46 protein-coding genes (2 of these 46 running past the window's edge) are annotated in these 57,671 nt (G+C 52.8%); 36 read left to right on the top strand and 10 right to left on the bottom strand.

Features of this window, described 5'->3' with window-relative positions; genetic code table 11:
• On the top strand, positions 1-328 hold the 3' portion of the coding sequence (locus ACAM27_RS12365) for a lysylphosphatidylglycerol synthase transmembrane domain-containing protein (protein ID WP_023010033.1). The gene continues 644 nt to the left of window position 1, outside the view; 328 of the gene's 972 nt are visible here — the last part of the coding sequence; its start codon lies off the left edge, out of view; its stop codon occupies positions 326-328.
• Here ACAM27_RS12365 and ACAM27_RS12360 read toward each other — a convergent pair whose 3' ends face one another.
• Positions 329-1,195: a RibD family protein gene (locus ACAM27_RS12360; protein WP_369612057.1), complete on the bottom strand. Its 867-nt coding sequence runs from the start codon at positions 1,193-1,195 to the stop codon at positions 329-331.
• A gap of 118 nt (positions 1,196-1,313) precedes the next feature.
• On the opposite strand from ACAM27_RS12360, the gene ACAM27_RS12355 reads away from it, so the two are divergent.
• Positions 1,314-1,730, top strand: a complete 417-nt coding sequence (locus ACAM27_RS12355; protein ID WP_023010035.1) for a helix-turn-helix domain-containing protein — start codon at positions 1,314-1,316, stop codon at positions 1,728-1,730.
• Between the two features lie 16 nt (positions 1,731-1,746).
• Here the strand turns inward: ACAM27_RS12355 and galU are convergent, their stop codons facing one another.
• On the bottom strand, positions 1,747-2,583 hold the full coding sequence (gene galU / locus ACAM27_RS12350) for a UTP--glucose-1-phosphate uridylyltransferase GalU (protein ID WP_011785155.1): 837 nt from the start codon (positions 2,581-2,583) through the stop codon (positions 1,747-1,749).
• Between the two features lie 319 nt (positions 2,584-2,902).
• On the opposite strand from galU, the gene ACAM27_RS12345 reads away from it, so the two are divergent.
• From ACAM27_RS12345 to ACAM27_RS12250, 20 genes are all read left to right on the top strand, one after another.
• A complete protein-coding gene (locus tag ACAM27_RS12345) occupies positions 2,903-4,108 on the top strand; it encodes a ShlB/FhaC/HecB family hemolysin secretion/activation protein (protein WP_023010400.1) in 1,206 nt (401 codons plus the stop codon).
• Between the two features lie 120 nt (positions 4,109-4,228).
• Positions 4,229-5,767: a glucan biosynthesis protein G gene (locus tag ACAM27_RS12340; protein WP_369612056.1), complete on the top strand. Its 1,539-nt coding sequence runs from the start codon at positions 4,229-4,231 to the stop codon at positions 5,765-5,767.
• A 14-nt stretch (positions 5,768-5,781) separates the two neighbouring features.
• Positions 5,782-6,039, top strand: coding sequence for a hypothetical protein (locus ACAM27_RS12335; RefSeq protein ID WP_011785152.1), 258 nt, complete (start codon positions 5,782-5,784; stop codon positions 6,037-6,039).
• Positions 6,032-8,137 (top strand): glucans biosynthesis glucosyltransferase MdoH, encoded by a 2,106-nt coding sequence (mdoH, locus tag ACAM27_RS12330; RefSeq protein WP_369612055.1) that lies wholly within the window; start codon positions 6,032-6,034, stop codon positions 8,135-8,137. Before ACAM27_RS12335 ends, mdoH begins: the two co-directional genes overlap by 8 nt.
• 92 nt (positions 8,138-8,229) lie before the next feature.
• Positions 8,230-8,910 carry a GntR family transcriptional regulator gene (locus ACAM27_RS12325; protein WP_023010396.1) on the top strand — a complete coding sequence of 227 codons (681 nt, stop codon included), beginning with the start codon at positions 8,230-8,232 and terminating at the stop codon, positions 8,908-8,910.
• 17 nt (positions 8,911-8,927) lie between these two features.
• Complete coding sequence (gene prpB / locus ACAM27_RS12320; RefSeq protein WP_023010395.1) at positions 8,928-9,815, top strand: methylisocitrate lyase; 888 nt, start codon at positions 8,928-8,930, stop codon at positions 9,813-9,815.
• Between the two features lie 47 nt (positions 9,816-9,862).
• Positions 9,863-10,996, top strand: a complete 1,134-nt coding sequence (gene prpC, locus ACAM27_RS12315) for a 2-methylcitrate synthase (RefSeq protein WP_369612054.1) — start codon at positions 9,863-9,865, stop codon at positions 10,994-10,996.
• 8 nt (positions 10,997-11,004) lie between these two features.
• Positions 11,005-13,629 carry a Fe/S-dependent 2-methylisocitrate dehydratase AcnD gene (gene acnD, locus ACAM27_RS12310; RefSeq protein WP_153739973.1) on the top strand — a complete coding sequence of 875 codons (2,625 nt, stop codon included), beginning with the start codon at positions 11,005-11,007 and terminating at the stop codon, positions 13,627-13,629.
• Between the two features lie 72 nt (positions 13,630-13,701).
• Positions 13,702-14,880, top strand: coding sequence for a 2-methylaconitate cis-trans isomerase PrpF (gene prpF, locus ACAM27_RS12305; RefSeq protein WP_113880188.1), 1,179 nt, complete (start codon positions 13,702-13,704; stop codon positions 14,878-14,880).
• 33 nt (positions 14,881-14,913) lie between these two features.
• Positions 14,914-16,392: a 2-methylcitrate dehydratase gene (prpD, locus tag ACAM27_RS12300; protein ID WP_369612053.1), complete on the top strand. Its 1,479-nt coding sequence runs from the start codon at positions 14,914-14,916 to the stop codon at positions 16,390-16,392.
• A gap of 143 nt (positions 16,393-16,535) precedes the next feature.
• Entirely contained in the window at positions 16,536-17,948 is a 1,413-nt protein-coding gene (locus ACAM27_RS12295; protein WP_014421296.1) for a TIGR03013 family XrtA/PEP-CTERM system glycosyltransferase, read from the top strand.
• Between the two features lie 106 nt (positions 17,949-18,054).
• A complete protein-coding gene (locus tag ACAM27_RS12290; RefSeq protein ID WP_223268763.1) occupies positions 18,055-18,657 on the top strand; it encodes an XrtA/PEP-CTERM system exopolysaccharide export protein in 603 nt (200 codons plus the stop codon).
• Between the two features lie 39 nt (positions 18,658-18,696).
• Positions 18,697-20,214: an XrtA system polysaccharide chain length determinant gene (locus ACAM27_RS12285; RefSeq protein WP_121206629.1), complete on the top strand. Its 1,518-nt coding sequence runs from the start codon at positions 18,697-18,699 to the stop codon at positions 20,212-20,214.
• Positions 20,214-21,119, top strand: coding sequence for a polysaccharide biosynthesis protein (locus ACAM27_RS12280; RefSeq protein WP_023010388.1), 906 nt, complete (start codon positions 20,214-20,216; stop codon positions 21,117-21,119). The genes ACAM27_RS12285 and ACAM27_RS12280 overlap by 1 nt, the downstream gene beginning before the upstream one ends.
• The gene (locus ACAM27_RS12275; RefSeq protein WP_369612052.1) at positions 21,112-22,398 is read left to right on the top strand and encodes an outer membrane beta-barrel protein; all 1,287 of its coding nucleotides are present in this window, start codon (positions 21,112-21,114) and stop codon (positions 22,396-22,398) included. The genes ACAM27_RS12280 and ACAM27_RS12275 overlap by 8 nt, the downstream gene beginning before the upstream one ends.
• A gap of 28 nt (positions 22,399-22,426) precedes the next feature.
• Positions 22,427-23,326 (top strand): XrtA system polysaccharide deacetylase, encoded by a 900-nt coding sequence (locus tag ACAM27_RS12270; protein ID WP_369612883.1) that lies wholly within the window; start codon positions 22,427-22,429, stop codon positions 23,324-23,326.
• Positions 23,323-24,480: a glycosyltransferase family 2 protein gene (locus ACAM27_RS12265; protein WP_369612051.1), complete on the top strand. Its 1,158-nt coding sequence runs from the start codon at positions 23,323-23,325 to the stop codon at positions 24,478-24,480. The genes ACAM27_RS12270 and ACAM27_RS12265 overlap by 4 nt, the downstream gene beginning before the upstream one ends.
• Before the next feature lie 58 nt (positions 24,481-24,538).
• Positions 24,539-25,612, top strand: a complete 1,074-nt coding sequence (locus tag ACAM27_RS12260) for a glycosyltransferase (protein WP_369612050.1) — start codon at positions 24,539-24,541, stop codon at positions 25,610-25,612.
• Positions 25,613-25,956: 344 nt separating this feature from the next.
• Positions 25,957-26,874 (top strand): CoF synthetase, encoded by a 918-nt coding sequence (locus ACAM27_RS12255; protein ID WP_369612049.1) that lies wholly within the window; start codon positions 25,957-25,959, stop codon positions 26,872-26,874.
• The gene (locus ACAM27_RS12250; RefSeq protein ID WP_206851851.1) at positions 26,861-27,967 is read left to right on the top strand and encodes a CapA family protein; all 1,107 of its coding nucleotides are present in this window, start codon (positions 26,861-26,863) and stop codon (positions 27,965-27,967) included. Before ACAM27_RS12255 ends, ACAM27_RS12250 begins: the two co-directional genes overlap by 14 nt.
• A gap of 3 nt (positions 27,968-27,970) precedes the next feature.
• Here ACAM27_RS12250 and ACAM27_RS12245 read toward each other — a convergent pair whose 3' ends face one another.
• A complete protein-coding gene (locus tag ACAM27_RS12245) occupies positions 27,971-29,158 on the bottom strand; it encodes a glycosyltransferase family 4 protein (RefSeq protein WP_369612048.1) in 1,188 nt (395 codons plus the stop codon).
• A 272-nt stretch (positions 29,159-29,430) separates the two neighbouring features.
• Here ACAM27_RS12245 and ACAM27_RS12240 point away from each other — a divergent pair, with 272 nt between their 5' ends.
• Genes ACAM27_RS12240 through ACAM27_RS12175 form a run of 14 tightly spaced genes read left to right on the top strand, consistent with a single transcriptional unit; the run spans position 29,431 to position 46,836 of the window.
• On the top strand, positions 29,431-30,882 hold the full coding sequence (locus ACAM27_RS12240; protein WP_369612047.1) for a hypothetical protein: 1,452 nt from the start codon (positions 29,431-29,433) through the stop codon (positions 30,880-30,882).
• A 17-nt stretch (positions 30,883-30,899) separates the two neighbouring features.
• On the top strand, positions 30,900-32,171 hold the full coding sequence (locus ACAM27_RS12235) for a glycosyltransferase (protein WP_369612046.1): 1,272 nt from the start codon (positions 30,900-30,902) through the stop codon (positions 32,169-32,171).
• Positions 32,172-32,193: 22 nt separating this feature from the next.
• Complete coding sequence (locus ACAM27_RS12230; RefSeq protein WP_369612045.1) at positions 32,194-33,078, top strand: glycosyltransferase; 885 nt, start codon at positions 32,194-32,196, stop codon at positions 33,076-33,078.
• A gap of 30 nt (positions 33,079-33,108) precedes the next feature.
• Complete coding sequence (locus ACAM27_RS12225) at positions 33,109-34,245, top strand: glycosyltransferase (protein ID WP_369612044.1); 1,137 nt, start codon at positions 33,109-33,111, stop codon at positions 34,243-34,245.
• A gap of 53 nt (positions 34,246-34,298) precedes the next feature.
• Positions 34,299-35,282 (top strand): polysaccharide deacetylase family protein, encoded by a 984-nt coding sequence (locus ACAM27_RS12220; RefSeq protein ID WP_369612043.1) that lies wholly within the window; start codon positions 34,299-34,301, stop codon positions 35,280-35,282.
• A 4-nt stretch (positions 35,283-35,286) separates the two neighbouring features.
• The gene (locus tag ACAM27_RS12215) at positions 35,287-36,663 is read left to right on the top strand and encodes an O-antigen ligase family protein (protein WP_369612042.1); all 1,377 of its coding nucleotides are present in this window, start codon (positions 35,287-35,289) and stop codon (positions 36,661-36,663) included.
• A 54-nt stretch (positions 36,664-36,717) separates the two neighbouring features.
• Positions 36,718-37,836 (top strand): glycosyltransferase family 4 protein, encoded by a 1,119-nt coding sequence (locus tag ACAM27_RS12210; protein ID WP_369612041.1) that lies wholly within the window; start codon positions 36,718-36,720, stop codon positions 37,834-37,836.
• A gap of 4 nt (positions 37,837-37,840) precedes the next feature.
• Entirely contained in the window at positions 37,841-39,355 is a 1,515-nt protein-coding gene (locus ACAM27_RS12205; protein ID WP_369612040.1) for an oligosaccharide flippase family protein, read from the top strand.
• A gap of 3 nt (positions 39,356-39,358) precedes the next feature.
• Complete coding sequence (gene asnB, locus ACAM27_RS12200) at positions 39,359-41,290, top strand: asparagine synthase (glutamine-hydrolyzing) (RefSeq protein ID WP_369612039.1); 1,932 nt, start codon at positions 39,359-39,361, stop codon at positions 41,288-41,290.
• Complete coding sequence (locus ACAM27_RS12195; protein ID WP_369612038.1) at positions 41,283-42,356, top strand: hypothetical protein; 1,074 nt, start codon at positions 41,283-41,285, stop codon at positions 42,354-42,356. Before asnB ends, ACAM27_RS12195 begins: the two co-directional genes overlap by 8 nt.
• The gene (locus ACAM27_RS12190; protein ID WP_141066909.1) at positions 42,335-43,216 is read left to right on the top strand and encodes a glycosyltransferase; all 882 of its coding nucleotides are present in this window, start codon (positions 42,335-42,337) and stop codon (positions 43,214-43,216) included. Before ACAM27_RS12195 ends, ACAM27_RS12190 begins: the two co-directional genes overlap by 22 nt.
• A 36-nt stretch (positions 43,217-43,252) precedes the next feature.
• Positions 43,253-44,152, top strand: a complete 900-nt coding sequence (locus ACAM27_RS12185) for a glycosyltransferase (protein ID WP_369612037.1) — start codon at positions 43,253-43,255, stop codon at positions 44,150-44,152.
• Positions 44,149-45,270, top strand: coding sequence for a GNAT family N-acetyltransferase (locus ACAM27_RS12180; protein WP_369612036.1), 1,122 nt, complete (start codon positions 44,149-44,151; stop codon positions 45,268-45,270). The genes ACAM27_RS12185 and ACAM27_RS12180 overlap by 4 nt, the downstream gene beginning before the upstream one ends.
• 12 nt (positions 45,271-45,282) lie before the next feature.
• Positions 45,283-46,836, top strand: a complete 1,554-nt coding sequence (locus ACAM27_RS12175; RefSeq protein WP_369612035.1) for an exosortase/archaeosortase family protein — start codon at positions 45,283-45,285, stop codon at positions 46,834-46,836.
• Here the strand turns inward: ACAM27_RS12175 and ACAM27_RS12170 are convergent.
• From ACAM27_RS12170 to ACAM27_RS12140, 7 genes are all read right to left on the bottom strand, one after another.
• A complete protein-coding gene (locus ACAM27_RS12170) occupies positions 46,778-47,848 on the bottom strand; it encodes a glycosyltransferase (protein ID WP_369612034.1) in 1,071 nt (356 codons plus the stop codon). The two genes, ACAM27_RS12175 and ACAM27_RS12170, sit on opposite strands and share 59 nt — an antisense overlap.
• 67 nt (positions 47,849-47,915) lie before the next feature.
• Entirely contained in the window at positions 47,916-48,596 is a 681-nt protein-coding gene (locus tag ACAM27_RS12165; protein ID WP_114434010.1) for a PEP-CTERM sorting domain-containing protein, read from the bottom strand.
• A 148-nt stretch (positions 48,597-48,744) separates the two neighbouring features.
• Complete coding sequence (locus ACAM27_RS12160; protein ID WP_023010362.1) at positions 48,745-50,709, bottom strand: PA14 domain-containing protein; 1,965 nt, start codon at positions 50,707-50,709, stop codon at positions 48,745-48,747.
• Positions 50,710-50,829: 120 nt separating this feature from the next.
• Positions 50,830-53,532 carry a tetratricopeptide repeat protein gene (locus ACAM27_RS12155; protein WP_369612033.1) on the bottom strand — a complete coding sequence of 901 codons (2,703 nt, stop codon included), beginning with the start codon at positions 53,530-53,532 and terminating at the stop codon, positions 50,830-50,832.
• A 50-nt stretch (positions 53,533-53,582) separates the two neighbouring features.
• A complete protein-coding gene (gene prsR / locus ACAM27_RS12150; protein WP_014421323.1) occupies positions 53,583-54,953 on the bottom strand; it encodes a PEP-CTERM-box response regulator transcription factor in 1,371 nt (456 codons plus the stop codon).
• Positions 54,954-55,088: 135 nt separating this feature from the next.
• Positions 55,089-57,227, bottom strand: coding sequence for an XrtA/PEP-CTERM system histidine kinase PrsK (gene prsK / locus ACAM27_RS12145; protein ID WP_014421324.1), 2,139 nt, complete (start codon positions 57,225-57,227; stop codon positions 55,089-55,091).
• A 125-nt stretch (positions 57,228-57,352) separates the two neighbouring features.
• A protein-coding gene (locus ACAM27_RS12140; RefSeq protein WP_011785102.1) for an SDR family oxidoreductase crosses the window boundary here: on the bottom strand, positions 57,353-57,671 show its 3' end. It continues 629 nt past the right edge of the window; only the last 319 of its 948 coding nucleotides appear in the window; the start codon falls outside the window, past its right edge; the stop codon is at positions 57,353-57,355.

Raw genomic sequence — 57,671 nt, 5'->3', positions numbered from 1 at the left:
TTGTCGGAATGCCCTGGTGCAGGTTGGTACCTCGGTTCTGGTTTTCCTGACCTATATGGCGGTGTTCATGTTGATGGCCACGGGCATGGACTTGTTTGCCGACGGCACACCCTGGCTGTTGGTCGTGGCCCTGTGCCCGCTGCTGCTTTTGGCCATGGTTATGCCGGTAACGGTGTCCGGCTGGGGCGTCAGAGAAGGTGTAGCGGCCATTCTATGGCCATTGGTGGGGTTGCCCGCAGAGCAGGGCGTGGCGCTGAGTGTTGGCTATGGTGCGGCGGTGTTTCTGGTGAGCTTGCCGGGCGCGCTGGCGCTGCTTGTCCGCCGGTAATCAGGGTTTGGCGGTGTCGAACGCCAGATCAAAGAGCATGTCGCTACCAAGGTTAACCAGCTGGGCTTTGGGGCGAAGCGCTTCATCCAGCTGGTCAATCTCCGGCAGGGAGAACGCTGGCCGGCCGCTGCCGATGATCATGGGGGCAACCATCACATGTAAGCGGTCCAGTAATCCCGCCTTCAGGAAAGACGAGACGGTAACGCCTCCGCCCTCGATAAAAATCTTGCGAAGTCCAAAATCCTGTAACACCTGCAGGATACGTTCGGGAGAAGCAGGGGTTTCGTTTTCTGCGGAGCCCAGGCAAGGCACTGTTGTAACCCCGGTCGGATCCAGCGTTTTGGGGCCTGGCTGATAATCGCCGGCAATCAGGTGCAGGGTAGGAGCATCGCCGTCGGTGAACAGGTGGTGGCTGGCAGGCACCCGCTGCCGGCGGTCGATCACGACGCGCACCGGGTTGCGGCCAGAGGTTCGGCGCACGGTCAGGCGCGGATTGTCGGTGCTGGCCGTTCCGGCACCGACCACCACGGCGTCACACAGGGCGCGGATTCGGTGCAGGTGGGTGATGCCGTCGTCACCGTTGATAAACCGGGAGCAACCGGTGACCGTGGCGATCCGTCCATCCAGGCTCTGGCCAAGCTGGCCGATCACCCGGATGTTATTGGTGACGGGCTGGCACAAGGGCAGGAACAACGATAGCAGGTTCCTCGCCTGTTCGGATGCCGGCTGAACGAGTTCCCAGCTTTTGCCGTTGATCTTCACCGCGGGTTGATCAGAACCGGGCATGGGCAGGGTGATATTGCTCCGGTTGATCGCGCTGAGTACCAGATCCCAGGCGTTATCGGTGTCCAGTGCGTCATTTGCCATGTGGTACCTGCTCGTTCGTTGTTCGTTTCAGTATAGGCAGATTGTGTCCAAAGCTATATGTACGATACATTTCCGGTTTGATTCACTTTTTCGGCCAACTTTTCAGGGGCACGGAGCCATGCGGTACCTGCAATCTTTTAACCGTCGTCTGCGTCGTATTCGGGAGCAGGGCCAGTTGTCCCTGGGGGATGTGGCCGAAATGTGTGGCGTGGACGAGGCCCGTGTCCGCAGCTGGGAGGCGACGGACGCACGCCAGAGAGGGTACCCCGGGGTTAGTGAATTGCTGGATTTTTGCCTGAAAACCGAAACACCTCTGGAACGTCTGCTGGATATGGACGATGACGGTGAGGATGGGCAACTGGAACTGCCGGGGCTGGCGTTCAGCAACAGTGATGATCTGTCAGTGGCGCTGAAAGAGCTTGAGCAGGAGATCAATCGAATCCAGCTCAGTGATGACGAAATCGAGCTGTTGCGCCGGTTCCGCAAGGCAAGTGCAGATAACCGGCGCATGGTGTTGCAGCTATTGGGGCGCTAAAGGGCCCGGGTCGCCTCTATTTTCCCTTCTTGTAGATGTTCTCGTACACGAAGTTGGTGGCCTCCACGAAACCGTCGATGCTGCCGCAGTCAAAACGCTGACCTTTAAACTGGTAGGCCAGCACGCAACCATTCTTCGCCTGCTCCAGCAGGGCATCGGTAATCTGAACCTCACCATTCTTACCCGGCGGTGTACGCTCGATAATGTCGAAAATGTCCGGGGTCAGGATGTAGCGCCCGATAATCGCCAGGTTGCTGGGCGCGTCTTCCGGTGCTGGTTTCTCCACCATGTCGGTAATACGGTAAAGGCCATCCTTCATGGATTCACCCGCGATTACACCGTACTTGTGGGTTTCGTCTTCCGGTACTTCTTCGATGGCCACAATGGAGCAGCGGAACTGGTTATACAGTTTGACCATCTGGGTCAGAACGCCGTCACCATCTTCCGGGCCCACGCAGAAGTCATCCGCCAGCACAACGGCGAACGGGTTGTCGCCCACCAGGTTGCGGCCAGTCAGGATGGCGTGGCCCAGTCCCTTCATTTCATTCTGACGGGTGAAGGCAAAAGAGTTGTTGTTGATCAGATCCCGGATAGAGGTAAGCAGGCCTTCCTTGCCGGTACCGGCAATCTGGTGCTCGAGCTCGTAACTGATATCAAAATGATCTTCGATGGCGCGTTTGCCGCGGCCGGTGACAAAGCCGAATTCATGAATGCCGGCATCTGCGGCTTCCTCCACCCCGTACTGCACCAGTGGCTTGTTAACGATCGGCAGAATTTCCTTGGGCATGGCCTTGGTGGCCGGAAGGAAACGGGTGCCGTATCCGGCAACCGGGAAGAGGCACTTTTTGATCATGATTGTTCGTCCTTAATCAGGTGGTTTACTGCTTTGTTTACCCACAAAGCGTGCCAAGTGTAACCAAGTTGTATGCCGAGTTGGAGGGTTTCATTTCCGAGTGTTGATTTCTGGTAATTCTGTCGACTGGTTCCGATCTGTCCGGGGTGACTGAAATGCCTAGAAAATTGTTTCACTCCCGCTTTTAACTACATGATTTTACGTAACATTAAATTTGTAAATTTATGATGATAATGGTGGCCTGAGAGCGGCCTATCTTTTAAAGTTTCACCGAATTAATGGGTTTACATGAAATTGACATTGCTTCGGGTTTTCCAGAGTGCCGCCATCGATCTTCAAACTGCCTGTTCGTCACTTCTCATTGTCTGCACTGTTTTTGTGCGCGACAGCGAGCTGGTGTCTGCCAGCCTACGGTTCAGAGACGGCGCTTGATGGTGATACCCCGGAAACCAGCCGGCAGGCGTTGCTTCCCGAGAACAGTCTGAAGCTGACCCGTGAACATTGGCTGCGCTCCAAAATGAAGTTTTCCGGGCGCACCAACCGGGACACCGATCATCGGGATGGGGCGCTGAACGTGGGCCTGAATGGTCTTTTCTGGGCGAATCATCGTGCCGGCGTCCGCTACAGTGACGCCAAGACCTATCGGGTGGGCAATGAGCGCCGAGTACTCGGCTTCAGTTATGGCCTTCCGGTAGGGCGTAACCATCTGGATATTGAACTTCGGAATACCGCTTATGAAGAGGTGTCCAGGGCAGACGGTTCCCGTTTTCAGAAAGAAGGACGCACCCGGGATCTCACTATCACCGGCAGGCGAGCCCTGTTTTCTACGTTCGGCTACCAGTTCCTCGGCCGTGCCGGATACTCTTCCGTAAACCAGTACTGGACCCGAAGAACGGATGAAGTGCATCGTTCCAGTTACCAGTTATCGACTGTGGGGTTTGAGGCTAACGGACATCACAATCTGTACGGTGGTTTTGACCTGAGCAGCGGACTGCGTGCGGTCACGGGTATTGAGGCCGAGATAGAGCGTGCGACCGATTCGGAACAGGGGCGGCGTGAAGAGCAGTTTGGGCGCATGGTTCTCAGTGCATCGCTTGACCGAGAGTTACTGGCCTGGCACTGGGGACTGGACGGGGAATACCAGTTGGCGTCTGCCGATATTCCGGGTTCTCAGCACCTGAGGGTTGCCGGGTCAGGGCTGGTGGCGGGTTTCAATGGTCAGTCACTTAGCGTAGCCGAAGGTGGGTGGCTGCGCCTGGGTAGCCGTAGCCCGGAATTCGATATTCCGTTTTTTCCCAGGCTGTCGTCCAGTGTCCGCCTTTCTGTTCTGCGCGGCTGGATTCCCGATGAATCATTTCAGCAGCATCAGGCGGGGCATGTGACGTCGGGAGAGGTCTCATGGGGGCTATCTGCGCGGCAGTTCAGCGCCGATGTCAGCCTGGGGCGGGTGCTGAACACAACCACAGATGCCATAGCCGTACCTGATCAACCGGATGTCCGCTTTACCATGAGCTTGCAGATCTGAAGCAACTCTGCCTCACGTCGTTTCATTTGATTTCGATTCGCTTACGAACTTGTCACTTGTAGCAGCCCTCGGGCGCGGTGCTACATTGAATGGACAAACCGTGAACCGAGGAAGGAAACGATGCACGCAGGGAAAGTAGGTCTGGTGGTTCTGGGATTGTTCTTGTTTGCTCCCCTTTATGCCCAGGCGTTCCAGTTTCAGGATGTTGTGGAAAAAGCGAAATCGAAGGCGAGTGCGGCGTACGAGCCGGTCCCTGGAATTCCCGACTTCATGGCAGGCCTGAGCTACGACGAATACCAGTCTATCCGCTTTGATCCTTCAAAAAGCCTCTGGCGAGAAGGGGATTCCCGTTTCCAGGTAATGCTCATTCCCGCTGGTAAATTTTACACCCGTCCAGTAAGCATCCACGTAGTGGACAGCGAGGGCGTCCATTCACTGTCGTTCGATAAGAGTCTGTTCAATGTCGACGACGAGGCGCTCAGAAAACGGGTGCCGGCCGATCTAGGCTATGCCGGACTCAAGTTGACGTTCCCTTTTGATGGTCCCGACGTAGCCAATCAGTTCCTGGTGTTCGCGGGCGCAAGCTATTTTCGCGGCGTCAGTAAGGAAACCTCTTTCGGGCTATCTGCGCGGGGTATCGCTGTAGACACGGGTTTGCCGACCGGTGAGGAGTTTCCCGATTTCACGGAGTTCTGGTTGGAGCGCCCCGCTCTCGACAGCGACCATGTTCGTGTCTACGCATTGTTGGATGGTCCAAGCCTGACCGGGGCCTATGAGTTCACGGTCTACCCCGGAGAGCAGACCCGGGTAGATGTGAAAGCCCGCCTGTTTATGCGGGAAGATATCGAGTTGCTGGGGCTCGCACCACTCACTTCGATGTTCTATTACGGGGAACATACTCCCAGGCCGCTTGGTGAGTGGCGCCCCCAGGTGCACGATTCAGACGGATTGTTAATCCATGATGATGCAACCGGCGAGTGGCTATGGCGCCCGCTGATGAACCCGGATCGACTTGCCGCAAGTTTCCACAGTGTCCGTCGTGTCGGCGGCTTTGGTCTGATTCAGCGTGATCGGGAGTTTCGTCACTACGAAGATCTGGAAGCCCGCTATGAGCGCAGGCCTAGCGCCTGGGTGAGCGCCGAGGGGGACTGGGGGAAAGGAAATGTGGTTCTGGTGGAGATTCCTACCGACGACGAGACCAATGACAACATAGTCGCTTTCTGGAGTCCGGGAGGTGAAGTGTCCGCAGGCACGTCGCGGGATCTGAACTACTCGATTCAGTTTGGCGGTCCCGGCGTGGCGCCACATCCTGGCGGAAAAGTGGTAAACACCTTCGTCGGCGCAGGGGATCGTATAGGCGGCGGTGATCAGGCCGGTGCCTATCGGATTCTGGTGGATTTTGCCGGCGGTCCCTTGTCGGAACTCAACGCGGAGTCTCCCGTAGTCAGCAAAGTGACCGGGGGCGAGGGTGTTGAGGTGCTTGAACACTTTGTGGAGTGGGTAGCGCCAGAGAATCATTGGCGATTGTCGATCCTGGCCAAGCCCGCGCCGGATCAGATACTTCAGCTGCGGGGTTTTCTGATGGTGGATGATGAGGTCGCCACGGAGACGTGGAGCTATTCCTTGCCGCCCGGGACAGGCCTGCGGGCAGAACCCTGATCCTGGAGGATCGTATGGACGCGCAAACCTCTTACCAGTTGCTGGGAAAGCTGTTGGTGTACCTTGAATTGAGTGGCGCCAGTAACGACCGTAGAACGTTCAATGGCGCGCTGGCCTTGCTCGCGGACGGCGTCGCCGGAAACGAACACAGCGTTCGGTTTGAGGACCTTTTGGCCCGCATTCCTGACTACTTCGAGTTGGGTGAGCCAAGTATTCCGCCGGTAGCTCCGCCGATTCGCCGCAGCAGTATCGGGTATTTCACCGATGACTGAGTCAGCGACCGCGTCCCGCTCCTGGCACCTGCAGGCGACGATCCGACGCCTGGTGCTGACTGCGTTTGTGGCTGGACAGACGGGGCTGGCGTCCTGGTTTCTGCTCCAGGTGCTGCCTTATCACGGGGGCAACGTGGTGGAGTGGCTGATTGTTGCTGTTTTCGCGGTGCTTTACCTTTGGATTGCCTTTGGCTTCTGGATCGCAGTATACGGCTTCCTGCTGCGTTTACTGGGCGGAGATCGGGCATCGTTACTGAAGCGCCATACGCCGAATGAGCTGGCGGCAACGCCGCTGTCGAAAACCGCAATTGTCATGCCTTTGTATCACGAGCCGGTAAGCTGGACGCTGAAGGGGCTCAAAGCCATTTACCTCGATCTGGCGCGATCAGGCCGCCTGGATGATTTTGATTTTTATATTCTCTCAGACAGTCAGGATCCTGATGTCTGGCTGCAAGAGCAGCAGGTCTGGTTGAAACTGGTGGAAGAGCTCGGCGCTCACGGTCGGCTCTTCTATCGCCGGCGTCGGGTTAATCTCAACTACAAAAGCGGCAACGTGGCTGATTTCTTGAGGCGCTGGGGAAGTCAGTATCAGTATATGGTCGTTCTGGATGCCGATAGCCTCCTCGCCGGTGACACTATTCGGACCATGGTACAGGTGATGAACCGGGAATCGCAGGTTGGTATCCTTCAGACTGCTCCTACCATTATTAACGCTCGCTCCGCGTTTGCTCGTATCCAACAGTTTGCCAATCGGCTTTACTCGCCGCTTTTCGCCACGGGCCTGGCTGCCATCCAGATGGGGGATGCTGCATTCTGGGGCCACAACGCTGTGATACGCGTTGCTCCATTTATGGCGCATTGTGGTTTGCCAAAGCTCAAAGGCGCTGGTATCTGGCAAGGCCCGATCATGAGCCATGATTTCGTAGAGGCGGCGTTTCTGGGGAGAGCAGGGTATGAAGTCTGGCTGGAACCGGCTTTGGGGGCCAGCTATGAAGAATCTCCGCCCACGCTTGATGACGAACTTGCCCGAGATCAGCGCTGGTCGAAAGGGAATCTGCAGCACGCAGCGCTGATGCTATTCTCGCCTCGATTGCGCCTGGCACATCGTTTTGCTTTTTTGAATGGCATCATGGCGTACGCGTCGTCACCGTTGTGGTTGTTGTTCCTGGTACTGACAACGATTGCTGCTGTGCAACTGACCATTGCGCCTATCGATTATTTTCCGGACGGGCGTGAGAGCCCCTTTCCTTTATGGCCAGAATGGCGGCCGACATGGGCCATCACCCTGGTCGTCAGCACCATGGCGCTGTTGTTTTTGCCGAAGTTTCTGGCAATTGTTGACGTCGTCGCCCATCGGGCTCTGAGTGGATTTGGCGGCTTTTTAAGGTTGTTGTCCAGCGTGTTGCTCGAAATCGTCGTCTCAGTGTTGCTCGCCCCCATCCGGATGCTTGCCCACAGTCATTCCGTCGTTTCGGCCCTGTTAAACGTTCGGCTGAGTTGGGCAGGCCAGAATCGTACCGAGGAGACCGGTTGGCGGGAGGCTGCTATGCGACATCTGCCCGGACTTATCATCGGTAGTGCCTGGTCGGCCTTTGCCTGGACCCTGGACCCGATGTTCTTTCTATGGTCATTACCCGTGTCTGTCCCTCTGGCACTGGCAGCGCCAACAACGGTTTGGCTGAGCCGGTCAAGCAGCGGTGAGTCCCTGAGTCGCAGGGGCATATTGTTAACACCTGAAGAGCGAACCCGTATGCCGTTGCTTGATGATGCACGGGGCTTTCGAGAGGAAGCAGAGAGTGAGGTTGCTCTCACGCCGGTGGAACAGGCGGTACTGGTCCCTGAGGTCAATCGGCTGCACCGCCAGCTTGCCGGGCGTAGCGCCAAGGGCCTGAAGAAAGAAGTCATTGAGGGAGAGCTCGATGCCTGCGTCAGCCGAGGCTACCGGGGAATCGAAAAGGGCCGGCTTTCGCTTTTGCTGGAAGACCCGCAGGCACTGACAGCCCTGCATCGGCGAGCCTGGAGTGCGCCTTCGGACTCATTCTGGGGGCAACGCGTTCGCAATCTCGTACTGCACGCGCAAGGTTTGCAGGATCTGTAAACAATCATACTTAAGCCTAACTCACAATTGTTGACAATCAGGGAATGCAGGCGTAGTTTCACGCTAAATAACCTCTGGATTGTTAACAAAGCATGATTCAGGCACAGTTGCAAACCCAAACCCGCGCCGATGAGGCCTTTGATTGTCTGCAAACGGCGATTGTGAAGGGCGATCTGGCGCCGGGCGAAAAGATCGGCGAAGTCGAGCTCTGTTCCCGCTTTAACCTTACCCGAGGCCCGCTGCGTGAAGCGTTGGGCCGCCTTGAATCCCGTGGATTACTGGTCAGGCGCCCTCACGCTGGTGTGAAGGTGGTGTCCGTTAGTGCCGCAGAGCTTCTTGAGTTGTACCGAATTCGAGAAGTCATGGAGGGGCTGGCAGCCCGTCAGGCGGCCGAACGCATGCCCGATGAAGAAATCCATGATCTCCTGGCCACGCTCGATAGTCATGAAAAAATGATTGAGGAAGCCCAGGGTCAGGCCTACTACCAGGCCGAGGGTGACTACGACTTCCACCACCGGATTGCCACCGGCAGTCGCAATACCAAACTGGCCCAGATGCTCCTGGGTGATCTTTACTACATGGTGCGGATGTACCGTTACCGGTTAAGCACCTCGGCCGGGCGCCCCCATCTGGCGCTGGGTGAACACCGCCGTATCGTCGAGGCCATTGCCCAGCGCGATGGCGAACTCGCCGAATTCCTGATGAAACGACACATTAATGCAGCACGCCAGAACATCGAGAAGAAAATCGAAGAAGGCGTTCTCACCATCTGATAAGAGAGGAAAAACCCATGGCTAACAAACTCTCCCCGGGCGCCCGTTTTCGTAAAGCCCTGAAAGAAAACCAGCCACTGCAGATTGTTGGTACCATCAACGCCTACGCGGCCATGATGGCCGAGCGGGTAGGGCACCAGGCCATTTATCTGTCTGGTGGTGGTGTAGCGAACGCCTCCTATGGTTTGCCGGACCTGGGCATGACCACCATGAATGACGTGGTGGAAGACGTGCGCCGGATTACCGCCGCGGTTGATGTTCCGCTGCTGGTCGATATCGATACTGGCTGGGGCGGGGCGTTTAACATTGCCCGTACCATTCGGGAGATGGAGCGTGCCGGCGCCGCTGCCGTGCACATTGAAGACCAGGTCGCCCAGAAGCGCTGCGGCCACCGCCCGAACAAGGAAATCGTTTCCAAAGAGGAAATGGTAGACCGTATTAAAGCCGCAGCCGACGCTCGTGAAGACAAAGACTTCTTCATCATGGCCCGTACCGATGCGTTCCAGAAGGAAGGGCTGGAAGCGGCGATTGACCGTGCCAAAGCCTGTATCGAAGCCGGGGCCGACGGTATCTTCGCTGAAGCCGTGCACGAACTGAGTGACTACAAAGCCTTTGCCGAGGCGATCGATGCGCCGATTCTGGCCAACATCACCGAATTTGGCGCCACGCCGCTGTACAACCGGAAAGAACTGGCGGATGCCGGCGCGGCGATGGTGCTGTACCCGCTGAGCGCCTTCCGTGCCATGAACAAGGCAGCGTTGACGGTATACCAGAATATTCTGGAAAAAGGTGACCAGAAGGACGTGGTTGACCTGATGCAGACCCGTATGGAGCTGTACGATTTCCTCAACTACCACGATTTCGAGCAGAAGCTGGACCAGCTGTTCGCTCAGAAAAAAGACTGATTGCGTTAAACTGAACAAAATATAAACAGAAAATCTGGGAGACCAACATGGCTGAAGCAAAGAAACTCGGTGGCGCTGGCCTGCGTGGCCAGGTAGCTGGTGAAACCGCCCTGTGCACCGTTGGCAAAACCGGTACCGGCCTGACCTACCGCGGATACGATATTACCGATCTGGCGGATAACGCCCAGTTCGAAGAAGTGGCTTACCTTCTGCTGCGAGGCAAACTGCCGAACCAGGCCGAGCTGGATGCCTACAAAACCAAGCTCAAGAGCCTGCGTAACCTGCCGGAAGCGCTGAAGCTGGTGCTGGAGCAGATCCCCAAGGACGCGCATCCGATGGATGTGATGCGTACCGGTTGCTCCATGCTCGGTAACCTGGAAACCGAACAGGATTTCAGCGAGCAGGACGACAAGATCGACCGCATGCTGGCGGTGTTCCCGGCCATCATCACCTACTGGTACCGCTTTGCCCACGAAGGCATTCGCATTGATACCGCTAATACCGAATGCGATTCCATTGGTGGCGTGTTCCTGGAGCTCCTGCATGGCAAGAAGCCCAGCGAGCTGCATGAGCGGGTGATGAACGTCTCCCTGATTCTGTACGCGGAGCACGAGTTCAACGCCTCCACCTTCACGGCACGTGTATGCGCCTCCACGTTGTCTGACATCCACAGCTGCGTGACCGGTGCTATCGGCTCCCTGCGCGGCCCGCTGCACGGCGGCGCCAACGAAGCGGCGATGGAACTGATTCAGAAGTTCAAGACCCCGGAAGAGGCCGAAGCCGGCCTGATGGGCATGCTGGAACGCAAAGAAAAAATCATGGGCTTCGGACACGCCATCTACAGCGAATCCGACCCGCGCAATGCCATTATCAAAAAGTGGTCTGAAAAGCTGGCCAAGGAAGTGGGCGATACCGTGCTGTACCCGGTTTCCGTTCGCTGTGAAGAAGTCATGTGGCGCGAGAAGAAGCTGTTCTGTAACGCCGACTTCTTCCACGCCTCGGCCTATCACTTCATGGGCATTCCGACCGAGTTGTTCACGCCCATCTTCGTGATGTCCCGGGTATCCGGCTGGACCGCCCACGTGAAAGAGCAACGCGCCAACAACCGAATTATCCGCCCGAGCGCTGAGTACACAGGCCCTGAACATCAGGACTGGTTGTCCATCGACAAGCGGAGCTGAGAGAGACTATGAATACCCAATACCGTAAAGCCCTGCCGGGCACGGAACTGAAATACTACGATACGCGCCAGGCGGTAGAAGACATCCAGCCGGGCGCCTATGCCAAGCTGCCTTATACCTCCAAGATTCTGGCGGAGCAGCTGGTGCGCCGTTGCGATGCGGAGTCCCTGACAGATTCCCTCAAGCAGCTGATTGAGCGTCGCCGCGACCTGGATTTCCCCTGGTACCCGGCGCGGGTGGTGTGCCATGACATCCTGGGCCAGACCGCCCTGGTGGACCTGGCCGGCCTGCGTGATGCCATCGCCGAGAAGGGGGGTGATCCCTCCAAGGTCAACCCGGTGGTTCAGACCCAGCTGATTGTTGACCATTCCCTGGCCGTTGAAGCCCCGGGTTTTGACCCGGATGCCTTCGAGAAGAACCGCGCCATCGAAGACCGCCGTAACGAAGATCGTTTTCACTTCATCAACTGGACCCGCACCGCATTCAAGAATGTGGACGTGATTCCGGCCGGTAACGGCATCATGCACCAGATCAATCTGGAGAAGATGTCGCCGGTGATTCAGAATCGCCCGGACGAAGACGGTCACCCGATTGCCTTCCCGGATACCTGCGTGGGCACCGACAGCCATACGCCTCACATTGATGCGTTGGGTGTTATCGCCGTAGGCGTGGGCGGTCTGGAAGCGGAAACTGTGATGCTGGGGCGTCCGTCCATGATGCGTCTGCCTGATATCGTGGGTGTGAAGCTGACTGGCAAGCGCCAGCCTGGCATTACCGCCACCGATATTGTTCTGGCGATTACCGAGTTCCTGCGTAAGGAGCGCGTGGTCGGCGCCTACCTGGAATTCTTCGGCGAAGGGGCGTCCAGTCTGACTATTGGCGACCGCGCCACCATTTCCAACATGACGCCGGAATACGGCGCTACGGCCGCGATGTTCTACATCGACGAGCAGACCGTTGACTACCTGAAGCTGACCGGCCGTGAGCCAGAGCAGGTAGACCTGGTTGAGAAGTACGCCAAAGAAACCGGCCTGTGGGCCAGCGAGATGACCGGGGCTCAGTACGAGCGCGTGCTGGAGTTTGATCTGTCTACCGTGGTCCGTAACGTGGCCGGCCCGTCCAACCCGCACCGCCGTGTCGCCACGTCTGATCTGCACGATCGCGGCATTGCCGTGAATCTGGATAAGGCACTGGAAGAAGAGAAGAAGGGCCTGATGCCGGATGGCGCGGTCATCATCGCTGCCATTACCTCCTGCACCAACACCTCCAACCCCCGCAACGTGGTGGCGGCTGGCCTGCTGGCCAAGAAAGCCAACGAGCTGGGGCTGGTTCGCAAACCCTGGGTAAAATCTTCCTTTGCACCGGGATCCAAAGTGGCCCGCCTGTACCTGGAAGAAGCCGGTTTGTTACCAGAACTGGAGAAACTGGGTTTCGGTATCGTGGCCTATGCCTGCACCACCTGTAACGGCATGTCTGGCGCTCTGGACCCGAAAATACAGCAGGAGATCATTGATCGGGACCTGTATTCCACCGCCGTTCTCTCTGGTAACCGGAACTTCGATGGCCGGATTCACCCATACGCGAAACAGGCCTTCCTGGCGTCACCGCCGCTGGTTGTCGCCTACGCCATCGCCGGTACCGTTCGGTTCGATATCGAACAGGACGCCCTGGGTTACGACAAGGATGGTAAGCCCGTCACCCTGAAAGACCTGTGGCCGTCCGATGAAGAAATCGACCGCATTGTCGGCGAATACGTGAAGCCAGAGCAGTTCAAGCAGGTGTACATCCCGATGTTCAACCTGGACGAAGCCGAACAGGCCAAGAGCCCGCTGTACGAGTGGCGCCCGCAGTCAACGTATATCCGTCGCCCGCCATACTGGGAAGGCACCATGGCCGCCGAGCGCGCGCTCAAGGGGATGCGCCCGCTGGCGATCTTGCCGGACAACATCACCACAGACCACTTGTCGCCATCCAACGCCATCATGATGGACTCGGCTGCCGGTGAGTACCTGCACAAGATGGGCCTGCCGGAGGAAGACTTTAACTCCTACGCGACCCACCGTGGTGACCACCTGACCGCCCAGCGCGCGACCCTCGCCAACCCGAAACTGTTTAACGAAATGGTTCGGGACGAAAACGGTGAAGTGGTGCAGGGTTCCCTGGCCCGCGTGGAGCCGGAAGGCAAAACCATGCGTATGTGGGAAGCCATTGAAACCTATATGGAGCGCAAGCAGCCGCTGATCATCATTGCCGGTGCAGACTACGGGCAGGGTTCTTCCCGTGACTGGGCGGCCAAGGGTGTTGCCCTTGCAGGTGTAGAGACCATCGTCGCCGAAGGCTTCGAGCGGATTCACCGCACCAACCTGATCGGTATGGGTGTGATGCCGCTGCAGTTCGAAGAAGGCACCACGCGCCACACGCTTCAGCTGGATGGTACCGAGACCTACGACGTGGAAGGCAAGCCCGCCCCCGGCGCCAAGCTGGAACTGGTCATTCACCGCAAGAGTGGTGAAGTGGACCGGGTGCCGGTGATCTGTCGTCTGGATACCGCGGAAGAAGTCACCGTGTACTCTGCCGGTGGCGTACTGCAGCGCTTTGCCCAGGATTTCCTGGCGTCTGAAAGCGCAGCGTGATCGCCATGGCAAGGTCAGGCGGAGCTGTTCCCGGCTCCCGCCTGAAACATTCATTCAAGTGAGGCTCGCTCAATGAGTTTTGCTCCCCAAGTTCGTATTCCTGCCACCTACATGCGTGGCGGTACCAGTAAAGGCGTCTTCTTCCGCCTGCAAGATCTGCCCGAAGTCTGCCAGGTACCCGGTGAAGCGCGAGACAAGCTTTTGCTGCGCGTAATTGGTAGCCCCGATCCCTACGAAAAGCAGATCGATGGCCTGGGTAATGCCACCTCCAGCACCAGTAAATCGGTAATCCTGGCAGCGCCCACGCAACCGGATCACGACGTCGATTATCTGTTCGGTCAGGTCTCCATCGACAAACCCTTTGTTGACTGGAGTGGTAACTGCGGCAATCTCACCGCCGCCGTAGGCGCATTCGCCATTAACGGCGGCTTTGTGGCCAAAGAGCGTATTCCTGAAAACGGCATCTGTACCGTTCGTATCTGGCAGGCCAACATCCGCAAAACCATCGTGGCCCACGTGCCCATCACCAACGGTGAAGTGCAGGAGACCGGTGATTTTGAACTGGATGGCGTAACCTTCCCGGCGGCGGAAGTGCAGATCGAGTTTATGGACCCGGCCGATGGCGAAGGGGCCATGTTCCCCACGGGTAATCTGGTGGATGAGCTGGAAGTGCCGGGTGTCGGCACCCTGAATGCCACCATGATCAATGCCGGTATCCCGACCATTTTCATCAATGCCGAAGACATTGGCTACAAGGGCACCGAGCTGCAGAATGACATCAACAGCGACCCCAAGGCGCTGGCCATGTTCGAAACCATTCGCGCCCATGGTGCGGTGAAAATGGGACTGATCTCGGATATCGCGGAAGCTGCCAGTCGCCAGCACACTCCGAAAGTGGCGTTTGTGGCCAAACCTTCGGATTACGTGTCTTCCAGCGGAAAACAGATCAATGCCGCCGATATTGATGTGCTGGTTCGGGCGCTGTCCATGGGCAAGCTGCACCACGCTATGATGGGCACGGCGGCGGTGGCTATTGCAACGGCGTCTGCAATTCCCGGCACGCTGGTTAATCTGGCGGCTGGCGGCGGAGACCGTACCCATGTGACTTTTGGTCATCCGTCCGGAACCCTTCGGGTGGGGGCGGAAGCGAAGGAAGTAAATGGTCAGTGGACTGCCACCAAGGCGATCATGAGCCGCAGTGCGCGGATAATCATGGAAGGTTGGGTGAGGGTACCTGGCGACAGCTTCTGATGGCTCCTATAGTTGGGACAGGAGGGCCGTAATATGTCTGCTACTTACGATCTCAACGAACGCCCGGACTACGACGACATACTGCAACAAATCGCCGACTATGCCCTTGATTACCGCATAGAAAGCGAAGAAGCCTGGGAAACCGCCCGTTATTGCCTGATGGACACCCTGGGCTGCGGTTTGCTGGCGTTGCGTTTTCCGGAATGCACGAAACACCTGGGCCCGCTGGTGGAAGGCACGATCGTTCCCCACGGTGCCCGGGTGCCCGGCACTCCATACCGCCTCGACCCGGTGAAAGCCGCGTGGGACATAGGCTGTATCGTCCGCTGGCTGGATTACAACGATACCTGGTTGGCGGCCGAATGGGGCCACCCCTCCGATAATCTCGGTGCCATTCTTGCGGTTGCCGACCATCTTTCTCAAAAACGCGTTGCCAATGGACAGGCGCCACTGGCCATGAAAGCCGTTCTCGAGGCCATGATCCTGGCCCATGAAATTCAGGGTGTGCTTGCCCTTGAGAACTCCTTTAACCGGGTAGGGCTGGATCATGTTGTGCTGGTGAAGGTGGCGTCGACCGCCGTCAGTGCCAAACTGATGGGCGCCAACAGGGAACAGATGCTCTCCGCGCTGTCTCATGCCTGGGTAGATGGCCAGGCCCTGCGCACCTATCGCCACGCGCCCAACGCCGGATCCCGTAAATCCTGGGCGGCAGGCGATGCCACCTCCCGGGGTGTTCGCCTGGCAGATATTGCCATGCGAGGGGAGATGGGCATTCCCGGCGTGCTGACGGCGCCACAATGGGGCTTCTACGACGTCCTGTTTAGCAAGACCAATCGCGATCAGGCCCTGAAACCTGAATCATCACGCCGCTTCGCATTACCACAGTCTTTCGGCTCCTACGTGATGGAAAACATCCTGTTCAAGATTTCTTTCCCGGCAGAGTTTCATGCCCAGACCGCCGCCGAGGCCGCGGTAAGACTACACCCGCAAGTAAAGGGCCGGCTGGAAGACATTGATCGCATAGAGATTACCACCCACGAGTCGGCTATTCGCATTATTTCCAAGCAGGGCAAACTCGCCAATCCGGCAGACCGGGATCACTGCCTGCAGTACATGACGGCGGTGCCACTGATCTTTGGCAACCTGACGGCAGAGCATTACGAAGACAGCTTTCACCAGGCCCATCCAGAAATCGACCGCCTGAGAGAAAAAATGCAGGTCATCGAGGATGAACGATATACCCGCGAATACCTCGAGGCCGATAAACGATCAATCGCCAATGCGATACAGGTTTTCTTCAAGGATGGCTCCAGTACCGACAAGGTTGCCGTGGAATACCCGATAGGGCACCGACGCCGGCGCAAGGAAGGTATGCCTCTGCTGGTGGAGAAATTCCGGGCCAATCTTCAGACACGCTTTCCTGCCCAGCAATGCGACGCCATTATGGACAGTTGTGCTAGTCTGGGGCAGCTTGAGGTGATGCCGGTGCACGAGTTTGTGTCGCAACTATAAAATATTTGTAAAATCGAACGAAATGGGGGAATGGCCCACATTGAAGTTTCAATGAATTGCCGTACAATCCCGTAACGGTTTGTTACAGTGTGTAGCAAAGGATGCTTGCAGTACAGGCAGTGTGAACCGCACAAGGAGTCGACGTGGCCCACGTCAGGTTGTTCAGACACTATATACACTTACCTTTTGTTATTCTCGGCCTGATCGATCTGATCGTCATGGGCCTTGCGTTCGCACTGGCGGTGTTTTTCCGCTTCTTCGGCGAGCTCGAATTCTTCCTCGATAATCTTGTTTTTGTCCTCCCTTCCATCACGATCTTTGCGTTGTTCAATCTGATCGTCATGATCGCTCTGGGCGTGCACCAGTCCCGTGTGGAAGAAGGCATGTCCGGCATGATGCTACGCACCATCATGGCCATGATTCTCGCCATACCGCTGCACGGCTTTGCCTACTTCGTGGCCGATGACTGGCTCTGGTATCTGGGCAGCTTCGGGTTACTGACATCGGCGACTGTGCTGGCGATATTTTCGCTGGGCATTGCCAGAGTGGTGTTCTTTGCTGTGGTAGGCAAGGACCGCTTCAAGCGCCGGGTTCTGGTGCTGGGTGCCGGCCGCCGGGCAAAACAGATGTTCGAGGACCTGACCACTCCTTTCAACCGCAAAGGATTTTCACTGGACGGCTTCGTTCCCATGCCGGATGACACGGTGGAAGTGGATGAGCAGTACCTCATTAACCTTCCAACCTCCTTGCATGACTACGTACTTCGACACCCGGTAAGGGAGATTGTGGTTGCGGTGGACGACCGCCGTCGGGGCTTGCCGATGGAAGACCTTCTGGAATGCAAAATGGAAGGTGTGCACATTATCGACGGTGCTAACTTCTACGAGCGTGAATCCCGTAAGGTGGCTCTGGAAATGATCACCCGTGGCTGGCTGGTGTTCTCTGACGGATTCACGGTTTCTTCGGTGTATGGCGTCGGCAAGCGGGCGCTGGACGTTCTGGCTTCCGGTACGCTTCTGCTGGCCACGTTCCCGATCATGATTCTCACCGCCATCGCCATCAAACTGGAAGACGGATTGAAAGCTCCGGTGATTTACAGCCAGGAACGGGTAGGCCTGAACAACCAGGTGTTCAAGGTGCACAAGTTTCGGTCCATGATTACCGACGCGGAAAAGAACGGCGCAGTCTGGGCTCGGAAGAACGATACCCGGGTGACACGCGTTGGCGAATTTATCCGTAAGGTGCGGATTGATGAACTGCCACAGATCTTTAATGTACTGAATGGCACCATGGCCTTTGTCGGGCCGAGGCCAGAACGGCCGGTGTTCGTTGAGCAGCTGTCTGAAAAGATTCCGTTTTATGCAGAAAGGCACCGGGTAAAGCCCGGGCTGACCGGTTGGGCCCAATTGTGTTTCGCCTATGCGGACAACGAAGAGGACACCCGGGAAAAGCTGCGCTACGACCTCTACTACATCAAGAACCAGAGTTTACTTCTTGATCTGTTGATTATAATTCAGACAGTAGAAGTGGTATTGTTCAAAAAAGGATCAAGGTAGTTTCGGGAGTCAGCTGTTCCCGGAACATGGAATAAAGCACGGACCTCACAAGAGAGGAATAAAGATGTCACGGAAGTATCTCATCCAAGGGCTTATTGTGTCCCTCATGGCGGTAGCTTTGGCAACGGGTTGTGCCGGCCCTTCCGCTTCCTCTTCAGAACAGATCCAGCGTGCATTGGCCGTTGATACCCGGGATAGCGTGGACCAGTACATACTGGGCGCAACCGATGTCGTACGGGTTTCTGTGTGGCGCAACGAGGATCTCAGCATCTCCGTTCCGGTTCGGCCTGACGGCAAGATCTCCGTACCGCTGGTAGGCGACGTGCAGGCCAGTGGCCGAACGCCCGAAGAGTTGGCCAGCTCCATTCGTACTTCCCTGACTGAGTACATTCGTGAGCCACAGGTGAGTGTGGTTGTGACCTCCATGGGCAGCCATGAATTCACAGACCGGGTGCGGGTAACCGGTGCGGTTCGCCAGCCCATTTCAGTGCCTCACCAGAGCGGCATGACGGTTCTGGATATCTTCCTGAATGCCGGTGGTGCGAACGAGTTTGCCGCGCTGAACAACGCCATGCTGTATCGGAAGCTTGAGGGCGAGGTGGTTGCCATTCCCGTAAAACTGGACGACATCCTGAACAAAGGCCGGGTTGAAACCAACTACGGCATGCGGCCGGGTGACATTCTTACCATTCCAGAGCGCAGTTTCTGAGTGGTTGTAGAGCTAAAAGGTCTGAAGGCGGGTTAGGTTATGGCATTACCGTTATCCCAGTTACCGCAGGAGATCATTCGCGAGGTCCGGGGCCGGAAGGGCCTCGCGTTCCTCGCGTTTGTGATTGTCAGTTTTGCTGTGCTTGGAGCAGGCTTTGTATGGCCCTATAAGTATCAGTCTGAGACCATCATCTTCGTAGACGACCGCAACATCATTGCGCCGTTGATGGAAGGGCGCGCCGTGGCCACGGAGATTAACGACCGTACCTCGGCTGCAAAAGAATTGCTGATGAGCCGGAGCCTGATCGAGAAAGTGGCTTTGGATCCTGAAATCTATCCGGATGCGCCCTCTGACCCGGCGGCACTTGAGTACCGGATTGCTAACATTCGCTCGGGTTTGTCGGTCAGGCCCCGGGGCGACAGTTATTTCAGTATTGGCTTCTCTTCCACTTCCCAGATGGAAGCATTCCGCGTTGCCCAGAAACTGGGTCAGGTCTTTATAGAAGAAACCAAGGACCGTAAGCGGGCCGAAAGCCGCAACGCCTACGATTTCATCGACAAACAGGTCAAAAGCTACGAGCAGCAACTGGCCCAGGCTGAGAACCGGCTCAAGGAGTTCCTCTCTGAAAACACCGATGGAACGGAGCAGGAGGCTAATGCCCGCATGGCGCAGCTTCGTAATCAGCTGGAACTGGCTGAACTCGAGAAAAAAGAACTTGAAACCCGTGCGGCTTCACTTCAGAGCCAGCTCGGAGGCATCCGGCCCACGATCACGCAAGGCCGAACTGAGGATACCTACAGAGAGCGGATCCGGATCCTGGAAGAGCGCCTGGATAGTCTGCGGCTGCAATACCACGATACCTACCCGGATATCGTGATACTCCGGGAACAGCTGGCGGAACTGCGCAAACAACGAGATCAGGCGGCAGAACGGCCGACCGACGTGAGTTCACTTGAGGGCGAAGAAGCCGTTAACCCGCTCTACCAGGAACTGCGGGCGAACCTCTCTACCACTCGGGCGGATATGGCCACCGTGGATACCAGAATTACTTCGCTCTCCCGTCTGCTGGAACAGCAAGCAAAGCGCATGGAGCGCATCCAGGCCAACAAGGCCCAGTACTCTGAGCTCACCCGCGACATGGAAGTGAACCGTGAGATTTACGATGACCTGCTCAAACGCCGGGAAAAAGCGCGGGTCTCCATGCACCTCGACATTGAAGGGCAGGGGCTCAACTACCGCATTAATGAAACCGCTCAATTCCCGCGTACGCCCTCTGGCCCCCAGTTCTCCATGTTTGCTGCGGCTGGATTGTTCCTGGGGCTGGCGGCACCCTTTGGAGCGGTTGCGGGTCTGTTACAGGTAGATCCCCGGATTCGTGCCAGGAAGCAGTTGGAAGAAGACATTGGTTTGCCGGTTCTTGTTGAGATTCCGGAGGTACGAACACCCTACGAAAAGCGACGGGATCGAAAGGTTACGTTACTGATCGGGATTTTCGCGGTGCTCACGGTAACAGTGTATGTGACCATCGTTGTGCTAGCTCAAATGGGAGTGATCTGATGCCAGAACAACGTAATGATCGGTCCGGATTTGATCCCGAGGGTTCCCAGAATTCTGGCAATGAGACAACCGGCAGCAGCCCGGCGGGCAGTGAAGAGCATTCCTTTTGGCTGAAGCGCAAGGAGCGTTTGAAACAAGAGCTGGATTTCCGGGATGACGAAGACTCTCGCATGCTGGTGCCAAGTTCTCTGGAACTGGGCCCCGGCGCGGTTGATAAATACGTTATCAGTAAGCAGATCGTGCGTATGCAGGAGCCCAGAAGGCTCACGCACGACGACCTCGACGAGCGTCGGATTATCTATCCCGAGTCCCGCAACCGCGCGCTGGTCAACCGTTTCCGGGATCTGAGAACCAAGCTGCTGGAGGTTTCCGGAGGCAATAACTTCACGCTGGTCGTGAGCGGTGCCAGCTCTGGCGCCGGTTCCTCGTTTGTAGCCCTGAATCTTGCTGCAGCCTTTGCCTTTGATCAGGCCAAGACGGCTTTGATCATCGACTGCAACCTGCGCGAACCGTCTTTGCACTCCACACTGGATGTGATGCCCGAGACAGGCCTGACCGACTTTCTGGATGACCCGGACTACGACATTTCCAGGATTCTCTATCCGACCGGTATTCCCAGGCTGAGGCTGATTCCGGCGGGCAGTCGCCGTGAAACACCGGCCGAGTTTTTTACCTCCTTCCGGATGAAGCAATTCCTGCAGGCAATCCGTCGTCGCTATCCAGACCGTTTCATCGTGCTGGACACGGCGCCGATATCCGAATCTCCGGATGCCCGCATTCTGACCGAACTCTGCGATTACGCCATGCTGGTGGTACCTCACGGCAAGATCACTGCGGCGACGGCCGAACAAGCTGCGACGGCTTTCAATCCGGACAAGTTTGTAGGAGCGGTGATCAATGGCTGATCGGCAGAGGGTAGGGACACCCGTTGCAATAAAGGCAATACCAGTAATGGTACTGGCTGGTGCCTGCTCGTTCCCCGTGTTTGCGCAAAGTGAGGTCACGTTCGGGCTGGACAGCCGCTTCACCGACAATGCCCGCAAAGCAGATACGAATGAAGACAGCGATTTCGAGACCCGTGCCTACCTTACCGCCGGTTACCAGACAGATCCCGGACGCTGCAACGCTGATTTCCTGGGCACTCTGGGGTATTCCTGGTGGCAGGACGATAGCTTTGACAGCGAGAGCTTCGCGGAAATGGACTTCCAGGGCGATTGCGAGCTCGCCAACCAGCTTTACTGGGAAGTGGACAACAACCTTAGGGAAGTGAACCAGGACACTCGCCAGAGTGACACACCGGACAACCGAACCCGAAAAAACGTGTTCAGCACTGGCCCCAGATACCTCTGGCGTCTGAATGACACCAACTGGCTCAGTCTTTCTGCCCGCTATGCCAACACCGAGTACGACGAACCGGAGGAAACGGACAGTGAGCGCTATACCGGTTCTATCGCCTGGAACCACCTGTTCAGTTCAACATTCACCGGGGGGCTGAGCGTTTCCTACAGTCAAACCGAGTTCGACTATGGAGCAGAAGTGGATGTGAATAGTGCCCAGGTTACCTTCGAGAACCGTTGGGCGACCACGTCTCTTTCCGGTTCTGTTGGCGTGAGTGAGATCGAAACGGATTACGCCAATACCAACCAGTCGAGCGATGGGCTGGTAGGCCAGATAAACCTTACCCGGCAAATCAATCCGAGTACCGAATGGTACCTGAATGCCTCAAGGGAGCTGACAGACCGCACGTCCACGCTTGACCTTCGTTTCGGAGAGTTCGAGTTCAACCTCCGCGAAAGCATCACCGTTGAAAACAGCGTTTTGTCGACCGGCATCAACAAGCAGTTTTCCGACGCCTCCTCACTGAATCTTGACCTCTATGCTTATCGCTCGGATTACCTGGAAAGCGACGAGAAAGAAGACAAAGCCGGCATTAATGCCCGCTATTCTCGCCAGTTTTCGGAACTGACCACCGGATACCTGGCGCTGGGCTTCGACCACCTGAGTTATGAACGCGACGACACCCAGGACGAAGTTGCCCGGCTTGTGATCGGCGCTGAGCACCAGGCAACCAGGGATTTGAGTTTGTTGGCCAGGGTAGGGCACGACACCAAGTCCAGCGATATTTCCAGCCGGGAATACGATGAGAACTGGGTGTTGGTTGGTCTGGAATACCGACTGCGCTGATCAACACAGGAAGTGTGAGGCTATGGCCATGAAAGAACCGATACAGAACGCCCTGACAATTGATGTGGAAGACTACTTTCAGGTAGCTGCGTTGGCAGAGGCCGTTCGCTACGACGACTGGTCCTCCATGGAGTATCGGGTTGAAGCGAATACAGATCGCATTCTCGCGTTATTCGAGAGGGCAGGTGTAAAAGCGACCTTTTTTACCCTTGGGTGGGTCGCTGAGCGTTCTCCAGAGCTGGTGAAACGGATTGCGGCTCAAGGCCATGAAGTTGCCAGCCATGGTTACAGTCATCAGTTGATCTATAACCAGACGCCGGACGTTTTCAAAGAAGAAACCCGGCGATCGAAGGTTATTCTTGAGGACATTCTCGGTGCGCCGGTAACAGGGTATCGCGCGGCCAGCTACTCCATTACCAATCAATCGCGTTGGGCGCTGGATATCCTTGCCGAGCAGGGGTTTACCTGGGATTCGTCCATCTTTCCAGTGCATCACGACCGCTATGGCATGCCCGGCACGCCACGCTGGCCCCATCGGCTGACCACCGATAAAGGATATGAGCTGGCGGAGTTCCCGCTAAGCACGTTCAAGTTGCCGGGCTACACCCTTCCAATTGCTGGTGGTGGATATTTCCGGCTTTTCCCCTACTGGTTCAGTCGATACGGACTGGGCTCCATCAACCGGCAGGGACGGCCTTTTGTGTTCTACCTTCACCCCTGGGAAGTAGACCCAGACCAGCCGCGTCTGGATGTAAAGTGGTTCTCCCGCTTCCGTCATTACAACAATCTCGATGTGTGTGAACAGAGATTGGCTAGATTACTGTCTGATTTCCGGTTTACCACTATGAGCCAGGTTCTGGAAAGCGAAGGGGTTCTTGCGCCCTCATCGAACACTCTAGGCTCTCGTTCTGTGGCAGGGGTGGCATGATGGTCGCAGTTTTCTGGATATCTTTCCTGTTGTTGGCTTACATCTACTTCGGCTATCCCGTCTGTATCCGACTGCTGGCATCCGCACGCCCCTTGCCCGTAAACAAAAGCGGCGCTTACCAGCCGAAAGTCTCGATTCTTATCGCTGCCTACAACGAGGCTAAAGATATTGAGGCTACGCTCAGGAACAAGCTGGCGTTGGACTATCCCAGGGAGCGATTGGAAATCCTGGTGGTTTCCGATGAGTCAGAGGACGGAACCGACGAGATTGTCCAGGCGGTTGCTGCGGATGCGCCTTTCCCGGTCAAACTGTTTCGTCAGGTACCCCGTCAGGGTAAAACCGCAGGGCTCAACATGCTCAAACAGCATGCCGAGGGGGATATCCTGGCGTTTTCGGATGCCAACTCCGAGTGGGATCAACAAGCCCTTAAAGCACTGGTGAGTAACTTCAACGACCCAGCGGTGGGATACGTAACCGGAAAAATGGTCTACGTGAACCCGGAGGGCGCCCTGATTGGCGACGGTTGCAGCGCTTACATGAAGTATGAGAACTGGCTCAGGGCACAGGAGACTCTGGTAGGCTCTGTGGTAGGCGTAGACGGTGGCATTGACGCCATGCGTAAAGAACTGCACTCCGAGCTGAATGCCGATCAGTTGCCGGATTTTGTTCAGCCACTCAAAGTGGTTGAGCAGGGGTACCGCGTTGTTTATGAACCTGGGGCGCTGCTCAAGGAAGAAGCGTTAAGCGATGGGGGCAGTGAATTCAGCATGCGGGTGCGGGTAAGCCTCCGTGCACTGTGGGCGCTCAAAGACATGAAACAGCTCATGAGCCCGGCCAACGATCCAGTGTTTGCCTGGCAGCTTATCTCCCACAAGCTGCTGCGTTACGCGGCCTTTGCACCGATGATAACCCTTGCGATTGCTGCCCTTTACCTGGCGCCGGTGAAAGGATTGTATGCGTTAGCCGCGATAGGGTACGGCCTGTTTCTCTATTTCGCGTGGGCGGGCTATCAAAAAGAGAGCCGGGGGCAATCGCTTTCTACCGTGTATGCCCTGCCATACTACTTCGTATTGTTAAACCTTGCGTCCTTTAAGGCATTTGTCGCCTTCGCCAAGGGCGAAAAGAAGGTTGTCTGGAATCCAAGGAAGGGCTGAGGTGAGTATTCGTGTGCTACACCTCATCGATAGCGGCGGGCTATACGGAGCTGAGCGAATGCTGTTGGCCCTGGTTGAAGCGCAGCAGGAGTCGGACCTGGAGCCTATGATTCTAAGCGTTGGTGAGCCGGGTATTGAGGAGAAAGCGATTGAGAAGGAAGCTGATCGTTTGGGGCTTCCATTGAAAACATGGCGTATGAAGCCGGGCTTGAACAGAAAGGAAACTCTCCGTATCTGTCAATGGGCGGACGAGTGGGGCGCAGACTTGGTTCATTCCCATGGGTATAAATTCAACATTTTGTTGGGGTTGTTCGGTCGCTTTAAAAAAGAGATTCCATTTGTCGCAACGCTGCATGGATACGTTCATGCCCCTTTGTTCACTCGCATGTGGGTGTACGAGAAACTGGATAGGCTCGTTTTGAGGCGAATGAGTGCGGTCGTAGTGGTGGGGGAAGCAATGAAAAAAGAGCTTCCGAGAGGCCTTCGTTACTCCGAAAAGGTCGCCGTAATCAGGAACGGCCTGAAAGTCGAAAGTGTTCTTCAAAAAGCAAAAAAAACCGTCGCCGCAGAGGTCGATGCGTTCATCGTTAGCCATGCCCCGGTCATTCTGGGTGTGGGGCGGCTGTCATCAGAAAAGCAGTTCGGTAAGCTCATTTTGGCTTTTGAAAAACTCAGGCAGTGCTTTCCAAAAGCCGGTTTAATTATAGCGGGTGATGGTTATCTGAGAGACTCGTTGGAACAGTGTATTTCAGAACATGCACTGGATGAACACGTTCTGTTAGCCGGATATTGTTCGAATATTCCCTCGATCATGGCTAGATCAAATCTTTTAGCTATCTCATCTGCAACTGAGGGTCTTCCAATTACTTTACTTGAAGCAATGGCCCTTCGGCTTCCAGTTGTATCTACGTCTGTGGGCGAGATTCCCGAAGTGCTTGAGAATGGTGAAAACGGGGTGCTCATAAAGAATATTGAAGAGGAACTTGTTGAGGCGATGGAAAACGCATTAGCTGACAGGGATGCTGCTCGTGAAAGATCCGAACGAGCAAGCGAGAAGCTGGCGCGTGAACTCACAGCGCAAGCAATGGCCGCGCAGTATTCAGTCGTTTATGAACGAGCTTTGGCATCATGAGGCTTTGGTGTTTCCTTCGTTATTTGATTGCCCGGCTGACATTTTTCGCGTTGCGATTGCCTATTTCCAGATTTGAAAGAGAAATATCGGAGTTGTGGCGCTCGACTCCAGAGGAAAGAAAAAAGCGTTTAGACGAGACGCTAAAATCGAATAGTCCAAGGGGCGAGAATGGGGAACGCGTTAGTAGTGTTGCCCAGTTAGTTGAACAAAGGCCATTAACAAAGAGCGTCTTTCGCGAGAGCGCCAGCAATGCTCCGAAGAGAGCATCGGGATACTCTCGTCACACCGCGGGTACGACGGGAGATCCAACTCATATTTTTCTCTCAAGAGAAGAGTTGGCACGAATGCTTGCAGTACGTTCGTATTGCTATCGTTACCATGGCATACGTTTAGGGCACCGCGAGGCGCGTATCTGGGGCCGAGCTGCAAACACCTTCGCGTCGAAGATTCGTGATTTCCTGCTCAACCGAAAAGTTTTCTATCCAGCCGAGTCTAATGCAAAGGATATGGTCTCAGACCTTGTTAGCTGGAAGCCTCAGTATGTCTACGGTTACACCTCCCTAATCCTGGAGGCTGCCCAAATTATCGAAAAGAACGGATTCCAACCAGAGGGTGTGAAAGCCGTGATCTGTACGGCGGAATCAATACTGCCAGCACAAAAAAGGTTTATTAGTTCCGCATTTGGTGCCCCGGTGCTCGAAGAATATGGATCTACAGAGTTCGATATTATCGCTTTCGAATGCAAGAAAGGGCATTTGCACCTAGTGAACCCCTGGTTGTGGGTTGAGTCAGAATATGATTCTGCCCTGATTACCGATATCTCGCGAAATTCTCAAAGCCTTGTCCGTTACAAACTGGGGGATGCCTTCAAAACGGTTGAGAGTAATTGTGAATTATTAGGGGGTACAAGAGTAATAGAGGAGCTACAGGGACGGACAGCTCAACAATTTGCGTATTTAACCCCAGAGCATAAGTTCCATGCAGTGGTTTTCGGTAGGGCGCTTGATGCCTATATGAATGAGTTTCATGAGTGCTTCAAGTTCACTGTATCGCAGACAGAAATGGGGGAATTCCAACTCTATGTTTCGTCCAGCCCTTCGCATGGCACTGATCATCTAAAGAATTGGGTTAATCTGGAGCTAAGAGCTCAGCTAAATGAGCAGCTGGATTTAATTAGGACCGTCAACGCTGGTGAGGACGTGATGCGTAACGGTAAGCATACCTACTTTTTTCAGGATCTGGACATTGATGTCAACGGATAATAAAGCCCTACGTATCTCAGCAGTCGGAGATATCTCCCTTGGTGATCACCCGGTCTGTGTCGGCCACGGTATGCGGAGCACGTTTTCCAAGCTTGGATTTCGTGTCCTGGAGGAGATTTCACGGTGTTTCGATAATGCCGATACTGTGATTGCCAATCTAGAGACAGTGACCTCTGATTTGGGACTAAAACCAAGGAAGCTGGCTTCATTTGAGATGCGAGGAAACCCCGAGCACCTTAGCTTTCTACGACAAGCCGGAATTGATGTGCTCTGTGTTGCGAACAACCATGCTATGCAGCACGGTGAGGCTGCGTTCTGGGATACTGTGTCCAATGTTCGAGATGCCGGCATGGATGTTATCGGGCTTGAGTCCCAAGGCCGTACTAATGTCCACACTATTTCGCATGGAAGCGTTGAAAGTCATATTTTTAATGTTTCCATGAGGCCGGAGGAATGGGCCAAAGACAAAACGAATCTTCCCTATAGCAATAGACAAGATCGCGAAAACCTCTTCGCAGAGGTTAAAAGGTTGAGAGCGTCGTGTACGGGCTTTCTGATTTGCTCAATCCACTGGGGACTTGAGTTCTTGGATTATCCTTCGCCAAGCCAGGTGGAGATTGGCAGGGCGTTGATAGACGCAGGAGTCGACGTGGTGTTAGGGCATCATTCACACGTTGTCCAGCCGGTCGAGCGATACAAGCAAGGTGTTATTTTTTACTCTCTTGGCAATTTCGTTTTTGATCTCTGGTCCGAAAGTACAAAACAGACGCTGGTTGCTCAAGTGGAACTGGAGCCGGGTCAGCGCCCTAAGTACAGTTGGGTGCCCATTGTGATTGATAAGGATTTTCGGTTAAGAATCGCCGATCAAGCGACCAAAGCCTCAGTGGATTCACTGTTATCGTGGGAACGTTTTGAAAAGATGGAAAACAAACCTAGCACCGATGAAGAATACGTGGAGAGATATAAGTCTGAGGAATTACGATTCAGGTACTCTAGCTATCGTTATTTTCTTAAGAATATCATCCGTTATCCTCCAGACTTTCTGTTTCAGTCCCTGGCAAGAACCGCTTATAGGCGGCTTACCGGGACTTGAAGTCTATTTGGCTAATGAATCAATGACCGCGTGAAGGCGCTTCTCATCATTGGACCAATTGTATTTCGATTGAACTGCGTAAACTCCGTTCTTTCCAAGGGTTGCACGGAGTTCAGGACACTTGAGCATTTGAAGTTTCTCAGCAATATCTTTGATGTCGAGGTCCTTGCATACCAGGCCCGATTCAGTTTCGTTGACGATCCTTTTTATGGGCTCTACCTCGGTAGCCAAAACCGGAAGACCGGCGAGCATGTAGTCAAAAATTTTGTTCGGAATGGTGTGGTTCCAATGGGGGCATACTCGGTAGGTGAGAGCGCCAACATTCGCTTGCGCCATTAACTCATCAACCTGATTGTGTTCCAGCCACCCGTGAATAGTCACTGACTGTTGTAGGTTTAGCTCTTTAACACGACTAATCAAGTGCTCCCGCTCTGCTCCTTTGCCGACAATGTCGATTTTGAGTGAGCTGGGTTCGTTGCCCATTTTTATGAATTCAGAAGCTGCTTCGATTAGGAGATCCAAGCCTCGCAGTTTGGTTAAGAACCCTACATAGACCAAGCGAAGGGTATGCCCTTCGTGAGAGTGTTTCGTGCCAGAAAACTTCTTGGTGGGTGGGGTGTTACTGACGATTGTTACACGATCCGGATCGACGCCTTTTCTCAATAGTCGGTCGCGGGATTCCTCGATCATCACTAGCGTATGGTCGAGCTTAGGTAGTATCTGGGATTCGTATCTCTCGGCTAAAGCTGGGCTTTTGGTAATCGACTCCAAGGTTTTGCCGGCACTGAACATTCGGGCAGAGGCATACATGTAGGGATAGACTTCCGCCATGTCCAGAACTACTTTTGCTCCTTTTGGCTTCGCGACAAGCAGTGCCGTTTTAACCAACGGGATATCCCGAACAATAACGATTGGTTTTTCGGACTTTGATATTGCTTGGCGAAGTGTGCGAACCCAAAGGGGGCTGAACCAAAATGGAATGTTCGCTAGTTTTCGGAGCAGCGAATTGTTACTGCCGATGACCGGAAGTCTAATGATGGACAGACCATCCTGCAGATCAGCAGGATTCATACCAGAAAGGTTACGAGCAACGATGGTGATATTGTGACCTCGATCTCTCAAGCTTTCAGCAATCTTCTCAACCCTTACATCCCAAGGGTAGTCTTCCTTGTAAAGAATAAATATATCCATTTTTGAACCATCTGGTGTTTTCGTTCGGGGCAAGCCTTATCGAAAAACATTATAAGGTATTGGTCCCAAAGGGTTGAACAAACTAACGAAAATGCGCGATATGTAGAGTACGCAGTCGCAAAATCTGAGACAATGATTAATATAAAAGTAGGTACCAAGCAATCATGGCTGGCACCAGTTTTGGCGATGATGCCAACTGACTGATCAAACTAGTTGATTGGGACAGCTAGAATCATTGGCTATATGCAGCAGTGTAGCCGGAGGAGATGAAAATGAAAAAATTATCAGCATTTTTGATCTCAATGGGGCGAGTTCAAAGGTCGAGTGTACCTTTTGTTTTAATCGGATTGTCGCTTGTTTCGTCCTCTGTCTTGGCCGCCCCGACAGTTTCCGGGATTGAGTTTGGGGCGCAAAATGAGCTCCAGTCCGGCCAGACATTGAAGATTATTGGTTCCGGATTCGGCGCAAAAACTCAAAGTGCCCCTATTCTGTATGATCATACAGACATCACTTGGGAGAACGGAGTCGAAAACAAATACCAGTCAACATTTCAGGATATGGCTTTGGTGAAGCGGATAGACTCAGATCCAAATACGATCTGGACGAAGCCCTCTTTGCCGGAAGAACACAGCACTGGAATGCTAGTGACCAAAACTCGCGAAACCCGTGATGGCAATCCTGGCTCACACTATTACGGGAGGGGTAATGTCAATTTTCTGGGATGGCCAAGAGCTAGTGGCGGGGAAAAAACAAATTTTCAGTCTTCCCAGATGTATTCGGCATTTTGGATTAAGCTACCATATAATCTGAGCAACTATTATGCGATCCCTGCCGAGAGTAATCCTACTTCGTTTTTGACAGGCGGCCCTGAGAAATACGGTGAGTCATTTAAGATAGAGGGCTTGGAAAGCCAAGGGCGAGTGTTGGCCTTTGAAAAAGTTGGTGCGTTGCCAAATGGTTGGCTTTTTATTGAGCCTCCAGCAGGAGTGAGCGTAAAGGAACTAGTTGGGAAGCGACTAGTTGGCATTGAGTCGGGTGCTGAGGTCACCTTCCCTGAGTCGGCCTCTTTAGCAAAGTTTGATCAATACGGTTTTCTTACTCCTCGAGGAAAATACGCACGCTTTTGGTCAAACCCTGATGGAACAGGGTATAGATTTTCACTTGCGAATCTGGGCCTCTCGGGCACGGGAGAAAACATATGGTCTAGTAGTTTCGGAGGCCTCTATCCAATTCCTGGTAAATGGAATCTGTTTGAAATCCAGATTGACACTGGAGCATCGCCAAATGTGACTGCGTGGCTGAACGGGGAAGTCTACCTTTCAAGTGAGCAAAGTTGGAGGGAAGCGTTCACCTCGTCATCAATTTCTGACAGCGCAGGTTTGACCATAGCGTTGCTGGGAATAGATGATTTCATGCCGGTACCTTTTTCCGTAGAAGTTGACGATATTTATCTAGATAAGACATCTCAAAGAATTATGCTTTGCAATCGCCCAGATATCGTCAGCTTGAGGACCAAAGGCGGACATTGCGAATTGCAGAGACCTGTGAGTTGGAGCGACCGTTCTATTGAAGTCGAGCTGGTAATGGGCTCGCTTGATGTATCAAAACCATTGTATTTTTACATATTTGATAGGGATGGGGTTTCAAATTCAAAAGGCCTTGAGTGGTGTAACAATTCGGATTGTTCTTATCCTCCTGCAGCAATTAATTTGCAAGTAAACTGAAATAATTTGAGGTTTTTGTGTTGAGGAAAAATTTTACAAGGAAGTTCAGACGGGAACTATTTAATTTTGCCAGAGAGCTAGATTTTTCAGGCTGGTACTTTCTACTGAAATATACTTTTAGTAAATTTAGGAGAGAAAATAGCGATGAGCTGAAGCTCGAGAATATTTCCGGGGTTTTGGCTCATTTCCCGAGACTATTGAATGAAAAAAGAATTTTAGAGGCTAAGAGACTATCGTCTGAAATAAATCGAAAGTCTACTGTCAGAGATGAAGTACAGCTAAGTTACAGCTTGGTGGTGAAGCCCTATCTGTCGAATGAAGAAAAAGGATTGATAGTCGTTTCCTTTGAGAATCAGTTGGAGAATTTACTAAATTTGAAGAGAGTAGATTCGCTGCTTGATAGGTATTACATCGTATTTATCCCCTCTTGGACAGGTCTTTTTTCAAGCCAACTATTTCGTTTGATTTCGGTTCTTAATGGTCGTCCCCTATTTTTGCTTCCCGTCCATGAATCAGAACGAAAACTCGTAAAGTATTTGGGTGAAAATTGTCATGCTTTGCCTTTTAATGCGGCCAGTTGGGTGAATTCTGATTTTTTTCACCGTTCGGACCTAAAAAGGGACATCGACTGTTTGATTGTCGCGAATTTCGCGACGTTCAAGCGGCATTGGTTACTATTTAAGGCGCTAAAAGGATTACCTAACTCCGTCTCCGCGGTCTGTGTTGGTGTTCCTTTGGGCCAAAGGGATGGCAATAGTATTAGGAGAGAAGCTGAGGAATACGGTGTTTTAGACAGGGTAATTATTGTTGAGAATCCATCTCAAGAGGACCTTAGAGATTATTTTCAGCGAGCAAAAGTATTTTGCGCAATGTCTTATCGCGAAGGTTCTTATATAGCAGTGGCTGAGGCATTAATCTCTGGAACACCGGTAATTATGTTCGAAAATGCACATGTTGGGAGCAAGAGTTTTATATCTCCTAATGTAGGTGCGTTGGTTTCCTCGGTACGGGAATTGAGAACTAAAATTAAATTCTATCTGAATTTGGATTCTCACGATAAAATACGTAATTTGGCTTTTAAGGATATAAGTGCACAAGAGAATGTTAAAAAACTAAATCGTATGCTTTCACGCTGGTCCGAAGAAAATGGGATGAAATGGTCCCAGAATATTGTTGGTTTTTATAGTATGAGGCTGGGTTTCTATTACTTTGAAAAAAGTGATGAGGATTTGTTATCCCAAGATTATAAGTATTTATCGGAGCAAGGTTTGAAGTTTGCTTTGCATTGATTTATTAGGGGTAACGAAAAAAATGAAAGATAATCATCTAATTTCAGTTATAATTCCAGCGTATAATAGAAAGTCTTTTATTGAGGAAGCTATTCGATCTGTTAAAAGCCAAAACTATAAAAACTTCGAAGTTTTAGTTGTTGATGATGGATCCACTGATGGTACTTATGAAATCCTGAAAAAATATCACGCTGAGGGTTCTATAAGACTTTTTCATCATCCCGGGCGCTTAAATAGAGGCCAATCAAGATCAATAAATTTGGGGCTAGAGAAAGCAAAAGGAGAGTACGTGGCGATCCTGGATAGTGATGACATGTTCGCTCCTAATAAATTGGTAGAACAAGCAGCTATACTTATAATGAATCCAGATATAGGTATGGTTTATGGGCAGGGGCACGCGATAGATGCATCAGGTAATTTTCTTTTTGAAATTCCTGGCCATAGCCATGAAGAGACCGGAGATCCCAATCGGTTACTTTTAGATTGTTACATGGCCCTTCCGGGAGGCTCGTTAATTCGAAAATCTGTCTTTGACGATGTTGGTTATTTTGAAGAATCATTCCGTGCGGGACAGGACCATGATATGGCGCTAAGAATCATGGAGAAAACAAAAACGGTTTATCTGCCAAAGCTTGCCTTCTATTATCGAAAACACGGCGATTCTATTAGTGTTAAAGGCTTGAAGACGCGTTGGATCACAGGTATGCGTATACTCGAGCGTGCTCAAAGTCGTTATCCTTATTCAAATGCTACCATCCGAAAGCGAAAGGCCGTTCTCCATTTTCGTTTGGCTCAGACGTTTTGGCGTGATGGTAATAAATTGTTTGCGTTTCGTCATATTATCACCTCGGGTTTCCTTGATCCGAGACGCGCAATTTCAGTTATTCTTGGTCGTGAAAACATATAATGATTAACCTCTTGAAGGGAAACAAAGTTGATGCTGCAGAGGGATGCGCCAAAAAATCTTCTTTTTGTAATAGACTACTTTAAGAATCCTAATGCTGGAACTGAAGGGCAGTTGTATAGTTTAATTAAAGGGCTTGATCGGACTAGATTTAATCCGGTACTGCTTGTATTTCGGGAATCTAAATACTTACAGGAAAAAGGGTTTCCTTGTGATTATTATGTTCTTGGTCATACCCGACTATTATCTCCTGCAACATGGATGGCTATGTGGAGATTTGCAAAAAAAGCGCGGGCTATGAATATAAGTGTTGCCCATATATTTTTTAACGACCCCTCTGTTATTTGTCCTCCCATACTTAGGGTTAATGGAATAAGAGTAATAATATCCCGGCGGGACATGGGGTATTGGTATAACTTGAAGTATCGATTCATGTTGGCGATGTCCGGTAGATTTGTAAGCAGAGCAATCGTTAATAGCAAAGCGGTTGGGGCGGTGACCAGTATAAATGAGCCACTCAATTCAAAAAAGATATCGATCATCTATAATGGGTATGAATTCTATGACTCTGGTGATCTAATACCCCATGATATATCTTCTCTTCGAAGGCGATATCCCGAAGCGATATTTATAGTTTTAGTGGCGAATGTAAGGCCAATAAAGCGTATAAGTGATGCGATCCATGCGTTAGTTCATCCTAGTCTTCGAGATAAGAATCTTCATCTTGTCGTTATCGGTGATGGAGATTTGGATATGCTGAAATCACTATCGTATAAACTCGAATTAGGTGAAAGAGTTCATTTGTTAGGACCAAGAAGTGACGTTAGGCAATGCCTAAATGGCTTTGATATAGGTGTATTGTGTTCAGAATCTGAAGGTTTCTCAAATGCGATCGTTGAGTATATGCAAGCCGGCTTGCCAGTCGTTTGTAGTAATGTCGGAGGTAATCCGGAGGCGGTTTCACATGGAGAAAATGGCTTTCTATACCCGGTTGGCGATATCTCAGCACTCGCGTCGTATCTCGATGATTTATATAAAGATTCCAGCTTGCGTCATTGTATGGGCAAGGAGTCTTTAAGAACCGCTACAGAACGTTTTAGCATGCGAAGAATGGTTATGGAACATGAGCGCGTCTATGAAAGTCTTAGTGAAGTGGGGAGTGAACACTGATGGGGTGGTTATCTAGACCCGTTCGCACGTTCGGCCCCCTAGGTGGATATCAGGTGGCAAAGCACATTTGTAAGCACCAACCTAGAATACTTATGTATCACAGGTTTTCTAATCCTCCAGTGACTGGGTGGGCTAGCCCCGATTACTTTGATAGGCAAGTTAAGTATATTAAAGATCGGTATAACCCGTATTCTTTGGTTGAGCTCTTGCAGTATCAAAGAGAGTTTGGAAAAATGCCACCGCATGCAGTTGTAATCACTGTTGATGATGGATATCGCGATTTTTATGATTATGCGTTTCCGATTCTCAGGAAATACAACGTTCCAGCCACGCTTTTCGCAACGACCGGTTTCATAGATGGACGGCTGTGGCTATGGCCGGATAAGATAACGTGGATCCTTGAGCGTCTCAATTATATTCCGAATGATTTCCTAATTAATTCGCTTAAAGTTAAAAGTGGACCGGTAGATGATAATGGTCGACGCGAGTTATGGAAACAATGGGTTGCCCATGCTCTTTTAGTTTCTGATGAGGAGAAGCATGTTTTCATTAGAGGTCTTGCGGATCGCCTTGGTCTCGTGTTTCCAGATTCTATTCCTGGGGCTTTTGCTCCGCTGAGCTGGAATCAGCTACATGAGATGCAAGCTTTTGGTATTGAAATAGGTGGCCATACTGTTACTCATCCATCTCTCGGTCGAGTGTCTCCAGCCCAAGCTAGAAGTGAAATCTTTGGTTGTCGCGATGTATTAAAAGAGCATCTGGGAGAGCGGGAGCGCACGTTCTGCTATCCAAATGGACAACCTTCGGATTTTAATGATTTGTTGCCTGAGTTAGTGAGAGAGGCTGGCTTTCTTGGGGCGGTAACGGCATTTCCGGATGCAGTTGGAACTAGAGATCGTTATTTGATGAGGCGGCATGTAAGTGGGGACGATATGTTTCAGTTCCATAAAGCTGTATCGGGTGTTGAATGGCTGGGCCATGTGCTCAGGAGGGAATATTTGCTCAAGCCCAGTTATATAGCCGATGAGGCAGAATGATATAATGGCTACTGGTGAACCAAAAGTAGGCAGACGTTTTGCGGGTTATAAAACGAACTCCGTCAGCCAATTTACTTATATTCTGTTCCTTTATTTTATATGTGATTTTTTTCTTCGCTTTTCCGTTCGACTTCCGGGATACGGTGTAATTAGACCGACGCTTTTGGCTGTTGCTTCAATTAGTCTCCTTCTTTTTTTACAGCGTGATAAGCTAAAAGACCGGTTCAATGATCCGATTTTTAGAATTATATTCGTTTTACTTTCCTATATCGTAGTAAGCCTTCCTTTTGTGGAGTGGCCTGGTAGTGTGCTTCGACTTAATATTGATACATTTATAAGGTCTGTAGTTTTTTTGTTTTTTACCGCTTTGATTGTCGATACTGAAAAACGATTAGTTTGGTTCGTGAGTGTTTTCGTTTTTTGTCAGGTTTTTAGAGTTCTCGAGCCTCTTTTCTTAAATATAACCCAGGGTTATTGGGGAAGTGCAACCCATCTGAGTGGTGGCGATTTTGCAAATCGACTAGCCGGCGCTCCAGCAGACGTTATTAATCCAAATGAGCTAGGCTTTGTGATAGCAACTGTTATACCGTTCCTTCATTATTTGCTTTTCCCAAGAGGATGGCTCTGTAAGCTACTATACCTTTTGATTATGCCAGCGTTGCTTTATGCTTTGATTCTAACCATGTCTAGGGGCGGATTTATTGCACTTTTAGTTGTGGCATTTATGGTGTTCAAAGAATCAAGATATAAGTTTCGTCTTGCAGCATTAGCTGTGGTCGTGGTCGTAGCTGCTTTTAATGTTATGACGCCTGTCCAAAAGGATAGGTATCTTTCTTTGATTGATCGTGACACCGCAGGTGGCGCGTCTGCTGAAGGTCGCTTACGAGGCATGGTTCGGGAATTTGAGCTTGGTTTAACGAGGCCAATCGTGGGGCACGGCCTAGGTACTACTCCAGAAGCTAAAACGCATAAGCTTGGCAGTCGACAGGCAAGTCACAATCTCTATGCCGAGCTGCTAATTGAGCTAGGAGTCATTGGTTTTGTAATATTTCTGATCTTTTTGGCTAGATCTGCTAAGCAGTTGTTAATTATGCGAGAAAGTATTGGAAAAATTAAGGATGATAGGCTTATTTTTTATCAGAGACTAAATAAAGTAATGGTCTGTCTTTTTTGGATGTATGCAGTTTATAGTATTAATTACTGGGGGTTGTCTCAGTATTATTGGTATCTTTTTGGTGGCATGACCATTGCTCTAACCCGTTTAGCAAGCTCTGCTATCAATAAAAGAGATTGTGATGCGATAGATATTGTAGATGATTCTGAGGTTGCAGAGGCGAATAGATTTGTGCTAGCAAAAAGATTGAGGTATCGGAAACATTGATCTATTTAATAGTTGTTTGTTCAGTTCTATAACCGAAACCTCAGGGAGCCAAATATGCATGTCTTGATGACAGCTTTACAGCCAGGTGGTGGCATACGAACGTTTTTTCGTTATATATATAGTCAGCCAGACTTTAGTGGAGATCGTTTTACTTTGATTGCTCCTGACGCTGATCATCAACTGGCAGAGTTTCTTATCCCAATTTTGGGTGAGGACAGGTTTAAAATAGTATCAGCTCCGAATGACGTGATCGGTTTTGTTAGGGTAATCCGTAAGGAACTAGATATCCCGGGATATGATCTTATTCATTCTCATGGATTCGGAGCTGGTCTATTAACCGAAGTTGCGACCTTTGGTCGGAAAGCGCCGAAACACCTAATGACCGCCCATGATGTATTTTTAGAAACGCAATTTAATAGCTGGAAGGGCAAGTTTCGTAAATACGTAATGGCGAAATTGTTTGCGAAGATGCATGCGATTCATACGGTTACCAACGATGCAACAGAAAACTTTATTGAGTTTTTTCCTAACCTCCCAAGATCTTGCTTTAGACCAATACTTCACGGTGTCGACACCGAGTTTTTTGCGTCAGGTCAGCCGATCGATTTGCGGCGGAAGTTGCAGATACCAATAGACGTTCCTTTAATTGGCTTCTTTGGCCGGTTTATGGGACAAAAAGGGTTTCGGACACTTGTTGATGCTTTGGTCATATTAAAAGGAGATCAATTCAAGCCGATGCCAAAGGTGCTCACTTTCGGATGGGGAGGTTTTATCCGAGAGGATTACGAGTATTTAGCATCAGCTGGCTTGGCCGATTATTTTGTACAATTGCCTGCCACGAATGATATGCCTGCAATGATTAAATCGGTAGATATGGTGGCTATGCCCTCCAGATGGGAAGCGTGTGGGCTATTGGCGATGGAGGTTTTAGCTTCTGGCACCCCCTTACTTTCAACAGATTGTATTGGCCTTCGAGAAGTAGTCGCGGGTTCGCCTGCAAGGATTTTCGCACCTGGAGATGCTAAAAGCCTGGCTAAACTAATTAAGGCAGAGATAGAGGTGTCTTCCAGAGAAGAGTTTTTAGTCTACCAGAAGACAGCGATCGAACGTTTCCATATATCGATTCCAGCGAGTCGGCTACGCGTTTTATATGACGAAGTTTTAGGGGTCTGATTCGGTGATTAGAACTCTGCTTGTTAATACCGGATCGAACGTTCTTGTAATGTTTGTAAAGCTGATTATCACGTTCGTGATGACACCGGTTTTCGTTCATAACCTGGGGAGATACGACTACGGGCTTTGGGAGATGATTGGTGCCGTAATTGGCTATATGGGCATCCTGGACCTGGGGCTTCGTCCCGCAATTAGCCGATTCGCTGCCAGGCATCTTGCAGAGGAAGATGAGACGGCACTCCAGTCGGTTTATATGTCGGCTCTTGTATTCATGGCGCTTGTGGGAGTTCTATTATTTGTATTCTTTTTCTGCTGGGGCGTCTGGTTTTCAGGCGGTATAGCCCCAAACGATGAGCCCCACCAAAAATACACGCTGTTCCTTGTTATTATTGGAGCCTATTTGTTGATCTCATTTCCTGGTTATGTTGCTGAAAGCTATCTGGAAGGGTTTCAGAAATATTACCTAAAGAACAATATAACTATTATAAACTCCGTTTTTGGTTCTGTTCTTTTATACTATTTTATAACTCCGGAAAATGGACTAGTGCTTCTCGCGACCATTAATGCGATTGGTTTGACGATTAAATACGTTTTATTTATGTGGATACTTTCACGACCGGCTTATGGGGCTATTCGAGCTCAGATGGGGACATTCTCGTTGAGCCGGTTGCGAGAACTGATTGTGTTCGGGTTCAAGTCGTTCATTCAGGGAATTGCCACCCGAGTGGAGAACGCCACGGATGTCTTGGTTATCGGGCTGATAATGGGGCCTGCTATGGTGCCTTTTTACAGCATTCCAGCCAATTTGACTCAGCACATACGTGGCCTTGGATGGACTCTAACTCATGCCTTCATGCCTCTGTTCAGTGGCTTGAGTGCAAAGGCAGAAAACGAGACCATTCGAACGGTTTTTCTCATCTCTTCCCGGTACGTTGTCAGCATTCTATTTGCTATGGGGACCGGCGCTTTATTGCTTGGTGCGCCATTTATCTCGATCTGGTTGGGCCCTGAATTTGGTGAAAAGGCCAAGTGGCTTATCCTGTTTCTGGTCTTTTTTACGATATTGCCGTTCATAAATCCTTTTGCCAGCCGTTACCTCACGGCTATTAATAAGCATGGAATTTTTGCTCGCCTTACGCCATTGGCAGCATTGCTTAATATCGGGCTAAGCCTTGTGCTGGTCCATCCATTTGGACTTGAGGGAGTTGCCTTTGCCTCCGTCGTCCCGGGGCTGATTTTTGTGCCGCTGTATCTTCGGTACACCTGTCGGCACCTGGATTTGCCGGTTAGGCAATATCTCCGGGCGTCTGTGCTGCCGGCGTTTGTACCGGCCGGTTTGATGGCTTTGATTATCCTGGGACTTGGCGAATATTTGGTGTACGACTCGTATGGTCATATTTTGCTAGGTGCTATATTGGGAAGTGTGGGTTGGTTAGCGGCCTTCTGGTTGCTGGTGTTGAATCGGGAAGAGCGAGACTACGTGGGCGCTCGATTGACTCGCATTGCAGGAAGGAACTAATCCATGTGCGGTTTTGCAGGATTCGTAGACAGGGATGTGGGTCGAGGGCCCGAAACGACGCTGGAACGTATGGGTGAGGCTATCATTCACCGGGGCCCAGACGACGCCGGAGTTTGGGTGAGGGCCGAGCTTGGTGTTGGTCTGGTGCACAGGCGGCTGGCCATTCAGGATCTGTCACCGGCGGGTGCGCAGCCGATGGCGTCAGCGAGCGGGCGCTTTGTTATTGCCTTCAATGGGGAAATCTATAACTTTCGGCAGCTGCGAGCAGAGCTTGAAAAGGAGGGATGCACCTTTCGGGGCCACTCAGACACGGAAGTGATGCTCCATGCAATTGAGCGTTGGGGCTTGGAAGAGAGCCTACCGAAGCTTTCGGGAATGTTTGCTTTTGCGCTGGTGGATCTGAAAAGCCGGGATCTGATTCTGGCCCGAGACCGAATGGGTGAAAAGCCACTGTATTATGGATGGCAAGGCAACACTCTGTTGTTTGGTTCGGAGCTCAAGGCGCTTCGGGTACATCCTGCATGGCAAGGCGGTGTAGAGCCTGGGGCGCTGGCGCTGTTGCTCCGGCACAACGTGATACCAGCACCGATCAGTATTCACAAAGGGATTTTAAAACTACCGCCTGCCTCGCTGGTTCGTTTTCCTCTTGATGGATCCTCACCGGGTACGTTACCGGAACCGCAACGCTACTGGTGCCTTGAGGATTGCTTTACAGAGAGCCGGGCGCCGGAAAGCTTTGAGGCTGCCAGTGACCAGTTGGAGGCTTTACTCGGGAACGTGATCGAAGACCAGATGGTATCGGACGTTCCTTTAGGTGCTTTTCTCTCCGGCGGTATCGACTCTTCCACCGTGGTTGCACTTATGCAAGCCCGTGCAAGCCAGAACGTGAGAACGTTCAGTATTGGCTTTGATGAGCCGGGCTTCAATGAGGCAGAGCATGCTGCAGAGGTTGCCCGTCATCTGGGAACCGAACACACGGAGTTGTACGTAACTCCCGAGGATGCGCTTGACCTCGTGCCACGGTTGCCAGATCTATACGACGAGCCTTTCGCGGATTCATCTCAGCTGCCTACTTTTCTTGTCAGCGAGATGACCCGAAAACATGTCACGGTGGCGCTGTCTGGCGACGGCGGCGATGAGCTTTTTTGCGGTTACTCCCGATATCCGTCGGTTCATAAACGTTGGCAGGTGCGAAACGGTGTTGGCGGTGCTGCCCGACGTTTGCTCACTCGTTTGCCAGAGGGCCCAACTGCGCATGTTATTCGGTCACTAATACCTTCGCAGCGTGGGCGCTCGGCTCTGGCGATTCGTCATCGACTGAAAGCGGAGCGAGCGTTGGCCTCGGCTGCCAGTCTCTCGGAATTCTACCGCCAATCGGTGTCTTTCTGGACCGAGCCAGAATGTTTCCTGAGCAATGTTAATGAGCCGCTCTACGGTTTGAGCGGGAATCTTCCGAATGTCATTCCTCAAGACAGCCTTAAAACTCTCATGTGGCGCGATCTGAATTGGTACCTGCCAGATGACATTCTGGTTAAGGTGGATAGGGCGGCCATGGCTTGCAGCCTTGAGACCCGGATACCGATGTTGGATCCCAACGTGGTTGCCTTCGCGCTATCTTTGCCGTTGAGCTATAACCTGAAAGGCGGCATTGGCAAACAGGTACTGCGAAGTGTGCTCTACCGACATGTGCCTCAGTCGATGGTTGACAGGCCGAAACAGGGTTTTGCAGTGCCGGTGGGACAATGGCTTAGAGGTCCATTACGTCCTTGGGCCGAGTCTTTGTTGCAGCCCTCGGTGTTCGATAAGCAGGATTACCTTGATCGTTTGGTCGTTCATGCCTATTGGCAAGAACATCTTAAAGGACGGGAAGATTATTCCGCAGAATTATGGGGCATTCTGATGTTTCTTGCCTGGCTGGAGCGTACCGGTGGTTGACATTAAACCCTACGAAGAGCACCGACACAGGGAGCAGGTACTCAATCTTTTCTCTGATGTAGCGTTCAAGCGTGATATCTGGGATTACCAGTTTCTGGATAATCCCGGGGCTCGGGCTCGGGGCTTTGCCCCCGTGGTGGCAGAAGAAGAAGGCTCCGTTGTCGGGTTCAATGCTGTGGTTCCCGTGTCCATATTGTGGGAGGGCAGGCCTACTTCTGCGATGTGGAGCTGCGATTTCAAGGTTAACCAAGGCCTGCGAGGAAAGGGCATTGGTAGGCTGATCAAGGTGGAGCTTGCGCAGCGTTCTCCCATTCTAATGTCGTTTGGTATCAGTCCTGTGGCCGCCATTGTTCTGGAACGGATGGGGTGGCAAGCCAATAACGAGGTGCATTTTCTCAGGCGAATTCGAGAGCCCCGTTCATTCCGCGACTGGGCATTGATGGTTTTTCAATTCGGGACAAAGTTGATAACCCGCAGAACACCTCCAATGGGGGATTCCATATCGGTAACAAAGCAGCTTCCGGCCAAAGATGAGATCGACGCGCTGTGGAATTCGATAGCAAAAGGCTACGACAAGGCAGTAGTGCGGAATTGGAGCTATCTGGATTGGCGATATCAGCAACATCCTTTTGCAAGTTATCAGTTTATAGAATTGAGAGGCCGAGGCCGCACTCTGAAAGCTCTCGGAGTGGTACGAGAGTATGGTAGACAGGTGCGCCTGGTGGATTACCTAGGGCCGGCCAAATCGAAGGGGATAAAAGCAGCGGTTATTGAAGCAATACTCAGTAATTGGCCTGGTGCGTCGTCTTATTCCGCAATGACATCTGATCTGGAATTAAAGCAAGTAATGAAAGCTGCCGGTTTCTATCAGGGGCGCGAGCAACCCAGGTTCTTTGTGTGGGCCTCCCCGGAAAGTGAGTCTGTAGCCGAGCCCCAGCAGTGCATACAAGGTTGGTTCATCATGGGGGGGGATTCCGATGGTGAATTACTGCAGTCTGCTCGAGAAAACTGGAACGAAAAAGGTACGAACAAGGAAGGCGGCGAATGTCGGTTGAAAACCCTTTAGTCACTATTATCACTCCGACATACAACCGTTCGGAATTCATCCTGGAAGCGGTTGAGAGTGTCATAAAACAGAGTTATCCGCACTTTGAATTCCTCATCGTTGATGATGGCTCAACGGACAACACGGTCGAGTTGCTTCAGCCCTATCTCAAGGACGAGAGAGTACGTTTGTTCCAACAGGAAAACCGGGGGCAAAGTGTGGCCAGGAATGTTGCTCTTGCAGAGGCGGCTGGGGAGTTTATCTGTTTTCTGGATTCCGATAATTATTGGCCCCTGGATAAACTGGAAAACCAGATTCGTATTTTTGAAAAACATCCGGAAGTGGATGTGCTCTACGGCGATAATGTGATTATCAATGAGCAAGGTAAGGAAATCAGCCGGAAAAACATGTCCCGCTATTCCGGCCGAATTGCAGCCAGAATGATTCAGGATAACTGCGTTGCGATGAATACGACCATGGCCAGGCGGCGCTGCTTCGATGAAATGGGTGGTATGAGTGGGAAGCGAAGAGTGGCAGATGACTATGACCTCTGGCTTCGGTTTTCTGCCCGGTATGAATTCCGATACGAACCGGAATACTGGGCTTGGTACCGGGTGATGGAGGATCAGATTTCTTCGGATAAAACCCAACGCTTTAAAGTTAACGAAGCCATTATTCACGATTTCCGGCGTGAGTATCCCGAGGCGCTGAGTACCAGAGATTTTGATAAAGGATTTGCTCATTTCTATATCCGGAAGGGCCGCTACCTCGGAGCAACTGGCGAGAAGGCCGCCGGTCTAAAGGAGATTGTGAAAGCACTCAAGTACGCGCCTACGGAGTCGAATGTCTGGCGCGCACTCTTTGCGGTAGCGCTGAAATAACAACAATGCTGAACAAGACAGGGAAGTAAAGTGGTCATGTCTTTGAGTCCTTTGGTGTCAGTCATTACGCCAACATTCAACCGAGCGGATTATCTGCCATTGGCAGTTGAGAGTGTGCTTTCACAGTCATTCGATGATCTGGAGTTGATTGTCGTTGATGATGGCTCCACTGATGGTACAGCTGAGTTGATGAAGAAGTATTTCTCAGATCCTCGTGTGCGGTATCTGCATCAGAAGAACCAGGGCCAGAGCGTGGCCAGGAATCGGGGCATTGATGAAGCACGAGGTCAGTTCATCTGCTTTCTTGACTCTGATAATGCCTGGGTCAGAACCAAGTTAGAACGCACGCTCAAGGCTTTCGAGGCAAATCCTCAGGCAGATATAGCCTATGGCGATTATATGGTCATAGACGGGGAAGGGCAGGAACGTGGCGTTAACCGAATGAAGCGCTATTCCGGTCGCATAACCCCTCATTTGCTGCGAGACAATTTTGTCAGTATGAACACCACCATGACTCGAAGGCGCTGTTTTGACGAGATGGGTGGCTTCGATAATGCAGACCGGCTGGCAGAGGATTACGGGCTTTGGTTGCGATTCTCTACTCGTTATCTGTTTCTCTACATTCCGGAAATCCTGGGGTATTACCGGGTAATGGAGAACCAGATTTCCTCTGATAAAGACAGCCGCTTTCGAGCTAACGAGCAGATTGTCCACAGCTTTCTGCAAGCCTTTCCTGAGGCGGTCACCCCAAGAGAAGCCCGTAGGGGGTTAAGCTATTTCCAAATTCGGAAAGGTCGGTATGAGCTTTCGGTAGGCCGACGTGATCAGGCTTTTCAATGCCTTCTTCGCGCCCTTAGACAGGATCCTTTTTGGTCCGGGCCATGGAGGTTTGCCTTCAAATTCGGGTTTGTTCCCGGTGCAGGGAGGCGCACATGAGCTATACCGTTCGCCGTCTATTTGAGAGGGATTTTTTCAACCTGCAGGATCAATGGGACGCTCTGCTCAACACAAGCAATGCAGACCCGTTATTTATGAGTTGGGCTTGGCAGGTGTCCTGGTGGGAAACCTGGGGCAATAAACTCGATTTAGAGCTATTGCTTCTTGCAGTATTCGACGGCGACGAAAACCTTGTAGGAATTGCGCCACTATACTTGAGCTCTGTCACCACACCGCTGGGATGGAAGGTTCGCAGGCTGCACGTGGTTGGCAATGCCTGGAAGCTTGGTCCCACGGTTCGGACAGAATACGTGGGCGTGATCGTTGAGCGCCGCCAACAGCAATCGGTGATGGATACGCTTTCTGATTATCTTGCGGGTCTTGATTGGGACGAAATGATCTTCGCTGATGCTTCAGCTCGGTCTATGAATATGGTTGAGACCAGTCTGTGTGACCGTCTGGATTTATCTCGCCTGGTCCGGAGTGAATCGGGCGGAGTAGTGATTCCGGTGCAGGGGGTGTTTGCCGATTGGTTGGCGCGCCTTGGCAAAAATACCCGATTGAAAGTCTATAACCGCCGTGACTGGTTTGAGAACTCGTTACAGGGGCGATATGAGGAATGTCATGATCCCCAGAGGTTTCTTGAGCAACTGAACCACTTTCATTGGGAGCGTTGGGGGAAACCGTGTTTTGACGAGAACGCTGTTCGCTTTCATCAAGCTATGCTCGCCCGTCTTTCTCGCAATCAGAGGCCCAGCTTGTCTGTGTTGACAGCCAGCGAAGAGGTGGTCTCTGTGCTTTATGATGTGCAAGCGGGTAACCGGGTATACAACCTTCAGGCGGGTTTTATGGAGAATTTGAACAGCAAGGTATCTTTGGGAACCCTACACCTGGGATATGCCATTGAGCGGGCGTTCCGGGACACTGAGGTTTTCAGTTACGATTTATTGGCCGGGGCGGGAAAGAACACCTTTTATAAAAGTCATTTCCGGGGCGAAGACGTGCTGTTTACAACCGTGGAGTATGTGCGTTCCCCGGTTCTGAAGTTGGCGTACAGTGCAAGAGGTTGCTTGCCTTCTCGCTTGGTATCGTCGATCAACCGTTTTTTTCGTCTTTAGTCAGGAGTTGTGATGACCGAGGAAAGGATGCCGTCTATGAATTTAATGAGTCGTCTATGGCCATTTCTTGCTTTGCTAGGTTTGCTGGCACTGGTTACGTTTCCCTCGATCGACGGTATTGTAAACCGATGGCTCAAGTTGGATGAATCATACTCCCACGGCATCCTGCTTGCGGCGGTGTCTGTGTATTTGACTGCACGTGCAGCAAAGGCTCATCCAGTCGTTCCCGGGTTTTATCCGTTATGGCTTTTACCGTTGCTGGCCTGCTTTGGGGCGTATTGGGTAGGAGGCCTGATCCGGCTTCAGGCATTACAACACCTGTCACTGGTACCTATGCTACTGAGCGCTTGCGCCACGCTAATGGGGTGGCGACAGGTACGGTGGTTCCTTGTGCCGCTGGGTTTGCTGTTTCTGACCATTCCTGTGTGGGATTTCCTGGCCTGGACGCTACAGGTAATTACCGTTGCCGTTAATAAGGTCCTGTTGGGTTTTTTCGATATTGATTTTGAGGTGGAGGGCGTTTTCGTTTACCTCATCGGTGTCGGAACCTTTGAGGTTGCTCATGGATGCTCTGGACTACGGTATCTGCTGGTGGGACAGGCGCTGGTTCTGATTTATGGCGAGTTATACCTGTCGAGGTTACGATCCCGCGTCACGTTATTCTGTTTGGGGGTGGCATTCGCTCTACTTGCCAACTGGATCCGGGTGTTCGTCATCATCTACATGGGGTATGAAACAAACATGCAGTCCGGCCTGATTGAGGATCACGATGATTTTGGCTGGTGGGTGTTTGCGGGCACGCTTGTTCCCCTCTATTTTCTGGCTCGTCAGCTTGAGAAACGGGATGACCTGGTTGTTGCCGGTCAGGCCAGTGACGAGAAACAAGATAAGGTTGAATCCGCAGGGAAGGCTGCCGTTGCTGTTGTGGTTGTGGCAATCTTGGGATTAGTTACCTGGATCTCTTTGCCGGACAAGCGCGGCAATATTACGTCTGAATCTGAAGGTTATGCCATTGATTTGGGTGAAAGGTATGCCCCGGTGTTTGGGGCGGGACTGCAGGGATGGCGGCCCAAAATTCTTAATCCAGATAGGGTTTATGCGCAAACCCTGTTCGACCGTTTACAAGCCCGCGCAGGGCAAGGTTTGGGCACAACCTACTATCTGGGCGCTTTTACCTATGACTATCAAAGGCATCGTGCGGAACTCATCCAGTACAGTAACCGCCTTTATGACCGTGATTTCTGGATTCCGGAAGGCTTCTTTGATGTTGAAAACAGCCTGAATATCCCGGTGCAGGGAGTCACCCTGAAACATCGTGTTTCCGGACAACGTGTGCATCTGGGGTATAGCTACTTTGTTCAGGGGCAGTGGGAAACCGATCAGTGGCGCGCGAAGCTTGCTCAAGTGGGTGGGTTCTTCAGTGGCCGTGATGATGCCTCTTTACTCATCTCTGCAGTGGCGTGCGATGGCTGTGAGGTGGCTGCAACTCTCGCTGAGTTTATCGAGTCTACCTTTCCGGTGATTCTTGAGCAGATTGATCAAGAGGTGGTGCGACCAGATCTTTGAGCTGGCTCTCTAATCGGGAAAGAAACTGTTCGTGATTGGTTGAATACCATTCGATTGCCCGCCTGGACATGTGGGCCAGCGTGGCCGGTGGCTGGTCTATCGCAGCTTGAATGCTCTGCTCCAGAGCTTGCTCTGAGACAAGGTAACGGGTGCCCAGGCGAAACGTCAGCTTTCTTTCCACGTGGGCCAGAAAGCCTCTGTCCTTCCCAACCAGCTCGTTCATGGGCGGTGCATCAGTTGTTATTGTAATACAGCCGTAAGCCATGGCCTCTGCCAGTACCTGGCCATAACCCTCCACCTCAGAAGGTAGTACCGCGAAACCGGCCTGGGCCCAGAGTGTGTTTAGTTCATTGTTCGTGAGATTTTTCTCTACCCTGATATTGGCGGCGGGGGTGGTGTCCAGATGCTGGGAGACGACGACCAGTTCTGGCCATTCAGGGTGCCTCTGCCAACATGCCATAACACGTTGCGTGCCCTTGAACTGACTGTTGCCAGCTACATGCAAAGCCAAACCGTAGTCTTTCCTTTCTGAACCGTTTTGAGCGCTAACTTCACCGCCGGTAAAACCGAGGTATTGGGTGTCTGCATGTAAGGCGGAAAAAATCGATACCGCGTGCTGTGTTTTGCAGAGTATACGGTTGGTAAAGCTGAGGTAGGGACCTCTCGATTCAATGAACCATTCCTGGTTAGGGATGAGCCAGTGGTGTCGGCCAGCAGCCAATTGAGATATCCAGATATTCTCGAGGTGAATGACGAGATCCGCCTGTTGAACCGGACGTAGCAGCCTGAGCAAGCCGATCTGACTGCGATAGAAGAGTTTGCTGAGAAATCCGGGGCAAAATCGTTTTAATGCCTCGAATCGATAAGCTGAAAGGCGGGAACGCCATACGGGAGTAGGGGGCAGTTGAACCTGCCTGGTCTGGTGCCCAAGCCGCTGCAGGGCTGCTTCCAGTATCCTGGCATCTTTTTGCAGCCCTCTGCCGCTATTGGCATAAACAATCAGTACATCCATGAACCTGACCTGAAATGAAAAAGCCCTGCAAGTGCAGGGCTTTTAAAGCGTAGCATAGAACTCGATGTCAGGCTTTTTTACGGCCTTTCATCCGGACGGCAATGCCAGCGAGACCAAGGCCAAGCAGTGCTAGCGTGCCAGGCTCGGGAACCTTGGTGGCACGAACTGCGATCACCATATCGTCATGGTTGTCATCGCCAACATAGCCATCGTCCAGGCTGATTACAAAGTAATCTTCTTCAACATAGAAAAGGTTGAAGTTGGTGCTGGAGTTCGGATTGGCAATGTTGTTGAACTGACTGCCGTTGGCGCCATCGTTGTTGATGGTAACACCGCTGCCGTTGACGAACTTGAAGTTCAGCAGGGCGTCAAGGCCACCGTAGAATACAGCACTGTATTGGTCATCTACGGAACTATTGGTATCGAATACCAGCGTGTTACCCCAGTAGAACTGGTTGTTGTCTGAAGCTTCCTTACCCAGGTAGGTGAAGGTCAGCTTGAACGGATCGGAGCTGGTGGATTTCAGGTTGTGGCCGAACAGTACGGTATCACCCACGTTGTACAGAGGTGCATCCGCTGTCCAGGTACCACCTACGCGAGTGGCGTAATCGTTGTCTCCCGGAACACTTTGCTCAGCTACAGCGCCAGGTGCGTTTGCATTGGCAACAGAATCGATATAGGCAGCCTGAGCTACTCCGGCAAAACCGACGGCTGCAGCCATTGCCAAGCCTTGAGTCAATTTTTTCATTTGAGTCACTCCTCCAGTGAGTGGTCTTTGCGTTACGTCATCCTCTAATAAGCAGGCTTCGTGCCAGATTTTAAGTTATTGAATATTAATGAACTTTTCTGGTCGCTGCTGTTTGGTTGTAAAATAACTCGACAACCAAAATGCCCACTTAGTTAACCTGATGCTCTACCGGATCAGACGGTTCACTACTCAATCCATTGATATCAATTACCTGAATCGTAAAGTACCAGGTGCCGGGCGCCAGGCCGGTAACCGTGGTTGAGGTTGTGCCTGCCGGCACCTCCAGGGTTTGAGTCAGGTTTGCAGCATCCTGTCCGTAGTTGATCCGGTAACGGTCAATTTCGCTCAGCGAAATGCTGCTGCCGTCTACCCTGGTGCCGGGAGGCGTCCACGACAGTGTCACACTGCCGCTGGCATCGCCGGTACCACCGGGCTGGCTGGTGACCGGTGATTCTGGCTCCGATACGGTTTCGAGCGTGTACGGGTGCAGGCCCGATTGATAAGCCTCAAGAACTGTCACGCCGCTATCGTTAAGCACCCGGCTGGCTGATGGTTGCATCAGGGGGAGTCCGTAGCGAAGTTTGTAAAGATCGTCGATGCCGTCGTTCAAGGTGCTTTCGGCGAACTCGCTGTCCAATGCCAGATGCTGGACGGTGTTGGTCGTGGATATGGCATCTCCGGTGGCGGCGTCGGTAATCGCCAGTTGTGCAGTGGCGCCCCAGCCGAATTCAAAGTACTCCATGGTAATGGCAACGGGGGTCCCCGCTTCGAGACTCGCTGTGGCGTTGTAGCTGGTGGGGGATTGGTTCTTCCACTGATCAATGACGGTAGAGCCGTTGAGGAAAAGCCGAACACCATCATCCGTAGTGGTGGTGAAGGTGTAGTCCCGGGTTCCTTCATTGTGAGGTGGTGTAAACCATCCCTGCCAACGCACGCTGAACCGGTCCCTTGGAAGCTCCGCTGACGGGCTTCCACTATTCCAGTTGAAGTTGACCGTCGCATCCCGCTGACTGTAAACGAAGCTGTCAAACTCGGTGCCTGTGAAGTACTGGCCGACGAATCCGGTTGCATACACTTCCTGGGGGGCAGGGAAGTCGCTGGCATCGGTGGGATTGGTGCCGGCCTGGTACTCTTGCAGGATGGTGTAGCCATCACCGTCAAGATCTACATTGGCATCGCCCGGGTTGGTGGGGTCCGTGCCATAGGCGTATTCGTACCCATCCGGAATCCCGTCGTTATCAGTATCTTCGGTTCCGGGATTGGTCCTGGCCCAGAACTCATCCATGGCGGTAAGCAGATCATTGTCGGTATCGGATTTTGCATCGGCCGCATTGGATGGATCCAGCCCGTACACAATCTCCCAGTTGTCGTACAGATCATCACTGTCCGCATCAAGTGGGGGGTACTGGCTGTTGAATGAGAGACCCTGTTCAGCGTCAAAGTAACCGATTCGATAACCTAGATGGTAAGCATCTTCGGTTGTCATCTCGGGGGCCGAGTCAGGGGCTTTCTGGGCGTAGCTATGGAGCGCGCTGCCGCTGATCACTTGCTGAGAGATGCCGGGGCCGGACCAGGCAACGGTAAAGTGGTCGTCCCATCCACCTTCCTTGTGCCTGAATTCAAAGTAATATTTTTTGCCGGCCTCCAGATATTGTACGCCGGAGGTTTGTGAGGCGTAGCGGGTGAAATTATCGAGGGGCGTGGACATGGTGGAGGCGATCTGAACCGCACCGTCCGGGTTCTGGGAGTCAGATAACCACAGTTGTGTCTGATCGTCGCCACTGATGTAAAAGGTGTATTCGCCCGTTTCGGGGGGCTCGATAAAGCCTCGGATCAGCGTGCCGTAATTATTGGCTCGGCTGGTGGCTTGGCGCAGTTGGGTGAGTTCAGTGATTTCATCGGGCGAATCCGGATATTTCTCTGCATCCAGCATGCCCTGAACGTAGTTCCCGGAGATACCGTCAAAATACCAGACATCGACCTTTCCCGGTTCGCTCGTCTCTGGTATCGCGGCTGTCGGTGGCAAATCCTCAATATCCCTGAACTGCCAGTTCTGACAGCCGCTGAGCAGAACCACCACGGTGCCTACGCTCAACACTTTGATAGCAGCCATAACCCACCTTCCTTGCTATTGGAAACAATATGTAAAGTATTGTTGCAGTGGGTCAGGGCTGCCACCGGTGGCTAGGAACGTTTCGTTATGTCCTCTATTTGGTTATAGCGTGAGTAATGATTAGCCGTTGTTGCCTGAGCTGAACTTGTCCATGATCTGCTGGGCCGCATCCGTGCGGCCGGTGGCTCGATAAGCTTCGGCCAGATGCATGGCAATTTCCTGGGAATCCGGTGCCAGGGAATGGGCTCTTTCCAGTACCGCCAGGCTTTGCTCGTGTTCACCAGCCTCGAACAGGATCCAGCCGTAGGTATCTGCAATCGCAGCATTTTCGGGCACTAGTTCGTAGGCGCGTTTGGCCAGTGATGCCGCTTCGCTGTTGCCGGCCTCGTAATACAGCCAGGCGAGATTGTTCAGCGCCAGGGCGTTGTCCGGGGTCAGTTGCAGAACCTGCTGGTAGTGATCAATGGCCGCATCCGTCTGGCCTGCTTGCTGGGTTTGAAGCGCCAGTGTAAGCAGAATTGACGAATTGTTCGGGAATTGTTTGTTGGCTTCCTGCAGTGCTTCTATCGAATTCTGAGATCGGCCGGCGTTAGAGAGTGCGCGAGCATGGGCGATGGCCAGTTCCGCCGTTTGTCGCTTGGCCAGCGCCAGTTGATAAAGCTCAGCAGCTTGCTGATGTTCGCCCTGGTTCTCGTAATAGCTGGCTTCTACCTGGTAGGGCGCGGGGGAGTCCGGGTGATGCTGCTTGGCATCCTGCAGCGCGCTTCGCGCGGCGGTTGCGTTGCCATTGCTGAATTCGATGGCGGCCACTTTTAGGGCGATGGCCTCGTTCTCTGGGAAGAGCGCTCGTCCGCGGCTCAGGATCTCCAGAGCGCGCTCGCTGTTGTTGCGCTGTGCCATTTGAGTGGCAATGCCTTCATACACCGCAGCGACCAGCGGTTCAGCCGGTGAGGGCTGGTCTTCGCGCTCTCTTTCCATCAACCGGGCGGTAAGTTCATCGGCTTGCAACGTATCGTTGTTGATCAGCGCGGATTCCAGAAGGATCAGCCGCGGTCCGTTTGCCTCAGGATGTTGCGTGCTGATTTCCTGCATCAGCCCGGTCAGTTGATCGCGCTTCATCACACCGGCAAGGGCCTGAATGGCGGGCAGGTTGTTCGGGTTGGTTTCGACCGCCTGGCGGTACCAGGCAATCGCCTGCTCCGTGTTCTGCTGTTCGCGGGCAAGGTTGCCCAGAGCTACCAGAGGAGCTGCTTCTTCCGGGTGTTGCTTGTGCGCCCGCTCAAAGTAGCTGGCCGCCTGTTGGGTGTTGTTCAGGCTGCTGGCCAGGTTTCCGCGGGCAATCAGGGCAGCCATGCTGTCCGGATTGGCTTTAAGCCAGGTGTCCAGAGTTTCTGTTGCCGCCTGCGAATTGCCAGACAACGCCTGGGCCTGGGATGTCAGAATTGTGGCCTGCAGGGCCTCCGTGGCATCCGACGGAATCTGACTGGCCTGTTTGATGGCATTGGCGAAATCTCGGGTTTGAGTGAGATAAGCCGCATAGCGCAAACGCAGGTTGTGGTTCTCCGGTGCCAGTTCCAGCGACTTCTCGAGGAGCTGGCGGCCACTCTGGTCATCGCCAGAAGCCAGGCTTGCAATGCCTACCAGTGCAAGTGTTTGTGGATCGGCGTCGCTGCCCTCCAGGTCTTCCAGCAGTGATTTTGCGCCAGCCGGGTCGCGCATGGATATGCGGGTGGCGGCCAGGAGTTTGCGTACTTCATCGGCGTTTTCCATATCGGCCAGCGGTGCAAGCAGTTTCTCCGCCTCCTCGGGGCGGCCTTGCCGATAACGTATTACGCCCAGCATCAATGCGCTTTGTTGATGGTTGGGAACCTGGTTAAGGACTTCCTGCAGATACCTGGCGGCGGTATTCAGGTCGCCATCATTATAGGCTGAGGCCGCGGCTTCCAGGTTGCTTTTGATCGTACCCGGACCGGACTTGGCAAGGATTTCCTCGTAGACAAATGCCTCCGCCGATTTGCCCTGCTCACGCAAAACGGTGATCAAGGCCGAAATGGTCTGGTATTTCCGGAAGGTCATAACGTCGAACTGGCCGATGGTCTCCAGTGCGCGTATGTACGCCTGTTCTGCTTCGGCCCATTGTTGTTGGGCATGGGCGAATTGCGCTCTCCAGAGCCAGACGTCCTCGTGTTCAGCGTCAATTTCTATGGCTTTCTCAAGGCGTTCCTTTGCAGTGTCGAAGTCGCCCTTGGCCGTGGCAACCCGGGACAGGCCGACCATGGCAACAACGTTATTGCTGTGTTTGTCGAACGCGCTCTGGTAGGCCTCTTCGGCTTTGTCAAAGTCGCCGCTGGTCAACCAGGCGCGACCTTTCAGGTTGTCTGCCTGCAACTGTTGATCCGGAGAGGGCGATGAAATCTGGTCCAGAGATTCCAGGGCTTCCTGGTGTTTACCCTGGAGAATACGGGCTTCAGCCCGGATCAACGCAGCCTGGTTGCGTTCCGATTGGCCCAGCTCCTCAATGTTCGTCTTCTCAAGGAGCTTGTCCAGTTGCCGTTCAGCGTTCGCCGCATCACCGGCAGTTAGCAGGTTGTGGATGATGACAAAGTAGGGGGCGGCGCGATTCGGCTGGAGATCGATGGCGCTTCGGGCCTCGATGGTGCTTGCTTTCAGCTCACCCTGGCGCTGGAAAAACCGTGCCTGGTCTACATGGCTGATGTACTGAATGTCTTCCTGAGACATGTCCGGTTCGCTGTTGCACCCCGTCACGGCCAAAGCGATGGCAGCGGATAGCAGTGATGCACGCGCAATAGTTCTTATCTTCATGCCCTGGTCCTTCCTTCGTCGGGTCTTGTTCTGTTCCAGCATTGGGTGTCTCAGGCCTCGTTCGGGGCGGTGTTGGTCTCAATCCGGTACTTGTCGGTCAGGTTGTATAGCGTCGGGCGGGTAACGCCCAGAAGGCGCGATGCCTGAGCCATGTTGAAATTACTGGTGGTGAGGGCCTGAATAATCGCCTTTCGTTCTGCCGCTTCACGTACCTGGCGCAGGTTGAGCTGAAAGTCGGTGTCGCAGCCCTCGAGGGGCAGAACCAGATCTTCGGCGGTGATGCGCTTGCCATCGGCCATGATGATCGCCCGCTTCACCTTGTTGATCATTTCACGCACATTGCCTGGCCAGCTGTAGGCATTGATGGCCTGAACCGCATCGTCCGAGAACGTGAGGTTAGGGCGGTCCATTTGTTTCCCCAGGGTTTTCAGGAGGGATTGTGCGATCACCAGTGGGTCGCCATCCCGTTCACGCAGGGCAGGCACATCCAGTGTGATTTCACTGATCCGGTAATACAGGTCTTCCCGGAAATCGCCCTGGGCAATCAGGTCCTGAACATTCCGGTGGGTGGCGCACACCACCCGGACATCAACGGGAATCGGTTTTACCGAACCTACCCGGTCGACCACTCGTTCCTGCAGGAAGCGAAGCAGTTTGGCCTGCAGTGCCATCGGCATATCGCCAATCTCGTCGAGAAACAGGGTGCCGCCGTTGGCGCTCTCAATCTTGCCTTTCTTGGATTGGGTCGCGCCGGTAAAGGAGCCTTTCTCGAACCCGAACAGTTCGCTCTCCAGCAGGTTTTCCGGAATGGCGGCGCAGTTGATGGCCGCAAAGGGTTTGTCGGCGCGATGGCTCAGGTCGTGCAGGGCCCGGGCCAGGAGTTCCTTGCCGGTACCGGTTTCGCCGGTAATCAGGGTGGTGACATCGGTAGGCGCAACCTTTTCAACCGTGCGGCAAATCACCAGCATTTCGGGGCTGGCGGCAACAATGCCTTTGATGTTGGTGCCATTGCCTTGCGAGGACAGTTCGCGGTTTTCTTTTTCCAGTTCCGCGAGGCGGAATGCCCGATTTACCACAAACGTGAGGATGTCGGCATCCAGCGGCTTCTGGTAGAAGTCGCAGGCTCCCATGCCTATGGCCTTGACGGCGTTTTCCTTGTCTTCCCGCCCAGTCACCACGATCACTTTGGTCATGGGCGCCAGGCGAAGGATATCTTCCAGCAGGGCGAAACCCTCAGTGGCGCCGCCGGGGTCGGGTGGCAAGCCAAGATCCAGCGTCACCACTTCAGGCTCGAGACGCCGAAGTGCCGTTAGCGCTGCCTCCCGGTCAGCGGCCACCGAGACTTCAATGTCTTCACTGAAGCACCATCGCATCTGGCTCTGGAGGCCAGGATCATCCTCGACTATCAATAACTGCTTCACAACAACAACCAGTCCTTTGTTCCGTGTTCATATCGGATAGACGCCCATGAGGCGAACGCGATTCCATGACTCTGATTCTTAACTGAACATTGACACTTTGCAATGCTCGCTTAATAAAATAGTCTTCTCCGTCGGTTAATTGACGGCTTGCCTGCCTTCCTGCAAGCCGGAATCTGTCGGTTCCGGCTTGTTCCCGGCTGATTCGCCGGTTGCTGCATTGGCCAGCGGAATACGTACCGAAAAGCAGGAGCCCAGGCCGGGCTCGCTGGTTACGTCAATCGAACCGCCCAGTTCCTGTATGTATTCCCGGGCCTGATAGGCTCCAATCCCCATACCGGTAAGCCCTTTGGTGCTTTCGAAGGGTTTGAAAAGCCGGGTGCGGATAAACTCTTCCGTCATGCCGCTGCCGGTATCCTGGATAAACAGCACCACGCTGCCTTTGGCCGTTTTCAGGTTCAGTGTGATTTCCCCGGTTGGAGCCGTGGCGTCCTGGGCGTTGCTAATCAGGTGGCCCAGCACGCTGCGCAGCTGTTCTTTGTCGGCGCATACCTGGATGGCGGGTGGAGCACCCAGTAGCATCGGTGCCGGGCTGCGGCGGCTGTTGTCTTCAATCAGCTCGCGGACCAGTTGGGTCAGGTCTATGGGAGCACGTTGCTCGTCCGCCCCGGAGGATGGTTTGCGGATATGATCCACGAGGTTCGACATTTTACGGACCGCATGATCGGTGGTGGCAATCATGTCGTCGATAAAGGCTGGGTTGTTGCGATGTTTGGGCGCATTCTTGACCAGCAGGGACAACTGGGCGATCAGTGTTTTCAGGTCATGCACCATGAACGCGCTGGCCTTGCTGACGGCTTCAAACTGCATGGCCCGTGAGAGCCGGTTTTGAGCATCGTTCTGGGCGATGAGGTTACAGGTCTGGCGGGCCACCACCTTGATCAGGTCGAAGTTCTCCCAGTTAAGCTCCACCCTGGCGTAAGGCGCGCCGACCATGGCAATGCCGTAGAGTTCGTTATCAAGATACAGCGGGATGACCAGCCAGGCTTCCGGGGTCTTGGTGATGGAGTCCGGTATTTCCAGCAGGTTGTAGCTCACCGGGTCTTCCCGGTATTCGCTCAGGTCTATGATCCATTCGCGATCTTTGAAGAACTTCACCATATCCGAGTCTTCGTCAATGATGGTGTACTTCGGAGTCGCGATATTGACGCTTGCTTTCAGGTGGAAATCTTTCTGCTCGCCCTTTATCCAGAGCGCGCCGGCATTGCTTTCCACCAGTCCGGCCAGAATGCGCACTACTCGCTCGGGCAGGGGTGGTTCGTTGCTCAGGTTGGCAAGTTCCTTGGTGAGCTTGAGCCATTCATCGCGATAGTCGTACTTGTAGTCGAAGAAGTTCTGGCTGATGAAGACCATCAGGCGGCCGCGAATACGCCTCGACAGCAGAAGTGTCACCAGAAATGCCAGGGAAACGGTGATGAAAAGAACCTGAAGGGCTTCGCCCCACTCACCACCGAGAGCCCGCACGTAGTAGCCGCCGATGGCCAGCAGTAACAGATAGCCGCCCGCGAAGATGAGGGTGCCGGCGTGAAACACCGCCGAACGGGAAAGCTGGAAGTCCACAGGCTGTTTGCGCGTGTTCACTACATTGATGGCAAAAAGGGGCATGAGTGCGGCGTTCACAAAACCGCGCGCATTCCAGAACGAATCCGCGACTTGCCCGAACAGCAGAGCATCAGCATACATGAAGAAATCAAAGGCGAAGATGGTGGCAACGCCAATGCACAGGTACTTCATGCTGGAGCGGCCGAAGACAGTAGAGTTTCGCCAGATCTGCTCGACCAGCGACAGGCCCAGGAGTGACAGGGCGATCTGGCCAATCACCTTGGTCTTACCGCTGACCAGATCGATGTGGAGTGCGAACTCCAGTGTACCAAGGGCCAGCAAGGTGATGATCAGTATCGCCGTTGCGGCACCCAATACCTTCTTTATTTGACTGGTGAACCGGCCTTGCCGAAAGCCGTCGCGAAGCATGGCGAACAGCAGGAGTAACCAGGCTGTGTCTCTGAGCAGTTCCAGGAGGTAGCGGGTGAAGAATCCGGGCGATCCCCAGAGGCTTTGGGTAACCAGGACGGAGGCCCACAGGGCGGTAACAATGGCGGCAAGGAACAGAGCACGATCAATGTCGCGGCGAAGATAACGGGTTGCCACAAGAACGGCCAGAACCGCAAAGACAGCGGCTGCCGCACCGTGACTGATCACGCTGAGATCCCTGAACATTAGCTCTTTCCTTGAACACCGGGGGATCCCGGACCTGCCGGTGCCCGGGTACTGTATTTAATATGTACAGGGTAGCGCCGAAAAGGGCCGTTCGTCTATTTGAATACTCAAATTACCGATGAGTTTCACACCGGTTTTTTGTTATCGCGATAATACCGGAAAATCTCTTTCAATGGCCGTTTGGGCTCAAAACCGAATTCCCGGGCGAAGGCGCGACCGTCAATCACCACCGGATATTTGAAGAATGCCATCAGGTACGGAGGGAAGCTGCGCAGGTTCAGAACCCGGGCAATGGCCTTCGGCACGCTCGGTGGAATGGAGGGAATGGGTATGGTTTTGCAACCGCAGAGCTTCAGGGCGTGCTGGTAGGCGACCCAGTCTTGCGGCGCGACATTGAACACGCCTTTTACGGGCTTTGCCCAGGCGGCGACAATGGCGTCTGCC

Origin of the sequence: Marinobacter sp. RI1 (assembly GCF_041155085.1) — a bacterium.
Taxonomy (GTDB): domain Bacteria; phylum Pseudomonadota; class Gammaproteobacteria; order Pseudomonadales; family Oleiphilaceae; genus Marinobacter; species Marinobacter nauticus.
This window is presented reverse-complemented; position numbering and strand designations above follow the sequence as displayed.

Bases quoted from the DNA above. Each gene is read 5' to 3' on its own strand.
- ACAM27_RS12185 (WP_369612037.1), top strand. From the start codon at position 43,253: ATGTCTTTGAGTCCTTTGGTGTCAGTCATTACGCCAACATTCAACCGA.
- ACAM27_RS12325 (WP_023010396.1), top strand. From the start codon at position 8,230: ATGATTCAGGCACAGTTGCAAACCCAAACCCGCGCCGATGAGGCCTTT.
- ACAM27_RS12225 (WP_369612044.1), top strand. From the start codon at position 33,109: ATGCTGCAGAGGGATGCGCCAAAAAATCTTCTTTTTGTAATAGACTAC.
- prsK (WP_014421324.1), bottom strand. From the start codon at position 57,227: ATGTTCAGGGATCTCAGCGTGATCAGTCACGGTGCGGCAGCCGCTGTC.
- ACAM27_RS12360 (WP_369612057.1), bottom strand. From the start codon at position 1,195: ATGGCAAATGACGCACTGGACACCGATAACGCCTGGGATCTGGTACTC.
- ACAM27_RS12245 (WP_369612048.1), bottom strand. From the start codon at position 29,158: ATGGATATATTTATTCTTTACAAGGAAGACTACCCTTGGGATGTAAGG.
- ACAM27_RS12160 (WP_023010362.1), bottom strand. From the start codon at position 50,709: ATGGCTGCTATCAAAGTGTTGAGCGTAGGCACCGTGGTGGTTCTGCTC.
- ACAM27_RS12290 (WP_223268763.1), top strand. From the start codon at position 18,055: ATGGCGGTAGCTTTGGCAACGGGTTGTGCCGGCCCTTCCGCTTCCTCT.
- ACAM27_RS12215 (WP_369612042.1), top strand. From the start codon at position 35,287: ATGGCTACTGGTGAACCAAAAGTAGGCAGACGTTTTGCGGGTTATAAA.
- asnB (WP_369612039.1), top strand. From the start codon at position 39,359: ATGTGCGGTTTTGCAGGATTCGTAGACAGGGATGTGGGTCGAGGGCCC.
- ACAM27_RS12285 (WP_121206629.1), top strand. From the start codon at position 18,697: ATGGCATTACCGTTATCCCAGTTACCGCAGGAGATCATTCGCGAGGTC.
- ACAM27_RS12275 (WP_369612052.1), top strand. From the start codon at position 21,112: ATGGCTGATCGGCAGAGGGTAGGGACACCCGTTGCAATAAAGGCAATA.
- prpC (WP_369612054.1), top strand. From the start codon at position 9,863: ATGGCTGAAGCAAAGAAACTCGGTGGCGCTGGCCTGCGTGGCCAGGTA.
- ACAM27_RS12270 (WP_369612883.1), top strand. From the start codon at position 22,427: ATGAAAGAACCGATACAGAACGCCCTGACAATTGATGTGGAAGACTAC.
- ACAM27_RS12250 (WP_206851851.1), top strand. From the start codon at position 26,861: ATGTCAACGGATAATAAAGCCCTACGTATCTCAGCAGTCGGAGATATC.
- prpD (WP_369612053.1), top strand. From the start codon at position 14,914: ATGTCTGCTACTTACGATCTCAACGAACGCCCGGACTACGACGACATA.
- ACAM27_RS12260 (WP_369612050.1), top strand. From the start codon at position 24,539: ATGCTGTTGGCCCTGGTTGAAGCGCAGCAGGAGTCGGACCTGGAGCCT.
- ACAM27_RS12175 (WP_369612035.1), top strand. From the start codon at position 45,283: ATGACCGAGGAAAGGATGCCGTCTATGAATTTAATGAGTCGTCTATGG.
- ACAM27_RS12240 (WP_369612047.1), top strand. From the start codon at position 29,431: ATGAAAAAATTATCAGCATTTTTGATCTCAATGGGGCGAGTTCAAAGG.
- acnD (WP_153739973.1), top strand. From the start codon at position 11,005: ATGAATACCCAATACCGTAAAGCCCTGCCGGGCACGGAACTGAAATAC.
- ACAM27_RS12230 (WP_369612045.1), top strand. From the start codon at position 32,194: ATGAAAGATAATCATCTAATTTCAGTTATAATTCCAGCGTATAATAGA.
- ACAM27_RS12165 (WP_114434010.1), bottom strand. From the start codon at position 48,596: ATGAAAAAATTGACTCAAGGCTTGGCAATGGCTGCAGCCGTCGGTTTT.
- ACAM27_RS12355 (WP_023010035.1), top strand. From the start codon at position 1,314: ATGCGGTACCTGCAATCTTTTAACCGTCGTCTGCGTCGTATTCGGGAG.
- prpB (WP_023010395.1), top strand. From the start codon at position 8,928: ATGGCTAACAAACTCTCCCCGGGCGCCCGTTTTCGTAAAGCCCTGAAA.
- ACAM27_RS12190 (WP_141066909.1), top strand. From the start codon at position 42,335: ATGTCGGTTGAAAACCCTTTAGTCACTATTATCACTCCGACATACAAC.
- ACAM27_RS12255 (WP_369612049.1), top strand. From the start codon at position 25,957: ATGCTTGCAGTACGTTCGTATTGCTATCGTTACCATGGCATACGTTTA.
- ACAM27_RS12155 (WP_369612033.1), bottom strand. From the start codon at position 53,532: ATGAAGATAAGAACTATTGCGCGTGCATCACTGCTATCCGCTGCCATC.
- galU (WP_011785155.1), bottom strand. From the start codon at position 2,583: ATGATCAAAAAGTGCCTCTTCCCGGTTGCCGGATACGGCACCCGTTTC.
- prpF (WP_113880188.1), top strand. From the start codon at position 13,702: ATGAGTTTTGCTCCCCAAGTTCGTATTCCTGCCACCTACATGCGTGGC.
- ACAM27_RS12210 (WP_369612041.1), top strand. From the start codon at position 36,718: ATGCATGTCTTGATGACAGCTTTACAGCCAGGTGGTGGCATACGAACG.
- mdoH (WP_369612055.1), top strand. From the start codon at position 6,032: ATGACTGAGTCAGCGACCGCGTCCCGCTCCTGGCACCTGCAGGCGACG.
- ACAM27_RS12170 (WP_369612034.1), bottom strand. From the start codon at position 47,848: ATGGATGTACTGATTGTTTATGCCAATAGCGGCAGAGGGCTGCAAAAA.
- ACAM27_RS12280 (WP_023010388.1), top strand. From the start codon at position 20,214: ATGCCAGAACAACGTAATGATCGGTCCGGATTTGATCCCGAGGGTTCC.
- ACAM27_RS12335 (WP_011785152.1), top strand. From the start codon at position 5,782: ATGGACGCGCAAACCTCTTACCAGTTGCTGGGAAAGCTGTTGGTGTAC.
- ACAM27_RS12265 (WP_369612051.1), top strand. From the start codon at position 23,323: ATGATGGTCGCAGTTTTCTGGATATCTTTCCTGTTGTTGGCTTACATC.
- ACAM27_RS12340 (WP_369612056.1), top strand. From the start codon at position 4,229: ATGCACGCAGGGAAAGTAGGTCTGGTGGTTCTGGGATTGTTCTTGTTT.
- ACAM27_RS12180 (WP_369612036.1), top strand. From the start codon at position 44,149: ATGAGCTATACCGTTCGCCGTCTATTTGAGAGGGATTTTTTCAACCTG.